53 protein-coding genes and 3 riboswitches (1 of these 56 only partly in view) are annotated in these 55719 nt (G+C 73.0%); of the genes, 31 read left to right on the forward strand and 22 right to left on the reverse strand.

Annotated elements, in window-relative coordinates; translation table 11 throughout:
* Positions 1 to 121: 121 nt before the first annotated feature.
* Positions 122 to 829, reverse strand: coding sequence for a hypothetical protein (locus ACFV6D_RS00235; RefSeq protein WP_380557277.1), 708 nt, complete (start codon positions 827 to 829; stop codon positions 122 to 124).
* 113 nt (positions 830 to 942) lie between these two features.
* Entirely contained in the window at positions 943 to 1152 is a 210-nt protein-coding gene (locus ACFV6D_RS00240) for a hypothetical protein (protein ID WP_063347294.1), read from the reverse strand.
* A gap of 280 nt (positions 1153 to 1432) precedes the next feature.
* Here ACFV6D_RS00240 and ACFV6D_RS00245 point away from each other — a divergent pair, with 280 nt between their 5' ends.
* Complete coding sequence (locus tag ACFV6D_RS00245) at positions 1433 to 2410, forward strand: carbohydrate kinase family protein (protein ID WP_063347293.1); 978 nt, start codon at positions 1433 to 1435, stop codon at positions 2408 to 2410.
* On the opposite strand, the gene ACFV6D_RS00250 is transcribed toward ACFV6D_RS00245, so the two are convergent.
* Entirely contained in the window at positions 2403 to 3803 is a 1401-nt protein-coding gene (locus tag ACFV6D_RS00250; RefSeq protein WP_063351057.1) for a cysteine desulfurase/sulfurtransferase TusA family protein, read from the reverse strand. The genes ACFV6D_RS00245 and ACFV6D_RS00250 overlap by 8 nt on opposite strands.
* Before the next feature lie 368 nt (positions 3804 to 4171).
* Between ACFV6D_RS00250 and coxB the strand changes: the two genes are divergently transcribed.
* The 4 genes from coxB (at position 4172) to ACFV6D_RS00270 (ending at position 8656) form a co-directional block, all read left to right on the forward strand.
* A complete protein-coding gene (gene coxB / locus ACFV6D_RS00255) occupies positions 4172 to 5026 on the forward strand; it encodes a cytochrome c oxidase subunit II (RefSeq protein WP_063347292.1) in 855 nt (284 codons plus the stop codon).
* A complete protein-coding gene (gene ctaD, locus ACFV6D_RS00260; RefSeq protein WP_063347291.1) occupies positions 5023 to 6798 on the forward strand; it encodes a cytochrome c oxidase subunit I in 1776 nt (591 codons plus the stop codon). Before coxB ends, ctaD begins: the two co-directional genes overlap by 4 nt.
* Entirely contained in the window at positions 6798 to 7214 is a 417-nt protein-coding gene (locus tag ACFV6D_RS00265; RefSeq protein WP_063347290.1) for a cytochrome c oxidase subunit 4, read from the forward strand. Before ctaD ends, ACFV6D_RS00265 begins: the two co-directional genes overlap by 1 nt.
* 179 nt (positions 7215 to 7393) lie before the next feature.
* Positions 7394 to 8656, forward strand: coding sequence for an Ig-like domain-containing protein (locus ACFV6D_RS00270; RefSeq protein WP_063347289.1), 1263 nt, complete (start codon positions 7394 to 7396; stop codon positions 8654 to 8656).
* Positions 8657 to 8675: 19 nt separating this feature from the next.
* Here ACFV6D_RS00270 and ACFV6D_RS00275 read toward each other — a convergent pair whose 3' ends face one another.
* From ACFV6D_RS00275 to ACFV6D_RS00295, 5 genes are all read right to left on the reverse strand, one after another.
* Entirely contained in the window at positions 8676 to 9047 is a 372-nt protein-coding gene (locus ACFV6D_RS00275) for a GntR family transcriptional regulator (RefSeq protein WP_063347288.1), read from the reverse strand.
* Between the two features lie 106 nt (positions 9048 to 9153).
* A complete protein-coding gene (locus ACFV6D_RS00280; RefSeq protein WP_063347287.1) occupies positions 9154 to 10806 on the reverse strand; it encodes a ubiquinol-cytochrome c reductase cytochrome b subunit in 1653 nt (550 codons plus the stop codon).
* Positions 10803 to 11855: a ubiquinol-cytochrome c reductase iron-sulfur subunit gene (locus tag ACFV6D_RS00285; protein WP_063347286.1), complete on the reverse strand. Its 1053-nt coding sequence runs from the start codon at positions 11853 to 11855 to the stop codon at positions 10803 to 10805. Before ACFV6D_RS00285 ends, ACFV6D_RS00280 begins: the two co-directional genes overlap by 4 nt.
* Before the next feature lie 8 nt (positions 11856 to 11863).
* Positions 11864 to 12673: a c-type cytochrome gene (locus ACFV6D_RS00290; protein ID WP_063347285.1), complete on the reverse strand. Its 810-nt coding sequence runs from the start codon at positions 12671 to 12673 to the stop codon at positions 11864 to 11866.
* Between the two features lie 188 nt (positions 12674 to 12861).
* Entirely contained in the window at positions 12862 to 13482 is a 621-nt protein-coding gene (locus ACFV6D_RS00295) for a heme-copper oxidase subunit III (RefSeq protein WP_063347284.1), read from the reverse strand.
* Positions 13483 to 13877: 395 nt separating this feature from the next.
* Here ACFV6D_RS00295 and ACFV6D_RS00300 point away from each other — a divergent pair, with 395 nt between their 5' ends.
* The 3 genes from ACFV6D_RS00300 (at position 13878) to ACFV6D_RS00310 (ending at position 17211) form a co-directional block, all read left to right on the forward strand.
* Entirely contained in the window at positions 13878 to 14303 is a 426-nt protein-coding gene (locus ACFV6D_RS00300) for a hypothetical protein (protein ID WP_063347283.1), read from the forward strand.
* A 120-nt stretch (positions 14304 to 14423) separates the two neighbouring features.
* On the forward strand, positions 14424 to 15500 hold the full coding sequence (gene trpD, locus ACFV6D_RS00305) for an anthranilate phosphoribosyltransferase (RefSeq protein WP_380375658.1): 1077 nt from the start codon (positions 14424 to 14426) through the stop codon (positions 15498 to 15500).
* A gap of 107 nt (positions 15501 to 15607) precedes the next feature.
* Positions 15608 to 15725: riboswitch (SAM riboswitch) on the forward strand.
* A gap of 52 nt (positions 15726 to 15777) precedes the next feature.
* Positions 15778 to 17211, forward strand: a complete 1434-nt coding sequence (locus ACFV6D_RS00310; protein ID WP_380424975.1) for an aminotransferase class V-fold PLP-dependent enzyme — start codon at positions 15778 to 15780, stop codon at positions 17209 to 17211.
* A 5-nt stretch (positions 17212 to 17216) separates the two neighbouring features.
* On the opposite strand, the gene ACFV6D_RS00315 is transcribed toward ACFV6D_RS00310, so the two are convergent.
* Positions 17217 to 17498 (reverse strand): Lrp/AsnC ligand binding domain-containing protein, encoded by a 282-nt coding sequence (locus tag ACFV6D_RS00315; protein WP_063347281.1) that lies wholly within the window; start codon positions 17496 to 17498, stop codon positions 17217 to 17219.
* A 41-nt stretch (positions 17499 to 17539) separates the two neighbouring features.
* Complete coding sequence (locus tag ACFV6D_RS00320) at positions 17540 to 18322, reverse strand: rhomboid family intramembrane serine protease (RefSeq protein WP_380375654.1); 783 nt, start codon at positions 18320 to 18322, stop codon at positions 17540 to 17542.
* A gap of 201 nt (positions 18323 to 18523) precedes the next feature.
* Here ACFV6D_RS00320 and ACFV6D_RS00325 point away from each other — a divergent pair, with 201 nt between their 5' ends.
* The 6 genes from ACFV6D_RS00325 to ACFV6D_RS00350 all read left to right on the forward strand — a co-directional run bounded on the left by ACFV6D_RS00325 (position 18524) and on the right by ACFV6D_RS00350 (position 25792).
* Positions 18524 to 18787 (forward strand): hypothetical protein, encoded by a 264-nt coding sequence (locus tag ACFV6D_RS00325; RefSeq protein WP_063347279.1) that lies wholly within the window; start codon positions 18524 to 18526, stop codon positions 18785 to 18787.
* 270 nt (positions 18788 to 19057) lie between these two features.
* Positions 19058 to 20419 carry an NYN domain-containing protein gene (locus ACFV6D_RS00330; RefSeq protein ID WP_380424980.1) on the forward strand — a complete coding sequence of 454 codons (1362 nt, stop codon included), beginning with the start codon at positions 19058 to 19060 and terminating at the stop codon, positions 20417 to 20419.
* 200 nt (positions 20420 to 20619) lie between these two features.
* Positions 20620 to 21654: an NlpC/P60 family protein gene (locus ACFV6D_RS00335; RefSeq protein ID WP_063347278.1), complete on the forward strand. Its 1035-nt coding sequence runs from the start codon at positions 20620 to 20622 to the stop codon at positions 21652 to 21654.
* Positions 21655 to 21992: 338 nt separating this feature from the next.
* Positions 21993 to 22142: riboswitch (cyclic di-AMP (ydaO/yuaA leader) on the forward strand.
* 10 nt (positions 22143 to 22152) lie between these two features.
* Positions 22153 to 23298: an NlpC/P60 family protein gene (locus ACFV6D_RS00340; RefSeq protein WP_063347277.1), complete on the forward strand. Its 1146-nt coding sequence runs from the start codon at positions 22153 to 22155 to the stop codon at positions 23296 to 23298.
* A gap of 227 nt (positions 23299 to 23525) precedes the next feature.
* Entirely contained in the window at positions 23526 to 24572 is a 1047-nt protein-coding gene (locus tag ACFV6D_RS00345; RefSeq protein ID WP_063347276.1) for a C40 family peptidase, read from the forward strand.
* A gap of 188 nt (positions 24573 to 24760) precedes the next feature.
* The gene (locus ACFV6D_RS00350) at positions 24761 to 25792 is read left to right on the forward strand and encodes a hypothetical protein (protein WP_380557280.1); all 1032 of its coding nucleotides are present in this window, start codon (positions 24761 to 24763) and stop codon (positions 25790 to 25792) included.
* A gap of 13 nt (positions 25793 to 25805) precedes the next feature.
* Here the strand turns inward: ACFV6D_RS00350 and ACFV6D_RS00355 are convergent, their stop codons facing one another.
* Positions 25806 to 27245, reverse strand: coding sequence for a glycosyltransferase 87 family protein (locus ACFV6D_RS00355; protein ID WP_380557283.1), 1440 nt, complete (start codon positions 27243 to 27245; stop codon positions 25806 to 25808).
* A gap of 244 nt (positions 27246 to 27489) precedes the next feature.
* Between ACFV6D_RS00355 and ACFV6D_RS00360 the strand changes: the two genes are divergently transcribed.
* Positions 27490 to 28626 carry a glycosyltransferase family 4 protein gene (locus ACFV6D_RS00360; protein WP_063347273.1) on the forward strand — a complete coding sequence of 379 codons (1137 nt, stop codon included), beginning with the start codon at positions 27490 to 27492 and terminating at the stop codon, positions 28624 to 28626.
* A gap of 47 nt (positions 28627 to 28673) precedes the next feature.
* Here ACFV6D_RS00360 and ACFV6D_RS00365 read toward each other — a convergent pair whose 3' ends face one another.
* A complete protein-coding gene (locus tag ACFV6D_RS00365; protein WP_063347272.1) occupies positions 28674 to 30467 on the reverse strand; it encodes a long-chain fatty acid--CoA ligase in 1794 nt (597 codons plus the stop codon).
* A gap of 325 nt (positions 30468 to 30792) precedes the next feature.
* On the opposite strand from ACFV6D_RS00365, the gene ACFV6D_RS00370 reads away from it, so the two are divergent.
* From ACFV6D_RS00370 to ACFV6D_RS00390, 5 genes are all read left to right on the forward strand, one after another.
* The gene (locus ACFV6D_RS00370; protein WP_063347271.1) at positions 30793 to 31254 is read left to right on the forward strand and encodes an SRPBCC family protein; all 462 of its coding nucleotides are present in this window, start codon (positions 30793 to 30795) and stop codon (positions 31252 to 31254) included.
* Positions 31255 to 31278: 24 nt separating this feature from the next.
* Positions 31279 to 32451 carry an ArsA-related P-loop ATPase gene (locus ACFV6D_RS00375; protein ID WP_363377758.1) on the forward strand — a complete coding sequence of 391 codons (1173 nt, stop codon included), beginning with the start codon at positions 31279 to 31281 and terminating at the stop codon, positions 32449 to 32451.
* Positions 32452 to 32536: 85 nt separating this feature from the next.
* A complete protein-coding gene (locus tag ACFV6D_RS00380; protein ID WP_350884427.1) occupies positions 32537 to 32914 on the forward strand; it encodes a DUF5304 family protein in 378 nt (125 codons plus the stop codon).
* Positions 32915 to 33107: 193 nt separating this feature from the next.
* Positions 33108 to 34052: an ROK family glucokinase gene (locus ACFV6D_RS00385; protein WP_063347268.1), complete on the forward strand. Its 945-nt coding sequence runs from the start codon at positions 33108 to 33110 to the stop codon at positions 34050 to 34052.
* 129 nt (positions 34053 to 34181) lie between these two features.
* A complete protein-coding gene (locus ACFV6D_RS00390) occupies positions 34182 to 34937 on the forward strand; it encodes an endonuclease/exonuclease/phosphatase family protein (protein ID WP_380557286.1) in 756 nt (251 codons plus the stop codon).
* Here the strand turns inward: ACFV6D_RS00390 and ACFV6D_RS00395 are convergent.
* Both ACFV6D_RS00395 and ACFV6D_RS00400 read right to left on the reverse strand, forming a co-directional pair.
* On the reverse strand, positions 34934 to 35692 hold the full coding sequence (locus ACFV6D_RS00395; protein WP_380557289.1) for a hypothetical protein: 759 nt from the start codon (positions 35690 to 35692) through the stop codon (positions 34934 to 34936). The genes ACFV6D_RS00390 and ACFV6D_RS00395 overlap by 4 nt on opposite strands.
* A gap of 10 nt (positions 35693 to 35702) precedes the next feature.
* Positions 35703 to 36497 (reverse strand): alpha/beta fold hydrolase, encoded by a 795-nt coding sequence (locus ACFV6D_RS00400; RefSeq protein WP_363377751.1) that lies wholly within the window; start codon positions 36495 to 36497, stop codon positions 35703 to 35705.
* A 256-nt stretch (positions 36498 to 36753) separates the two neighbouring features.
* Between ACFV6D_RS00400 and ACFV6D_RS00405 the strand changes: the two genes are divergently transcribed.
* Genes ACFV6D_RS00405 through ACFV6D_RS00415 form a run of 3 tightly spaced genes read left to right on the forward strand, consistent with a single transcriptional unit; the run spans position 36754 to position 39540 of the window.
* A complete protein-coding gene (locus ACFV6D_RS00405) occupies positions 36754 to 37587 on the forward strand; it encodes a lysophospholipid acyltransferase family protein (protein ID WP_380375639.1) in 834 nt (277 codons plus the stop codon).
* 35 nt (positions 37588 to 37622) lie between these two features.
* Positions 37623 to 38882, forward strand: a complete 1260-nt coding sequence (gene macS / locus ACFV6D_RS00410; RefSeq protein ID WP_380490111.1) for a MacS family sensor histidine kinase — start codon at positions 37623 to 37625, stop codon at positions 38880 to 38882.
* Positions 38860 to 39540 carry a response regulator transcription factor gene (locus ACFV6D_RS00415; RefSeq protein ID WP_063347264.1) on the forward strand — a complete coding sequence of 227 codons (681 nt, stop codon included), beginning with the start codon at positions 38860 to 38862 and terminating at the stop codon, positions 39538 to 39540. Before macS ends, ACFV6D_RS00415 begins: the two co-directional genes overlap by 23 nt.
* A 250-nt stretch (positions 39541 to 39790) precedes the next feature.
* On the opposite strand, the gene ACFV6D_RS00420 is transcribed toward ACFV6D_RS00415, so the two are convergent.
* Complete coding sequence (locus tag ACFV6D_RS00420; RefSeq protein ID WP_380557293.1) at positions 39791 to 41725, reverse strand: anthranilate synthase family protein; 1935 nt, start codon at positions 41723 to 41725, stop codon at positions 39791 to 39793.
* A gap of 241 nt (positions 41726 to 41966) precedes the next feature.
* Here ACFV6D_RS00420 and ACFV6D_RS00425 point away from each other — a divergent pair, with 241 nt between their 5' ends.
* Entirely contained in the window at positions 41967 to 43376 is a 1410-nt protein-coding gene (locus tag ACFV6D_RS00425; protein WP_380336515.1) for a class II 3-deoxy-7-phosphoheptulonate synthase, read from the forward strand.
* Between the two features lie 197 nt (positions 43377 to 43573).
* A complete protein-coding gene (locus ACFV6D_RS00430) occupies positions 43574 to 43873 on the forward strand; it encodes a bacterioferritin-associated ferredoxin (protein WP_380557296.1) in 300 nt (99 codons plus the stop codon).
* A gap of 30 nt (positions 43874 to 43903) precedes the next feature.
* Here the strand turns inward: ACFV6D_RS00430 and bfr are convergent, their stop codons facing one another.
* The gene (gene bfr, locus ACFV6D_RS00435) at positions 43904 to 44383 is read right to left on the reverse strand and encodes a bacterioferritin (protein ID WP_063347260.1); all 480 of its coding nucleotides are present in this window, start codon (positions 44381 to 44383) and stop codon (positions 43904 to 43906) included.
* A gap of 221 nt (positions 44384 to 44604) precedes the next feature.
* Here bfr and ACFV6D_RS00440 point away from each other — a divergent pair, with 221 nt between their 5' ends.
* Positions 44605 to 45234, forward strand: coding sequence for a molybdopterin-dependent oxidoreductase (locus ACFV6D_RS00440; protein WP_380482002.1), 630 nt, complete (start codon positions 44605 to 44607; stop codon positions 45232 to 45234).
* Between the two features lie 47 nt (positions 45235 to 45281).
* Here the strand turns inward: ACFV6D_RS00440 and pknB are convergent, their stop codons facing one another.
* From pknB to thiO, 4 genes are all read right to left on the reverse strand, one after another.
* Positions 45282 to 47060 (reverse strand): Stk1 family PASTA domain-containing Ser/Thr kinase, encoded by a 1779-nt coding sequence (gene pknB / locus ACFV6D_RS00445; protein WP_380557429.1) that lies wholly within the window; start codon positions 47058 to 47060, stop codon positions 45282 to 45284.
* A 119-nt stretch (positions 47061 to 47179) separates the two neighbouring features.
* Positions 47180 to 47977, reverse strand: coding sequence for a thiazole synthase (locus tag ACFV6D_RS00450; protein WP_063347257.1), 798 nt, complete (start codon positions 47975 to 47977; stop codon positions 47180 to 47182).
* A 1-nt stretch (position 47978) separates the two neighbouring features.
* Positions 47979 to 48248, reverse strand: a complete 270-nt coding sequence (thiS, locus tag ACFV6D_RS00455; RefSeq protein WP_380557299.1) for a sulfur carrier protein ThiS — start codon at positions 48246 to 48248, stop codon at positions 47979 to 47981.
* Positions 48245 to 49420 carry a glycine oxidase ThiO gene (gene thiO / locus ACFV6D_RS00460; RefSeq protein WP_063347256.1) on the reverse strand — a complete coding sequence of 392 codons (1176 nt, stop codon included), beginning with the start codon at positions 49418 to 49420 and terminating at the stop codon, positions 48245 to 48247. The genes thiS and thiO overlap by 4 nt, the downstream gene beginning before the upstream one ends.
* A 3-nt stretch (positions 49421 to 49423) precedes the next feature.
* Positions 49424 to 49536: riboswitch (TPP riboswitch) on the reverse strand.
* 84 nt (positions 49537 to 49620) lie between these two features.
* Here thiO and ACFV6D_RS00465 point away from each other — a divergent pair.
* Genes ACFV6D_RS00465 through thiE form a run of 3 tightly spaced genes read left to right on the forward strand, consistent with a single transcriptional unit; the run spans position 49621 to position 51887 of the window.
* Entirely contained in the window at positions 49621 to 50829 is a 1209-nt protein-coding gene (locus ACFV6D_RS00465; RefSeq protein ID WP_244293332.1) for an NAD(P)/FAD-dependent oxidoreductase, read from the forward strand.
* A 42-nt stretch (positions 50830 to 50871) separates the two neighbouring features.
* Complete coding sequence (locus ACFV6D_RS00470; RefSeq protein ID WP_063347255.1) at positions 50872 to 51237, forward strand: Rv2175c family DNA-binding protein; 366 nt, start codon at positions 50872 to 50874, stop codon at positions 51235 to 51237.
* A complete protein-coding gene (gene thiE, locus ACFV6D_RS00475) occupies positions 51237 to 51887 on the forward strand; it encodes a thiamine phosphate synthase (RefSeq protein WP_063347254.1) in 651 nt (216 codons plus the stop codon). Before ACFV6D_RS00470 ends, thiE begins: the two co-directional genes overlap by 1 nt.
* Positions 51888 to 51943: 56 nt before the next feature.
* Here the strand turns inward: thiE and ACFV6D_RS00480 are convergent, their stop codons facing one another.
* The gene (locus ACFV6D_RS00480; protein WP_063347253.1) at positions 51944 to 53050 is read right to left on the reverse strand and encodes a polyprenyl synthetase family protein; all 1107 of its coding nucleotides are present in this window, start codon (positions 53048 to 53050) and stop codon (positions 51944 to 51946) included.
* 206 nt (positions 53051 to 53256) lie between these two features.
* Between ACFV6D_RS00480 and metF the strand changes: the two genes are divergently transcribed.
* Both metF and ACFV6D_RS00490 read left to right on the forward strand, forming a co-directional pair.
* A complete protein-coding gene (gene metF / locus ACFV6D_RS00485) occupies positions 53257 to 54177 on the forward strand; it encodes a methylenetetrahydrofolate reductase [NAD(P)H] (protein ID WP_063347252.1) in 921 nt (306 codons plus the stop codon).
* 217 nt (positions 54178 to 54394) lie between these two features.
* Positions 54395 to 55297 carry a hypothetical protein gene (locus ACFV6D_RS00490; RefSeq protein WP_063347251.1) on the forward strand — a complete coding sequence of 301 codons (903 nt, stop codon included), beginning with the start codon at positions 54395 to 54397 and terminating at the stop codon, positions 55295 to 55297.
* Between the two features lie 18 nt (positions 55298 to 55315).
* Here ACFV6D_RS00490 and ACFV6D_RS00495 read toward each other — a convergent pair whose 3' ends face one another.
* Positions 55316 to 55719, reverse strand: the 3' end of a protein-coding gene (locus tag ACFV6D_RS00495; protein WP_063347250.1) for an NAD(P)/FAD-dependent oxidoreductase. 1093 nt of this gene lie beyond the right edge of the window; 404 of the gene's 1497 nt are visible here — the last part of the coding sequence; its start codon lies beyond the right edge, outside the window; the stop codon is at positions 55316 to 55318.

Raw genomic sequence — 55719 nt, forward strand, 5'->3', positions numbered from 1 at the left:
CACATCCTCTCCCGGCGTGCTGGTCTGGCGTGTCGGTGCGGGCGGGGCGGCGCGCCCCTCCTCCCCCCCCCCCGCCGCCTCCGCGTTCCGCACCGTTGTCGCGGCTACTGGGTCGTCGCGGCTACTGGCCGGCGACGTCCGGAGTGACCGGGTCCGGCCCCATGTGCGGATCGGCCTCCAGCGGCACGTTCTGGCCGCTCGACTGGTCGGTCACCGTCCGCCCGGCCAGTGGCGAGCGCAGATCGGCGGTCACCGACTGCCGCTTGGCCAGCGCGTTGCAGACCTGCCCGGGCTGCACCGGCGCCGCCACCACGATCCTGACGTCCACCCGGCCGGGGTGCGACTCGTCCGCCTTCAGCGCGTACTTCTGGCAGACCCCGCCGAAGAAGTAGACGGTCAGCCCGTTGCTGCCGTCCACCCGGTAGGAGACCGCCGGGCGCGCCCCCGACCCGGCCGGGTCGGGCTCGCCCACCGCGATCCCGGGGCCCGGGGGAGTGCCCCCGGAGCCGGCCGTCGACGGCTGCCCAGGGGCGGGCGAGGCCGGGGTGGGGGCCCACTTGGTCGGCGGTGTCTGGCCGGGCTGGTCCGTGGTGGCCGACGGGCTCCCCGTCGGAGCCGGCGGAGCCGGCGCGGACGGGGCGCCGGAGGACGCCGGGGCCTCCGGGGAGGCGCTCGCGCCCGCCGAGGTCGTGGCCACGCCGCCCGCCGCCGCGTCCGAGGAGGTCTTGCCGTCCCCGTTGCACCCGGCCACCGTCACCACCGCCGCCAGCGCCAGGCCCGCCAGGGCCACCGCCCGCCGACCGCGCCGGGGCATCGTCTCCAGGTCCATCTGCACATCCTCCCGAGGGCTCAGCGGTGCCGCCCGCTCGGCCGCTCCGCGCGGATGTGACGTGACCCGGTCGGATCCGGTTCCACCCGCCCCGGGCCGGGGCGGGCGCCGGGTCACATGTCGTACTCGGCCATCCCGGCGACCAGCCGCTGCGCGTCGGACGGCACCCGGAACCCCTCCCGGGCGGGCGCGGCCGGCTCGGGACCGGTCGCCAGCAGCGGCCAGAACCGGCGCAGCCGCCGGGACGAACTCACCAGCGCGTCGAGGCTCTCGCCGTCGGCTTCGGTCCGGAGGGCGGACAGCGGGGCGTGGCTGGGCATCATCGGGCATCGCTCCGATCCATGGCCGTGGCCGCACTGCCACGGTCGACGACGGGGCCCGCCCGGCTCGGCGGGGCCCCTGCTGCCGACCCTAGGCCGGGGTTCGGCCCACCCACCAGTGCTACCCGGAGGTAGTACACGTTCGACGGTGACGGGTGCCACGATGGCACTGCGGGCCGGCGGATTGCGGCGGTCTTGCTGCCGCCCGCCCCGAGCCCGGTACCGTGTGTGGGTTCACCCGTGCTTGCCCGTTGGCCCCGCAGCCATCCTGAGGAGACCTCCCGTGCGTATCGCCGTCGCCGGCTCGATCGCCACCGACCACCTGATGACGTTCCCCGGTCGGTTCGCCGACCAGCTCGTCGCCGAGCAGCTGCACACCGTGTCGCTGTCCTTCCTGGTCGACACCCTGGACATCCGCCGCGGCGGAGTCGCGCCGAACATCGCGTTCGGCATGGGCGTGCTCGGGCTCCGCCCGATCCTGGTCGGCGCGGCCGGCGCGGACTTCGCCGAGTACCGCAGCTGGCTGGAGCGCAACAACGTGGACTGCAACTCCGTCCACATCTCCGAGACCCGGCACACCGCCCGCTTCATGTGCACCACGGACGAGGACCACAACCAGATCGCCTCGTTCTACACCGGTGCCATGGCGGAGGCCCGCAACATCGAGCTCAAGCCGATCGCCGACCGCGTCGGCGGCCTCGACCTCGTCCTGATCGGTGCCGACGACCCGCAGGGCATGGTGCGCCACACCCAGGAGTGCCGCACCCGCGGCTTCGCCTTCGCCGCCGACCCCTCCCAGCAGCTGGCCCGCCTGGACGGCGACGACATCCGCGACATCGTCGACGGCGCCGCGTACCTCTTCACCAACGAGTACGAGGCCGCACTGATCGAGAGCAAGACCGGCTGGGACGCCGAGGAGATCCTCACCCGGGTCGGCACCCGGATCACCACCCTGGGCAGCAAGGGCGTGCGGATCGAGCGCAAGGGCGAGGCGGCGATCCTGGTCGGCTGCGCCGCCGAGGAGGCGAAGGTCGACCCGACCGGCGTCGGCGACGCCTTCCGGGCCGGCTTCCTGACCGGCCTGTCCTGGCAGCTCGACCTGGAGCGCGCCGCCCAGCTCGGCTGCATGCTCGCCACCCTGGTGATCGAGACCGTCGGCACCCAGGAGTACGAGCTGCGCCCGACCGCCTTCCTGAAGCGCTTCGAGGACGCCTACGGCGCCGAGGCCGCCGCGGACGTCCGCGCGCACCTGGTCAAGTAGTCCGCCGGACGACGAGGTAGGCCGAGCCCCGGTCGCCGCCGTAGTCGGCGGCCGGGGCCTCGCCCGCGTACTCCTGACCGCGCATCCCGCACCAGGCCGGGATGTCCAGCCGGGCCGCCTCGTCGTCCGCGAGCACGGCGACCGTGCCGCCCTCCGGCACCTCGCCGATCCGCTTCGCCAGCTCGATCACCGGCAGCGGGCAGCGCTTGCCCAGCGCGTCGATCACCAGCAGGGGCCCGGCCGCCGGCTCCGGCTCCGGGGCCGGCAGGTCCAGCCCGAGCGGCGCCCGGACGCCAGCGACCAGCTCCGGCAGCACGGTGAGGAAGCGTTCGACGTCGGCCTCGGCCGTCCCGGGCGGCAGCGAGACCCGGACGTTCCCCTCGGTGAGCACCCCCATCGCGGCCAGCACATGGCTCGGCGTCAGGGTGGAGGAGGTGCAGGAGGAGCCGGAGGAGACCGCGAAGCCCGCCCGGTCCAGTTCGGTGAGCAGCACCTCGCCGTCCACGTACAGGCAGGAGAAGGTGACGATGTGCGGCAGCCGCCGCACCGGGTCGCCGACCACCTCCACCTCGGGCACCAGCTGCGGCACCCGGGCCCGGATGCGCTCCACCAGCGCGTGGAGCCGGGCGTTCTCCCGCGCGGCCTCGGCCCGGACGGCCCGCAGCGAGGCGGCCGCGGCGACGATCGCCGGGACGTTGACGTAGCCGGGCACCCGCCCGCCCTCGCGTTCGTCGGCCGGCAGCGGCGAGGCGTACCGGACGCCCTTGCGCACCGCCAGCACCCCGACGCCGGGCGGCCCGCCCCACTTGTGCGCGCTGGCGGTCAGCAGCGACCAGCCCGCCGGGACGTCCATCCGCCCGACGCTCTGCGCGGCGTCGACCAGCAGCGGGACACCGGCCTCGCGGCAGTGTCCGGCGACCTCGCCGACCGGCTGGACCGTCCCCACCTCGTGGTTGGCGCTCTGCAGGACGGCCAGCGCGGTGTCCGCGCGCAGCAGCGCGGCGAACACGTCCGGGTCGACCCGTCCAGCGCGGTCCACCGGCGCCACCGAGACGGTGCCCCCGCCCGCCTCCTGACGCTCGGCGACGTGCAGCACGCTGGAGTGCTCGACCGCCGAGTGCACCAGGTGGCCGCCGCGCCGCCGGTGGCCGGCCAGCGCGCCCAGCATGCCGAGTTGCACCGCCTGCGTCCCGCTCGCGGTGAAGGAGATCTCGTCCGCCCGGGCGCCCAGGGCCTCGGCCACCGTCTCGCGGGCGGCGTCCAACAGCATCCGGGCCTGCCGGCCGGAGCGGTACAGCCGGGCCGGATCGGCCCAGCCCTCGTCCAGGGCGGCGGTCAGCGCCTGCCGTGCGACGGGGTGCAGAGGGGCCGTCGAGGCCGCATCGAAGTACACGGTCACATTTAACGACACACCCGGAGCCGTTCCGGTCCGACGACATCGCTTACCGGCCGTCAGTCGATCACCCCGAATGTCCGCTTCGTCCGCGTCCGACGGACCGTCACCCGCGTAGTTCGAGGTCATCCCCCGATCGGGCGTAAGGACCTCGAATGCCTACGATGACCTGCGACGCAGCCCCTGCCGGGCCTGATCGGGCGACCGGGCGGCGCGTTACCGGGGGCTGCCCGTCAGGAGCGCATAAGGCTGGAGTAGGGTTTGGCCCGCATAAGCATTCAAACCGTGCCCGTGGACGGGTCGCCGGGGAGGCTCACAATCCTCCGCGGGGCGACGCGAAGGCGGGCGAGACTTCGGGAAGGCGCTACGTGAGTCCCAACGGCTCCGACCGCTCGCCGCGGCGCACGATGCGGCGGAAGCTGCCTCAGGCGCTGGCACTGGGCCTCGTCATCGCGACCGCCACCGGCTGCTCGGCCAACGACCTCCCCAGGCTTGGCCTCCCGAGCCCCGTCACCAAGGAAGGGCCGATGGTCCTCCAGATGTGGCAGGGCTCCTGGATCGCGGCGCTGGTGGTCGGCGTACTGATGTGGGGTCTGATCATCTGGAGCGTGATCTTCCACCGGCGCAGCCGCACCGGCGTGGAGGTCCCCCCGCAGACCCGGTACAACGTGCCCATCGAGGCGCTCTACACCGCGGTCCCCATCATCATCGTGTCGGTGCTCTTCTACTTCGTCGCCCGCGACGAGTCGAAGCTGATCGCCGTCTCCGAGAAGCCGCAGCACACGGTCAACGTGGTCGGCTTCCAGTGGAGCTGGGCGTTCAACTACGAGAACACCGAGAACCCCGACCCGGCCAACAAGGACGCCGCGTACGACGTCGGTACGCCCAGGGACGTTCCGACGCTCTGGCTGCCGGTCAACGAGTCGGTGCAGTTCCGGCTGACCTCGCGTGACGTCATCCACGACTTCTGGCCCGTCAACTTCATGATGAAGATGGACGTCGTGCCGGGCGTGGTGAACAGGTTCGAGGTCACCCCCACCGTCAAGGGCGAGTACATGGGCAAGTGCGCGGAGCTCTGTGGCGTCGACCACTCGCGCATGCTGTTCAACGTCAAGGTCGTCGACCGCGCCGACTACGACAAGCACCTGGCGGACCTCCGGGCCAAGGGCCAGACCGGCGCGTTGCCCTCCGGCATCACGACCATGGGAAGTGAAGAGAAGTGACCATCCTCAACGAGCCCGCCGCGGCCGGCGGGGGCGCCGGGGCCGTCACGGTCGGGGCGCAGCGGACCCGCAAGCCGGGTTCGACCATCATCAAGTGGCTGACCACCACCGACCACAAGACGATCGGCACCCTGTACCTGGGCACGTCGTTCGCCTTCTTCCTGATCGGCGGCATCCTCGCGCTGGTCATGCGCGCCGAGCTGGCTCGTCCCGGGACCCAGATCCTGTCGAACGAGCAGTTCAACCAGGCGTTCACGATGCACGGCACGATCATGCTGCTGATGTTCGCGACGCCGCTGTTCGCCGGCTTCGCGAACTGGATCATGCCGCTCCAGATCGGCGCCCCGGACGTGGCGTTCCCGCGTCTGAACATGTTCGCGTACTGGCTGTACCTCTTCGGCTCGACCATCGCGGTGGCGGGCTTCCTGACCCCGAACGGCGCGGCCAACTTCGGCTGGTTCGCCTACTCCCCGCTGTCGGACGCGGTCCGTTCGCCGGGCGTCGGCGCCGACATGTGGATCATGGGTCTGGCCTTCTCCGGCTTCGGCACGATCCTCGGTGCGGTCAACTTCATCACCACGATCATCTGCATGCGCGCCCCCGGCATGACGATGTTCCGGATGTCGATCTTCGTCTGGAACGTCCTGCTGACCGCCGTGCTGGTCCTGCTGGCCTTCCCGGTCCTGGCCGCCGCGCTGTTCGCCCTGGAGGCGGACCGTAAATTCGGGGCCCACGTATTCGATCCCGCCAACGGCGGGGCGATGCTGTGGCAACACCTGTTCTGGTTCTTCGGCCACCCCGAGGTGTACATCATCGCGCTGCCGTTCTTCGGCATCGTGTCGGAGATCATCCCGGTCTTCAGCCGCAAGCCGATGTTCGGCTACTCCGGCCTGATCGCGGCCACCATCGCGATCGCCGGTCTGTCGGTGACGGTGTGGGCGCACCACATGTACGTCACCGGGCAGGTGCTGCTGCCGTTCTTCTCCTTCATGACCTTCCTGATCGCGGTCCCGACCGGTGTGAAGTTCTTCAACTGGGTCGGCACCATGTGGAAGGGCTCGCTGAGCTTCGAGACGCCGATGCTCTGGACGGTCGGCTTCCTGGTCACCTTCCTCTTCGGTGGTCTGACCGGTGTGCTGCTGGCCTCCCCGCCGATCGACTTCCACGTCTCGGACTCGTACTTCGTCGTCGCCCACTTCCACTACGTGGTCTTCGGCACCGTCGTCTTCGCGATGTTCGCCGGCTTCCACTTCTGGTGGCCGAAGATGACCGGCAAGATGCTGGACGAGCGCCTCGGCAAGATCACCTTCTGGACGCTGTTCTTCGGCTTCCACACCACCTTCCTGGTCCAGCACTGGCTCGGTGCGGAGGGCATGCCCCGCCGCTACGCCGACTACCTGGCCTCGGACGGCTTCACCACGCTGAACACCGTCTCGACCATCGGCTCGTTCGTGCTCGGCGCCTCGATGCTGCCGTTCCTCTACAACGTGTGGAAGACGGCCAAGTACGGCGAGAAGGTCGAGGTCGACGACCCGTGGGGCTACGGCCGCTCGCTGGAGTGGGCGACCTCCTGCCCGCCGCCGCGGCACAACTTCCTCACCCTGCCCCGGATCCGCTCCGAATCCCCGGCCTTCGACCTCCACCACCCGGAGATCGCCGCGCTGGACTACCTGGAGAACCACGGTGAGCCGGCCAAGCACCTCGCCGGCGTGACCCCGGCGAAGTACGACGCCCCGAAGCTGGACAAGGGCAAGAAGGAGGGCGACGTCTGATGAAGGAACAGGGAAAGATCTTCCTCGGGCTGGCGGTCTTCGTCCTCGCGATGGCCGTCACCTACGGCCTGTGGACCAACCACTCGGAGCACGGGATCGAGGCGGCCGGCACCACGGCGCTGTTCCTCGCCTTCGCGCTCTGCGCCTTCATCGGGTACTACCTCGCCTTCACCGCCCGCCGGGTGGACAGCGGCGCGGGTGACAACCCCGAGGCCGAGGTGGCGGACGACGCCGGCGAGCTGGGCTTCTTCGCCCCGCACAGCTGGCAGCCGCTCTCCCTGGCGATCGGCGGCTCGCTGGCGTTCCTCGGAGTGATCTTCGGCTGGTGGCTGCTGTTCTGGTCGATCCCGATCATCCTGATCGGCCTCTTCGGCTGGGTCTTCGAGTTCTACCGGGGCGAGAACCAGAACCAGTAGGTTCCCGGGTTCCGCCGACGACGACAGGGCCGGTCCTCCCGCACGGGGAGGACCGGCCCCGTTGCGTCTCCAGGGTGACGAACTCACTCACCCGGGTGAACGCGGGGGCGCTCCGATGTCGCTTCGGCGGGCCTCGTTCCTACGATCTGAGCAATCGTGCGGACCCTCGGAGGCGTTTCATGGCCGACAGGCGCGGAATCGCAGGTATCGGCGGCATCTCGCTGACCCTCGCAGTACTGGCCCCGCTGGCCGCCTGCTCGTCCGGCGGCGGCGAGGCGGTCGGCCCCCACCGGATCGACGCGGCCGTGCTCGTCCATCTCTCGGCCGAGGGCGGGGGCAAGGTCGACCCCTCCAAACCGGTCACGGTGACGTCCGTGCCCGGCAGCCGGCTGACCGACGTCACCGTGACCGGCCCGGACGGCCGGGTGGTGGCCGGTCAGCTCGCCGAGGACCAGCGCAGCTGGCAGACCACCGGCCGGCTGAAGGCCGACACCGACTACTCGGTGCGGATCGCCGCCGACGACGGCAAGGGCGGCCGCGGCGACACCACGGCGGACTTCAGCACCCTCGCCGCCCAGCGCCTGCTCACCGCCAAGCTGGGCCCGGACTCCTCCGGCAGCGGCATCTACGGCGTCGGCCAGCCGCTCACCGTGCAGCTCTCCGAGGCGGTGCAGGACCCGCAGGCCCGCCAGGAGGTCGAGCGCGTCCTGACCGTCAGCTCCCAGCCCGCCGTCACCGGCGCCTGGTACTGGGTGGGCGACAAGGAACTGCACTTCCGCCCGCAGGAGTACTGGCCGGCCGGCACCACCGTCTCGCTGGCCTTCGACGGCACCGGCGTCCGGATCGCGGACGGCCTCTACGGCGGCGACCGCAGCACGCTGGGCCTGCGGATCGGGGCACGGGTCGAGACGGTGGTCGACGCGGCCGCCCACCTGCTCACCCTCAGCCGTGACGGCGAGCTGCTCCGGAGCATCCCGGTGACCACCGGCAAGCCCGGCTTCGACACCCGCAACGGCGTCAAGGTGGTGCTCGGCCAGGAGCGGTCCGTCCGGATGAACGGCGAGACGATCGGGATAAAGGCCGGGAGCTCGGAGTTCTACGACCTCAACGTGGAGTGGGCCACCCGGGTCACCTGGAGCGGAGAGTACGTCCACGCGGCGCCCTGGTCGGTCCGCTCGCAGGGCCTGGAGAACGTCAGCCACGGCTGTACCGGCATGAGCACCGAGAACGCCAAGTGGTACTTCCAGAACACCAGGGTGGGGGACCTGGTGACGGTGGTGAACAGCCGCGGCGCCACCATGGAGCCCTTCGGCAACGGCTTCGGGGACTGGAACATCTCCTGGACGGACTGGATCAAGCACAGCGCCCTCGGACAGCCCGTCAGCACCACCGTGCCGTCCTCCCAGGCCCACGCCTCGGGGATGATCCGCCCGGAGGCCTGAGGGCCCCTGGAGCGCCTCCTCAGGCCTCCTGGTAGGCCAGCCGCAGGGCGGCGTCCACGGCGGCCAGCGCGTCCGCCCGCGGGAGCCCGAGCCGGGTCGCCCGCTCGGCGTACTCGGCGGCGGCCGCGGCGGCCAGCCGGTGCGCGGTGTCGCCGGTGGCCGCGATCAGCGTGCCGCGCCGGCCGTGGGTCTCCACCACGCCGTCCGCCTCCAGTTCCCGGTACGCCCGGGCGACCGTCCCGGCGGCCAGCCCCAGCTCCTCGGCCAGGGCCCGGACGGTGGGCAGCCGCAGCCCGGTCGGCAGTTCGCCGGAACGGGCCCGCTCGGCGATCTGGGCCCGGATCTGCTCGTACGGGGGAGTGGCGGCGGCGGGGTCGACGGACAGCTGCACGGGAGCTCCTGGAGGGTGCGGACGGGGGACGGGAAAGCCCGAGGGCCGCCGACCAGAAGAACTCTGGTCAGCGGCCCTCGGGTGTGACGCTGCGGGGCGTACGGGATCAGTGGTGGCCGTGGCCGCTGGTGATCTCGTGGTGCTCCTCGGAGGTCGGCTTGGGGATCTGGGCGCCGCCGCCGTAGAAGCCGCGGGACAGCTTGGCCCGGGTGCGGCCGATCAGGCCGGCCTTGCCGGCCACGCCGTTCTCGTCCGTCTGGGCCGGCAGCTCGACCGGCTGGACCTGCTCGTGCGCGGTGAGCTTGTACAGGTCCTTCTGCGGCAGCTGGGCGTGCACCTCGACGAACTCGCCGTGCGGCAGGCGCTTGATGACGCCGGTCTCGCGGCCGTGCAGCACCTTCTCCTTGTCCCGGCGCTGGAGGCCGAGGCACCAGCGCTTGGTGATGATGAAGGTGATGACCGGCACCGCGAAGAAGCCGACGCGGACGAAGTAGGTGATCGAGTTGATCGACAGGTGCAGGTGGGTGGCGAACAGGTCGTTGCCGCCACCGACCAGCAGCACCAGGTACAGGCTGATCCAGGCGGCGCCGAGCGCGGTGCGGACGGGCGCGTTGCGCGGGCGGTCCAGGATGTGGTGCTCGCGCTTGTCGCCGGTGATCCAGCCCTCGATGAACGGGTAGACCGCGATCGAGACCAGGACCAGCGGGAAGATCATCAGCGGGATGAAGACACCCAGGTTCAGGGTGTGGCCCCACAGGCCGACCTCCCAGCCCGGCATGACGCGGATCAGGCCTTCGGAGAAGCCCATGTACCAGTCGGGCTGGGCGTCCGTGGACACCTGGTCCGGGCGGTACGGGCCATACGCCCAGATCGGGTTGATCGTGGCGATCGCCGAGATGGCGGCGATCAGACCGAACACCAGGAAGAAGAAGCCACCGGCCTTGGCCATGTAGACCGGCATCAGCGGCATGCCGACGACGTTCTTCTCGGTCTTGCCCGGGCCCGCCCACTGGGTGTGCTTGTGGTAGAAGACCAGGATCAGGTGCGCCACCAGCAGGCCGAGCATGATGCCCGGGATCAGCAGCACGTGGATCGTGAAGAAGCGCGGCACGATGTCGTGGCCGGGGAACTCGCCCCCGAACAGGAACATCTGGATGTAGGTGCCGACCAGCGGGACGGCGAGGATCGCGCCTTCCATGAACCGGATACCGGTACCCGACAGCAGGTCGTCCGGCAGCGAGTAGCCGAAGAAGCCGTCGAACATGCCCAGGATCAGCAGCAGGAAGCCGAAGACCCAGTTGATCTCACGCGGCTTGCGGAACGCGCCGGTGAAGAACACGCGCATCATGTGCACGAGCATCGCGGCCACGAAGACCAGGGCGGCCCAGTGGTGGATCTGCCGGATCAGCAGACCGCCGCGGACCTCGAAGCTGATGTCCACCGTCGAGGCGTACGCCTCGGACATCCCGATGCCCTTGAGCGGCACGTACGAGCCGTTGTAGACGACCTCGGCCATCGACGGCTTGAAGAACAGCGTCAGATAGACACCGGTCAGGATGATGATGACGAACGTGTAGAGGCAGATCTCGCCCAGCATGAAGGACCAGTGGTCCGGGAAGATCTTGCGCAGGTTGGCCTTGGCGAGGGAGTAGATCCCCACCCGGCCGTCCGTCCAGTCAGCAGCGGCCTCCCACTTGTTGGCGGGCTTGGCGCGCGTGCTGGCGGGCTTGGCGGCACCGGTGGTGCTGCTCGTACTCATCGAGCACGCTCCCAGTAGCTCGGGCCGACGGGCTCGTCGAAGTCGCCGGTGGCGACCAGGTAGCCCTTCTCGTCAGTGATGATCTTCAGCTGCGGCAGCGGGTGGCCGGCCGGGCCGAAGATCACGCGCGCGCCGTCCGCCAGGTCGAAGGTCGACTGGTGGCAGGGGCAGAGCGCGTGGTGGGTCTGCTGCTCGTACAGGCTGATCGGGCAGCCGACGTGGGTGCAGATCTTGGAGTAGGCGAGGATGCCCTCGAAGCCCTTCTCCCGCGACCGGTCGTCCTTGATGTCGTCCGGTGCGATGCGCACCAGCATCAGGGCGTCCTTGGCGATCGCCTGCTGGAAGTCCTCGTCGTGGACGTGCAGACCCTCGGGCATGGCGAAGGTCAGCGAGCCGATGACGATGTCCTCGGCCTTCATCGGCAGGTTGGTGTTCATGTTGATGAGCTGCAGGGGCTGGGCCGGGGTCGCCTCGTTCCAGCCCGTCTCCTTCAGCTTCTTCTCGGGCAGCGGCCCGAGGTCGCGGAGCAGGACCACGCCGGAGAGCGGGACCAGCGCCATGGAGCCGATGAGGGTGTTGCGGATCATCTTGCGGCGGCCGAAGCCGGACTCGGCGGCACCGGTCTTGAACTGCTCGATGACGTCCGCGCGGACCTCGTCGTCAGCCTCGATCGGGTGGCGCTCGGCCGGCAGCTCGACGTCCGACATCAGCGTGCGGGCCCAGTGGACCGCACCCGCGCCGATCATGAACAGCGCGACGCCCAGGGTCATGCCGAGCGCGAAGTTCAGCGCGCTGACGTGACCGAGCGGGAAGATGTAGACGATCTTGTCCGGGTCGATGGCCACGTACGAGGCGATGAAGCCGATGGTGGCGAGCATCGAGACCACGAACATCAGCGAGACCTGGCGCTCGGCCCGCTGGGCGGCCCGCTCGTCGATGTCGGTGCGGCGGGGCTCGTGGGCCGGAAGACCCGGGTCGGCGAACGGGTCGCCGTGTGCGGCGACGTCACCGGCGGAGCCGTGTGACTCCGGCAGCTTCTCTTCTGACATGTCGTGGCTCATGACTTCTTGGCCTTGGTGGTGTGGGCGGCGACCCAGATCGCGACCGCGATGAGCGTGCCGAGACCGAAGATCCAGCCGAACAGACCCTCGGTCACCGGACCGAGGCTGCCGAGCGTGAGACCACCGGGGTTGGGCTCATCGGAGGTGGTGTGGCGGACGAAGGCCACGATCTGCTTCTTCTGCTCCTCGGGCATGGTGGTGTCCGGGAACGACGGCATGTTCTGCGGGCCGGTCTGCATGGCCTCGTAGATGTGCTTGGCGTCCACGCCCTCCAGCGACGGGGCGTACTTGCCCTTGGTCAGGGCACCGCCCTGGCCGGCGAAGTTGTGGCACTGGGCGCAGTTGGTGCGGAACAGCTCGCCACCCTTGGAGATGTCGTCCGGGTTGGTCGAGGTGTACTGCTCCGGGGTCGGCGTCACCGGGCCGGGGCCGAGCGAAGCGACGAAGGCGGCGAGCTGGTCGATCTCCGCCTGCGAGTAGATGTTCTTCTTGCGCGGCACCTGGGCGCCGGGCTGCTGGGCCGGCATGCGGCCGGTACCGACCTGGAAGTCGACAGAGGCGGAGCCGACGCCGACCAGGCTCGGACCGTCGCTGCTGCCCTGGCCGTTCAGGCCGTGGCACGAGGAGCAGCCCACGGCGAAGAGCTTCTTGCCCTCATCGATCGCGAGCGACTGCGCGGCGACGTCGGCCTGCGCCTTGTCGGCGGGCGCGAACGCGGCGTACAGCCCCCCGGTTGCCGCCAGGGCGAGAAGTAGGACGACCAGCGCCGCCAATGGGTGGCGCCGTCGTGCGGAGAGCTTTTTCACGGAATAACCCCGGTGTCAGGATCTGGTCGACTGGTGGGTGCACCCGGCGGCCGGTCTGGCCGGCACGAGGCTGCCTGTCTAGGGCTGCGCGCGCGGTCGGTCGGTGGGAGCGTCGCCCACCGGCAGAATCGGCCCGACGCCGGTGAGGGCGGGGACCGAAGCCGGTGGCCAGCGACCTGATCAGCTGGTTACTTGATCAGGTAGATGGTCGCGAACAGGCCGATCCACACGACGTCGACGAAGTGCCAGTAGTACGACACGACGATCGCGGCGGTGGCCTGCTCGTGCGTGAAGCGCTTGGCTGCGTACGTCCGTCCCAGGACCAGCAGGAAGGCGATCAGACCACCCGTCACGTGCAGACCGTGGAAGCCGGTGGTCAGGTAGAACACCGTGCCGTACGGGTCGGAGGACAGCGAGAGGCCGTCCTTCTTGACCAGCTCGGTGTACTCGAAGATCTGGCCGCCGATGAAGATCGCGCCCATCACGAAGGTGATGACGAACCACGAGCGGAGCTTCTTCACGTCCCCGCGCTCGGCAGCGAACACGCCGAGCTGGCAGGTCAGCGAGGAGAGCACCAGGATCGTGGTGTTGACCGAGGAGAAGGGCACGTTGAGGGCGTGCGCCTTCTCGGTCCAGAACTCGGCTCCCTTGACGGAGCGGAGCGTGAAGTACATCGCGAAGAGGGCCGCGAAGAACATCAACTCGGAACTGAGCCAGACGATCGTTCCGACGCTGACCATGTTCGGCCGGTTGACCGATCCGTGCGCGTGCCCGGTTTCTACTGCTGTTGCTGTCGCCACGACGGACATTATGTCGGTCCCTTATTCCGTCTTCACGCCGGGGGGTGTCCCTCGGAGTGTCCGGTGCGTGCGGTATGCCCCCCTGAGGGGCGGTGGGGGACCCCAATGGCGGCTGAGCAGCGGCGTGTCCCTTTTCTGACGGTTCCTCGAAGGGGCCCGCGACCCCGTTGCCCAGCGCGTCGTTGCACGCTTGGCGGAGCCTCCGGGGGTAATGCGCGGGCCCCTTATCGGCCGTACGGGTGGTCTGGACGGGTCCGGGTGACGGGCCGTCCTCCGGGCGGGTGAGTCGCGGGCGCGGCGGCTTGAGGAGGAAGGTCCGCGAGGGGGACTCGGCGACGGGTGATCGGGAGTAGCATCCGGATCAGGCGAACGTGGTCCGGATCACACTTGAGGGAGCAGGGCCCATGGCGTACACGACCGACGAGACGCTCACCGTCCTCGTCTACAGCGATGACCGCAACACCCGCGAGCAGGTGCTGACGGCACTCGGCCGCCGGCCCGTCGAGGACCTTCCGGAACTGTCCTACCTGGAGTGCGCGACCACCCCGGCGGTGCTGAAGGCACTGGAGAAGGGCGGCGTGGACCTCTGCATCCTGGACGGCGAGGCGGTGCCGGCCGGCGGGCTCGGGCTCGGCCGCCAGCTCAAGGACGAGATCTACGGCTGCCCGCCGGTGCTGGTGCTGATCGGCCGGCCGCAGGACTCCTGGCTGGCCGCCTGGAGCCGGGCCGACGCCGCGATCTCCCGCCCGGTGGACCCGGTGGCGCTGGCCGGCGCGGTCGCCACCCTGCTGCGGGCACGGCTGGCCAAGCGGGCGCCCGTCAGCCGCTGAGCGGTGCCGTCTCACGACTAGAGAAGACGCCGCCGCGGGAACCCGACTGGTCGATAGGCTGACTCCATCCGTACGGACGTCCCCCCGACGCGGGGAACCCGACAACAGCTGGAGTCAGCCATGGTGAACGTGAACCCTGCGAACGGTGGTACCGCACCCGCGCAGGTGGTCCGCACCTGGCCGGACGTCCTGGCGGCGCTGTTGAAGGGGGAGGACCTCGACCGCTCGGCCACCGCGTGGGCGATGGACCGGATCATGAGCGGCGAGGCGTCCCCCGTCCAGGTGGCCGGGTTCATGGTGGCGCTGCGGGCCAAGGGCGAGACGGTCGACGAGATCACCGGCCTGGTGGACGCGATGTACGCGCACGCCGAGCCGCTGGACATCCCCGGCCCGGCCGTGGACATCGTCGGCACCGGCGGGGACCGGGCCAAGACCGTCAACATCTCCACCATGTCGGCGATCGTCGCGGCCGCGGCCGGCGCCAAGGTGGTCAAGCACGGGAACCGGGCCTCCTCCTCGGCCAGCGGCTCCTCGGACGTGCTGGAGAAGCTCGGCGTCCGCCTCGACCTGTCGGCCCGGCGGGTCGCCGAGATCGCCGAGGAGGTCGGGCTGACCTTCTGCTTCGCGGCCAAGTTCCACCCGTCGATGCGGCACGCCGCCACCGCCCGGCGCGACCTCGGAGTGCCGACCGCGTTCAACATCCTCGGCCCGCTGACCAACCCGGCCAAGGTCACCTCGCACGCGATCGGCTGCTTCGACACCCGGCTCGCCGCACTGATCGCCGGTGTGCTCGCCCGGCGCGGCTCGACCGGCCTGGTCTTCCGGGGCGACGACGGCCTGGACGAGCTGACCATCACCACCACCTCGCAGGTGTGGATCGTGCGGGACGGGACCGTCACCGAGACCACCTTCGACCCGCGGGACGTCGGCGTCGAGCTGGTCGGCATCGAGGCGCTGCGCGGGGCGGACCCCTCGTACAACGCCGAGGTCGCGCGCCGGCTGCTGGCCGGCGAGCGCGGGGCCGTACGGGACGCCGTCCTGATGAACACGGCGGCGGCGCTGGTCGCGCTCGACCTGGGCGAGGCGCCGCTCACCGAACAGCTCGCGGCCGGCATGGCGCGGGCGGAGCAGGCCATCGACTCGGGCGCGGCGCAGGAGCTGCTGCGGCGTTGGTCGGAGGCCACCAGCCGGGTGTGAGGCGGTACTTGGGAGCCCGCGCCGCAACGTCGGCGCGGGCTCCTCGGCTGTCCGGATGGTGGATGCCTGTTTGACCACTCGCTGGGCGCGACCTAGAGTCTTGGCCAGGTCATGAGTGACAGCGTCAAGCCCCAGCTTGCTGTCCGGCAACCCTCCGTCCGTGGCGGGGTGCCCTGGGTGAGGACCGGGTCGCTCGGCGAATCGTCCGTGCGGCAAGCGCGGACGCCCGACGACTAGTACTCCCGGGGTCCCACACCCCCAGAAGGAGTGCATCCTCATGTCGATCTCCCACCCGTCGCCCGCCGCCACCCTTGTCTCGACGCGCTCCGCGCGGCAGCCTCGTGTTGAACTCTGCGCCCCCCTCGCCGTCCTCGGCCACGACGTCCAGGTCCCGCTCGCCAGCGGCGAGAAGGTCGGGTACGCGGCCCTCGACTACGCGGCCAGCTCCCCGGCGCTCCAGCGGGTCTGGGACGACGTCTCCGCCTACGCCCCCTACTACGGCAGCGTGCACCGCGGCGCCGGGTACCTCTCCCAGCTGTCCACCGACCTGTTCGAGCAGAGCCGCCGCACCGTCGCCGAGTTCCTCGACCTGCGCGAGGGCGACCAGGTGGTCTTCACCCGGGCCACCACCGACTCGCTGAACCTGCTCGCCTCGGCCGTCCCGGCCGGGACCCGGGTGTTCGCCTTCGAGACCGAGCACCACGCCTCGCTGCTGCCCTGGGCGCACGCCGGGCTCGACGTCCACTACCTGCGCGCGCCGCGCTCGCACGCCGAGGCGGTCGCCGCCCTGGACGCCGCGCTCGCCGAGGCGCCCGAGGGCCCCAAGCTGCTCTGCGTCACCGGAGCCTCCAACGTGACCGGCGAGCTGTGGCCGGTCGCCGAGCTGACCGGGACCGCGCACCGGCACGGCGCCCGGGTGGTGCTGGACGCCGCCCAGCTGGCCCCGCACCACCGGGTCTCGGTGCGCGAGCTGGACGTCGACTGGATCGCCTTCTCCGGCCACAAGATCTACGCGCCCTTCGGCGCCGGTGTGCTGGCCGGCCGGGCGGACTGGCTGGACGCGGCCGACCCGTACCTGGCCGGCGGCGGGGCGACCCGGACGGTGGCCCGGGAGACCGACGGCTCGGTGGCCGTCCAGTGGCACTCCGGCCCGGCCCGGCACGAGGCCGGCTCGCCGAACGTCATCGGCGCCTATGCGATCGCCTCGGCCTGCCGGGCGCTGAGCGAGGCGGGCTTCGACGCGCTGGAGGCCCGGGAGCGGCAGCTGATCGCCCGGCTGACCGCCGGGCTGGCGGAGATCCCGCAGGTCAAGGTGCTGAACCTGTTCGGTGCCGAGGCGGCCCGGGTGGGCGTGCTGTCCTTCGTCGTCCAGGGCTGGAACAGCTCGCACTTCTCGGCCGCGCTGTCCGCCGAGTACGGCATCGGGGTCCGCGACGGCCTGTTCTGCGCGCACCCGCTGCTGCGCACCCTGCTCGGGGACGAAGAGGTCTCCCCCTCCGAGTGCGGGGCGCCCGAGCCGTCGCTGCCCGGCGAGCGCAGCCTGAACGCGATCCGGGTGAGCTTCGGGGCCGGGACCCCGGACGAGCACGTCGACCGCTTCCTGACCGCCGTCCGCGAGCTGGTCACGGACGGTGCCGCGTGGAACTACCGCAACGAGGGCGGACGCTGCGTCGCCACCGTGGAGGTCGACCGGGGGCGTCGGCAGGGCTGAGGGGCCTACTCGTCCAGGCCGAGGGCGAAGGCGGCCTCGAGGTCGTGCTGGGAGTAGGTGCGGAAGGCGATCTGGGTCTCGGTGTGGGCCACGCCCGGGACCTTGTTCAGCCGGCCCGGGATGACCGCGGCCAGATCGTCGTGCCGGCGCACCCGGACCATCGCCACCAGGTCGTAGCCACCGGTCACCGAGTACACCTCGCTGACGCCCTCGATGGCCGCGATGGCCTCGGCGATCTCCGGGATGCGGTCGACACTGGTCTTGATCAGGACGATGGCGGTGATCACTGTTCGGGCTCCTTTGTGGGGTGCCGCCAGCGTATCGGGCGTCAGCCGGGTCGTCTCGGGGGGTGGCTGACCGCCGTGCAGGCGTAGAGGAAGCCCGCCGCGAAGCCGATCACGTGGACCAGATAGGCCACCCCGGGCCCGGCCGAGTGGACCGACCACCACTGCAGGGCGAACCAGAGGCCGAGCACCAGCCAGGCCGGGAAGCGCAGCGGCAGGAACAGCAGCAGCGGGACGAGCGTCGTCACCCGGGCGCGCGGATGGAAGCGCAGGTAGGCGCCGAGGACGGCGGAGATCGCGCCGGAGGCGCCGATCAGCACCCGGGTGGAGCCCGGGGAGTGCGCCTCGGCGAGGGCGAAGCCGTACGTGGCCAGACTGCCGGCGGCCAGGTAGAAGAGGGCGAACCGGGCCCGGCCCAGCCGCTGTTCGACGGTGGGGCCGAAGACGTGGAGGAAGAGCAGGTTGCCCAGCAGGTGCAGCCAGCCCGCGTGCACGAAGAGCCCGGTGAGGACGGACAGCGCCGGGTGCTTGGCCGGGGTGGGCGCGGCCGGGCAGCCCGGGGCCGGGTCGGGGGCCTGGGCCAGCTGCTCGGCGGTCAGCGGGCGGCCGGCCAGCACCTCGGCGGGGATGACGCCCCAGCGCTGCTCGTACCGCTGCTCCGCGCAGAGCCGGGACTGGCCGGTGCCGTACAGCGGATTGAGCCCGGCGGCCGGGCCCAGCAGGAACACCAGGGTGTTGACCGCGATCAGGGCGTAGGTGACCGCCGGGGCAGGCACGGACGGGCGTTCGCCCCACGCGTCGGTGTGCCCGGGGGCCGTCAGTGCCATGCGGCCAAGCATCCCTCCGTGTCGGGCGTGTGACACGGCCTTGTACGGCAGGTGGACTAGCCCGCTCGTTCTCCTGACTGGTGGCCGGGATGGTTGCCTCAGGCAATAGGCTTGGGGCGGGCAATCCCGCCTCCCGCCGCCGACGCCGGGGCCCCGGGGGGAGCGCCTAGCCCACCCAGGGACCACCCGAGAGGACCCCCGATGACCGTCCCCGCCCTGACCGCCGAGACGCGCTGGCGCTGCACCCTGTGCGGAAACCTCACCCGCTTCGACGTGACCCGCACCGCGCGGGTCACCGAGTTCCTGCACTTCGACCTGGCCGGCGAGTCCAAGGTCGAGGAGACCGAGGTGCTGAGCGAGACGATCGAGTCGGTGCGCTGCCGCTGGTGCAACGCCGTGGACCAGGTCGAGCTGGTGGCCCGTCCGGGCGCCGAGAGCGCGGAGGCCTCCGCCGAGCAGGGTTGACGCCCGACGGCGCGGGGGGCGGGTGCGCGGCGCGCCTGCCCGCCGCGCTGGGACAATACAGACAGGACGCACGGAGCGTGACGACAGGGCGGCGGCCGCGGGCCGTGACCCCGTAGGACCAGGATCGGAGCCGAGGACGTGGTGGACGCAGCGAGGGAGCCCGCCGAAGCGCAGGGGCTTCAGCCTGCTGCCGCCGCGCAGGCGCAGGCCGCCGACGCGGCCCCGTCCGGGCCCGCGGCCGTCGGCGAGGCGGCGGGTTCCGATGCGTCGGTGGGCTCCGGCGAGGCGGTGGGTTCCGGCGAGGCGGTGGCGGAGCGTGCTGCCGAGAAGCTGGACCGGCCGCTGCCCGAGGGCGTGCGCCGGCGCGTGGTCGGCCTGGCCTCGGACGCGCTCGGCGGGCTGCCGCCCGGCGAGCTCCCGCAGAGCCTGCGCCAGTACGTCAAGTTCACCCCGGCCCGGCGGGCCAAGTACGCGGCCACGGCGCTGGCCGCGGCGCTGGAGTCGGAGCCGGCGTTCCGGGTGCGGATAGCGGAGCGGTTGAGGCTGGGCCAGCCGGACCTGGTGAAGGCGTTGGAGTCGGGCAGCGTCCCGGGCGCCGCCGATCCGATGGACGTCGCGGCCGCCGCCTACCTGGTGCGGTCGGCCGGCTGGAGCCGGCTGGTGGCCGAGGCCGGGGAGGAGGCCGAGCGGGCCGGCGCCGAGGGTGCGGCCGCCGAGGCCACCCGGCTGGTGGAGAAGTTGCAGGCGGAGCTCGCCGAGCTGCGGTCAGCGGCCCGGGCGGACCTGGAGCGGCAGCGTGCGGAGTCCGAGGACGTCCGCCGGGAGGCCGAGTCGCTGCGGAAGAAGGTGCGCTCGCTGGAGAGCGACACCCGCCGGGCGCAGGCCGAGACCAGGCGGCTGACCGCCGAGCTGGAGGCCGCGAGGGCGCAGGCGGCCACCGAGCGCGGCGCTGCGGAGTCCGAGGCGCGGCGGCTGCGGCACCGGGTCGGCGAGCTGGAGACGGCGGCCGAGCAGGGCCGCCGGTCGGCCCGCGAGGGCCGCAGCGTCGAGGACATGCGGCTGCGGCTGCTGCTGGACACGGTGCTGCAGTCGGCGCAGGGGCTCCAGCGGGAGCTGGCGCTGCCGGTCTCCCAGATCCGGCCGGGGGACCTGGTGGAGGCGGTGGTGCCGGGGGCGGCCTCGCCGCACGACGTGGCCCGGCGCGGTCTGGCCGACGACGATCCGGCGCTGCTGGACCAGTTGCTGGCGATCCCGCAGGTGCACCTGGTGGTGGACGGCTACAACGTGACCAAGACGGGCTATCCGACGCTGCCGCTGGAGCAGCAGCGGATCCGGCTGCTGGGCGGGCTGGCGATGCTGGCCCAGCGCACGCAGGCGGAGGTCACCTGCGTGTTCGACGGGCAGGACCTGGACGTTCCGGTGATCATGGCGCCACCGCGGGGGGTGCGGGTGCGGTTCAGCCGGACCGGCGAGACCGCGGACGAGCTGATCCGCCGTCTGGTGCGGGCCGAGCCGCAGGGGCGTCCGGTGGTGGTGGTGTCCACCGACCGGGAGGTCGCGGAGGGCGTGCGGAAGGCGGGCGCGCGCCCCGTGGCTTCCGTTCTGCTGCTGAACCGGCTGGCGCGGCCCTGACGGCTGCCTCGACGGAATGACGCCTGGTCAGCGCCCGGTTTGCGGCGGTGTGCACATCCGGTGAAGCCTGCGGGGGAAGTGGAGTTCACGCCTTCGGGGGAGTGGCAAAACCCGTGGATCTTCCCTAGGGTGTGGCGTCAAACCTATTTTCCGGATTCTCACCTGATCGGGTGAGGCCGATGGAAGAAGGAGCAATTCCCTTGGCCTCCCACCGCCGTCCCAAGCAGCCGAGCCGCGCCCGGGTCTCCGTGCTCACCGCTGCCGCGGCGACCGCGGTCGCCCTCTCCGCGCAGGTCGCCGCGCACGCCGCGCCCCAGCCCAGCAAGAGCGACGTCAAGGCGCAGATCGACCAGCTCCAGCAGGACCAGGAGCAGGCGGCGGAGAAGTACAACGGCGCTAAGGAGCGGGCCGACCAGCTCCGCAAGCAGTCCGACCAGCTGCAGGACAAGGTGGCCCGCAGCCAGGACGAGATGACCCAGCTCCAGACCGGCCTGGCCGGCGTGGCGGGCGAGCAGTACCGCACCGGCGGCATCGACCCGTCCGTCCAGCTGATGCTCTCCTCGGACCCGTCCGGCTACCTGGAGAAGGCGTCCAGCGCCCAGCAGGCCAGCGCCAGCGAGTCCGAGGCGCTCAAGGGCCTGCTGGACCAGCAGCGTCGGCTGGACCAGGAGAAGTCCGAGGCCGCCGCCGTCCTGGCCTCGCTCGACTCCACCACCAAGGACCTGAACCAGGCCAAGACGGACGTCAACCAGAAGCTCAAGGCCGCGCAGGATCTGCTGAACTCGCTCAGCGCCTCCGACCGCGCCGCGCTGCGGGCCCAGCAGCAGCAGGACGACCGCGCCTCGCGCGGCAGCGACCGGGCCGACCTCGGCAGCCTCCCGCAGGCCGGCGGCTACGCGGGCGTGGCCGTCGCCAAGGCGATGAGCAAGCAGGGCTCGCCGTACGTGTGGGGCGCCACCGGCTCGACCACCTTCGACTGCTCGGGCCTGATGGTCTGGGCGTACGGCCAGGCCGGCGTCTCGCTGCCGCGTACCTCGCAGGAGCAGGGCAACGTCGGCACCAAGGTCACGCTGGACCAGGCCCAGCCGGGCGACCTGGTCATCTACGGCCCCGACCGGCACCACGTCGGGATGTACATCGGCAACGGCATGGTGGTGCACGCGCCGCACACCGGCGACGTGGTGAAGGTGATGAAGGTCGACGCGATGCCGATCAACACGATCCGCCGGGTCTGACGGCCCGACACGCCCGAAGGGCCCCGTCCGGGCCTGTGATCCACGCCACCCTCCGACCGGGGGTGGCGTTCGGGTTTTGTCCGCCGTGCGAGTCCCCGGTGAAGACTGATCAGCTTTGCGTACGGCGGTGATCACTATGTGTCATATTCACAAAAGAACTTTGGTCTTCTTCCGTCTTTTTTCTGACAAGGATTTGAACGGATCACGGTTCAGTTACTAGGGTCGTGCCCCGAACCACCGCACTCCCGATCGCCCAGCCAGGGTGACGGCGGTGGTTTCCGTCGAGTTCGTGACGCAGCGGGGCGGGCCCAGTGCCTGCCCGACGGGGAGCCCAGCAGTCGGGGGTGCTGTCGAACGGAGCCGGGGAACCACGTTCCTCCGGGGTGAATCGGCGCCAGGTCGGCCGGTGGAACGGCCGTGAGGCGTCGTAGGGCACGCTTCCGGCCCGAACCCGTCAGCTCACCCGGTAGACGGCGTAGGAAGAAGGAGTCCGCCTTCGTGGCGTCCCATCGTCGTCCCAAGCCCGCTAGTCGCACCCGGGTCTCGATCATGACCGGCTTCGCCGCCGCGGCCGTCGCGCTGTCCGCGCAGTCCGGCGCCCACGCCGACCCGCAGCCGACCAAGGACCAGGTCAAGGAGCAGGTCGACCAGCTCAACGAGCAGGCCGAGGTCGCGACCGAGAAGCTCAACGCCGCCCAGGAGAAGCAGCAGCAGCTGCAGAAGCAGGTCACCGACCTCCAGGACCAGGTGGCGCGGCAGCAGGGGCAGGTGACCGACCTTCAGGGCGGCCTGGCCGAGATCGCCGGCGAGCAGTACCGCAACGGCGGCATATCGCAGACCGTCCAGCTGATGTTCTCCGCCAGCCCGGACACCTTCCTGAGCCAGGCCGACACGCTGAACCAGGCCGGCGGCACCCAGAAGGGCCAGCTCAAGCAGCTCCAGGACGAGCAGCGCAAGCTCGACCAGGTGCGCTCCGAGGCCCAGGGCAAGCTCGCCGAGATGGAGACCACCACCCAGCAGCTGAAGAGCGCCAAGGACGAGGTCCAGGGCAAGCTCAAGGCCGCGCAGGACCTCTTCAACACCCTGTCCGAGCAGGAGCGCCAGGCGATCCGCGCGGCCGAGGAGAAGGCCGCCGCCGAGGCCAAGGCGAAGGCCGACGCCGCCGCGAAGGCCGCCCAGCAGCAGGCGGCGGCCCAGCAGGCCGCCGACCGCTCCTCCCGCGACAACAGCCGCACCGACCTGAGCGCGTCGCAGGCCCCCGCCGCGCCGGTCACCAAGCCGAGCGCCGGCAGCTCGCGCGGCGCCGCGGCGCTGTCCATCGCCGCCTCCAAGATCGGCAGCCCGTACGTCTACGGCGCCTCCGGCCCCGGCTCCTTCGACTGCTCGGGCCTGATGGTCTGGGCGTTCAACCAGGTCGACGTGGCGCTGCCGCGCACCTCGCAGGAGCAGGCCCACGCCGGTACCCGGATCGGCACCGACCTCTCCCAGGCCCAGCCCGGCGACCTGCTGATCTTCTACGGGGACGCCCACCACGTCGGCATCTACGCCGGCAACGGCCAGGTGCTGCACGCGCCCAAGCCCGGCGCGTCGGTCCGCTACGAGGCGGTCGGCAACATGCCGCTGACCTCCATCGTGCGGGTCTGATCCTCGCGCAGGCCCTCCCAGGCCCGGCCTTCCACCACGGAAGGCCGGGCCTGCGGCTTTTCCGGCGCCTCGGACTGATGTCCGATTACGGGTCAAATATTCGGGTTGGCAGGGGTTTGGACTCGGTTGCCCGGACTCGCTAACGTCTGCCACCGGACTCCGCTTCCAGGGCCGCCCGCGTTGGTGCGGCGGCGGGGCCCCACCGCCGGATCGGAGCCGCTGCCGCCATGCCCGTGCACCGTCGTCCCCAACTGCTCGCCCGTGCGCTGGTGCTGACCGCGGCCGCCACCACCGCCCTGGGCGTGACGGCGGGCGGCAGCGCCCAGGCCGCCCCCGCCGTGCCGGACACGCCCACCCGCAAGGACGTCAAGGCGCAGGTGGAACAGCTCTACGGCGAGGCCGAGCAGGCGTCCGAGAAGTACAACGCCGCCCTGGAGACGCAGCAGCGCCTCCAGGGCGAGACGACCGTCCTCCAGGGCGAGATCGCCGTCGCCCAGGAGCAGCTCAACCAGTTGCGCGGCGACCTCGCCACCGTGGCCGGCGCCGAGTACCGCGGCGGCGGCATGGCCCAGACCGTCCAGCTGATGCTCTCCACCGACCCGGAGGGCTACCTGTCCCGGGCCCGCACCCTCGACCAGGCCGCCGAGCGGCAGCAGGAGACCCTGCACGAACTGGCCACCCGCCAGCGCCGGCTCGACCAGCGCCGCACCGAGACCGCCGGCAAGCTCGCCGAACTCGACCAGGCCCGCCGCTCGCTCGCCGACAGCAAGCAGCAGATCCAGCAGCGGCTCACCAAGGCCCAGCGGCTGCTGAACAGCCTGGGCGTCGCCGAGCGGGCCCGGATGGCCGCCCAGGACGCCCAGGAGGCCGAGCAGCGCGCCACCCGGGGCACCGACCGGCTGGACCTCGGCACGGCCCCGCCCGCCTCCGAGCGCGGGGCGGCCGCGCTGGCCGCCGCGGTGCGGATGATCGGCTCGCCCTACCTCTACGGATCCACCGGGCCCCGCGCCTTCGACTGCTCCGGTCTGATGTACTACAGCTGGCGGCAGGCCGGAGTGACCCTGCCGCGCACCTCGCAGGCCCAGGCGTACGCCGGGCAGCGGGTCAGCCTCTCCGAAGCGCGGCCGGGAGACCTGGTGATCTTCTACCGGGACATGCACCACGTCGGGATGTACGCCGGCGGCGGGGTGATCGTGCACGCCCCCTACCCGGGCGCCAGGGTCCGCTACGAGAGCGTCAACGCGATGCCGGTCGCGGGGGTGGTCCGGCTCTGAGCCCGGCACTGTCCGACCCCGACGCCCCCTACCCGATAGACGGCGCCCGCCGGACGCTGTCCCGGCGCGGTGCGCTGCTGCTCGCGGCCGGCGGGCTGGCCCAGCTGTCGCTGCCGCCGGCCGCCCCGGCGGCCCCCTCGGCGGCCGGGCGGGCGTCGGGCCGGTGGGCGGCGGACCGGCGGGCCGAGGTGGCCGCACTGCTGGGCACGCGGGCCCGGGCGCTGCCCTCCTGGTCCGGACCGGCGGCGATCGAGGCCGGCTACCGCAACCTGGTGCTCGGCGCGGACGCCGGGCCGGAGCGGCTCACGGCCGCCGCCGACCTGGCGGTCCGGATCACCGGGTACGACGACTACCCGGTGGTGTACCCGCGCCGGATCGACCTGGTCCGGGCCGGCGGCAGCTGGCGGGTCGACCGGGAGGAGAGCGCGAGCGGGCCCCCGGCACTCTGGGACCTCGGCTCCGCCCGGTCCGCGGCGGGCGCGCACTGCCTGGTGCTGGGCCTGGCCGACGGACCCGACCCGGCCGGCCTGGTCGCGGTGGCGGACCGGGCCGTGCCCGCCGTGAGCGAGGTCTGGGGCACCGGCTGGGCGGGCCGCCTGCTGCTCGAAGTGCCCGCCACCGCAGAGCAGTTCGCCCGGCTGCTGGAGGTCGACCCGGCGGGCTGGACGGGCATGGCGGCGGTCACCTCGGCCGCCCCCGGCGCGCCCTGGCACACCCCCGCCGACCGGGTGCTGGTCAACCCCGGGACGTTCGGGCGGCTCAGCGACTTCGGCCGGCAGGTGGTCGTCACCCACGAGGCCACCCACGTCGCGACCAGGGCCGACACCCGGGCCTGGACACCGCTCTGGCTCTCCGAGGGTGTCGCCGACTGGACCGCCTACCGTGGCTCCGGCCGGCGCCCGCAGCAGATCGCCCCCGAGCTGGCCCGGGACGTCGCCGCCGGCCGGCTGCCCGCCGCGCTGCCCGCCGACCGGGACTTCACCGCGGGCGCCGACGGCATCGCCCAGGCGTACGAGCAGGCGTGGCTCGCCTGCGAGCTGATCGCCCGGCGCTACGGGCCCGAGCGGCTCGTGGCGTTCTACCGGGCGGTCGGCGCGGCCGACGGGCAGGGGGAGGACCGGGACCGCCGGCTCGACCGGCTGCTCCGGGCCGGACCGGGCGTCGGCCTGGCCGAGTTCACCCGGCTCTGGCTGGCCGAGGTGGCCGCGCTGCGCGATTGACGGTGCGCGTCGTTCAGCGCCGCTGCCTGGCCGGGGTGCCGGGCCGCTGCCTGGCCGGAGTGCCGGGCCGGTCGATGCCGTCCAGCAGGTCCTGCTCGTAGGCGATGCCGGGGCGCACCGGGTAGGCGCCGGCGGGCACCGCCTCGGGCTTGGCCAGCACCACCGTCGCCGGGAGCTGTGCCGGGCCGCGGGTGGCACGCCAGAGCCGGATGCAGGAGAGCACGGTGGCGGCCAGCAGCAGCAGGTTGCGCAGGCTGAGCACGGTGACGCCCCAGCGCTCGCTGGCGAGGATCCGGCTGAACATCAGCGGGAACTCGGCCAGCGTCAGCGGGCAGGCGAGCAGGATCAGCAGGGCCACCGGCCGCTGGCTGCTGCCGCGCACGGTCAGGCAGACCGCGGCGACGCCGATCAGCCAGACCAGGTACTGCGGGCTGATCACCCGGCTGGTGACGGTGAAGATGAGCAGCGCGCTGAGCGCCGCGTCGTACATGGTGGCCGCGTTGCGGCGCTTGGCGGTGAAGCGCCAGAGCAGCAGCCAGGCGAAGCCCAGCACGGTGCCGGCCATCATCACCTTGCTGATCACGGGGACCCACGGCCCGAGCATCTCCGGGGAGCCGTAGTTCATGGTGACCTTGCCGTCCCAGGCGTCCGCGAGCCGGGCGAAGTGCAGCGGCAGCGCGCCGAGCGACTCCACCTCGATGCCGCGCTCCTTCTGGAAGGCGAGGAAGCCGAAGGCGCCGTTCATCCCGGCCGCGAGCAGGAAGCCCACCGAGACGGCGGTGGCCGCGGCCAGCGTCCAGGCGCGGCGGGTGCGGCGGCCGGAGGGGGTGCCGATCAGGGCGAGCAGCGGCCAGATCTTGATGATCCCGCCTAGGCCGAGCAGCATCCCGCCGATCGCCGGGCGGCGGATCAGCGCCAGCAGGCCGGCCAGGGCGATCGTGGTGACGATGATGTCCAGCCGGTTGTAGACCATCGGGCCGAGCAGCGGCACGGCCACCACCCACATCCAGGCGCCGGTCAGTGCCCGGCCCCGGCGCAGTCCGGTGCGGACCAGCAGGGCGGTGGCGGCGATGTCGGCGATCCCGCAGATCACCCAGAAGGAGACCAGGTACGACCAGGGCAGCAGGCCCGGCAGCAGGATCACCAGGGCCGCGCCGGGCGGGTACTGCCAGGTCACGTCGTCGAACGGGAAGGTGCCGGTCTGCAGGACGCCGTACCAGGCGTGGTAGATCATCCAGACGTCGGCGGTGATGTCCCCGCCGAGCCCCTTGACCACGCCGGTCATCAGCAGCACCAGCACCGTCCGGGTGGCCAGCCAGGTGGCGCCGAGTGCGGCGAGCGCCCCGAACGGGCGGCCGGGGGCACGGGCCGGCTCCTGCCGGGCGGCCGGCGTCGGGCCGGGGCCGGCGGCGCCGCTGGGTGTACCGGACTCGGTGGCCGGGGCCAACTCCACTGCGCTCCCTCGTTCGTCTCGGACGTCCCACCGGAGGCGCCGCGCGACGGACGCCCGGGCGGTCGGAGGGGCGGGCACGGCACGCTGGGCCGGGCCGCCACCGGCCGCCTAGGTTCTAGGACTGACCCGGGGGTGAAACGGTTGCCGTGCGCGGATCCGTTCCCGGCGGGTCATGGTGTTGACCTATCGTACGGATCACCCAGCGGTACACCGCGCACCCCCCGACAAGCGAGCCGTGGCCTGAATGCACCGAACCTTGATCGTCACCAACGACTTCCCGCCCCGCCCCGGCGGCATCCAGGCCTTCGTGCACAACATGGCTGTACGTCAGCCCGCCGGGAGCATCGTGGTGTACGCCTCGACCTGGCGGGACGGCACCGAGGTGGCCCGCTTCGACGCCGAGCAGCCGTTCCCGGTGATCCGGGACCGGACGAAGGTGATGGTTCCCACACCGCGGGTCACCCGGCGGGCCGCCGAGATCCTGCGGGCGGAGAAGTGCGACTCGGTCTGGTTCGGCGCCGCCGCCCCGCTCGGGCTGATGGCGCCCGCGCTGCGCCGGGCCGGTGCGGCGCGGCTGCTCGGCATGACCCACGGGCACGAGGCCGCCTGGGCCCAGCTGCCGGCCGCCCGGCAGCTGCTGCGGCGGATCGGCGCGGGCACCGACGTGCTGACGTACCTGGGGGAGTACACCCGGTCCCGGATCGCGGGCGCGGTCGGGCCGCAGGCCGCGGCCCGGATGGTGCAGCTGCCGCCGGGCGTGGACGAGACGACCTTCCACCCGGGCTCGGGGGGCGCCGAGGTGCGTCGCCGGCTCGGGCTGGCGGACCGGCCGGTGGTGGTCTGCGTCTCCCGGCTGGTGCCGCGCAAGGGGCAGGACACGCTGATCGAGGCGATGCCGCAGATCCTCGCCGACGTGCCGGACGCCGTGCTGCTGATCGTCGGCGGCGGCCCGTACCGGGCGGACCTGGAGAAGCTGGCCGACGCCAGGGGAGTCCGGGCCTCGGTGCGCTTCACCGGCTCGGTGCCGTGGGAGGAGCTGCCCGCCCACTACGGGGCCGGGGACGTCTTCGCGATGCCCTGCCGGACCAGGCGCGGGGGGCTGGACGTCGAGGGCCTGGGCATCGTCTACCTGGAGGCCTCGGCGACCGGTCTGCCGGTGGTCGCGGGCGACTCCGGCGGCGCGCCGGACGCGGTGCTGGAGGGCGAGACCGGGTACGTGGTGCCGGGCGGCTCGGCCGCCGCGGCCGCCGAGCGGATCGTCCGGCTGCTGGGCGACGAGGAGCTGCGGCGGCGGATGGGCGAGGCCGGGCGGCGCTGGGTGGAGCGCTCCTGGCGCTGGGACCTGCTGGCCGGGCGGCTGACCTCGCTGCTGGCGGCCTAGGTACGTGAGCGGGCCCCGCCTCCCTCCGGGGAGACGGGGCCCTGCGGCTACTTCTGGTAGATCGCCTCGATGTCGGCGGCGAAGTCCTTCAGCACGAGGTTGCGCTTGAGCTTGAGGGAGGGCGTCAGGTGGCCGCTCTCCTCGGAGAACTCGGTGTCCAGCAGGCGGAACTTCTTGACCGCCTCGGCGTGCGAGACGGCCGCGTTGCCGTCGTCCACCGCGGCCTGGAGGGCGGCCAGCAGGTCAGGGTCCTGGCTCAGCTCGGCCACCGTGGCGGTGGCGGGCTTGCCGTTGAGCTCCTTCCACTTGGGGAAGAAGTCCGGGTCGACGGTGACCAGGCAGGCCACGAAGGGCTTGCGGTCGCCGACCACCATGACCTCGCCGACCAGCGCGTGCGCCCGGATGCGGTCCTCGATCACGGCCGGGGCGACGTTCTTGCCGCCCGCGGTGACGATGATCTCCTTCTTGCGGCCGGTGATGGTCAGGTAGCCCTCGGAGTCCAGCGAGCCGAGGTCGCCGGTGGCGATCCAGCCGTCCTTGAGGGTGTCGGCGGTGGCCTGCGGGTTGTTCCAGTAGCCGGTGAAGACGTGCGGGCCCTTGAAGAAGACCTCGCCGTCCTCGGCGATCCGCACCGAGGCGCCGGGGACCGGCTGGCCGACCGTGCCGATCTTCGGCTTGTCCCACGGGTTGAAGGCGGTGGCCGCACAGGTCTCGGTCAGGCCGTAGCCCTCCAGGACGGTGAAGCCGATGCCCCGGTAGAAGTGGCCCAGCCGCTCGCCGAGCGGGGCGCCGCCGGAGATGGCGTGGGTGGCCCGGCCGCCGAGGGCGGCGCGCAGCTTGCTGTAGACCAGCTTGTCGAAGACCGCGTGCTTGATCCGCAGGACCAGGCCCGCGCCGCCGGCGTCCAGCGCCCGGCTGTAGGCGATCGCGGTGTCGGCGGCCTTGTCGAAGATCTTGCCCTTGCCGTCGGCCTGGGCCTTGGCGCGGGCGGTGTTGTAGACCTTCTCGAAGACTCTCGGCACGCCCAGGATCAGGCTCGGCTTGAAGGCGGCCAGCTCGGCGGTGACGTCCCTGATGTCGGAGACGTGGCCCAGCTTGATCGGCGCCATCGCAGTGGCGATCTCGGCGATCCGGCCGAGCACGTGGGCCAGCGGCAGGAACAGCAGGACGGAGCTGTCGCCGGTGCGGAACAGCGGGGCCAGGCGCTCCACCACGTTGCCGCACTCGGCGAGGAAGTTGGCGTGCGTCAGCTGACAGCCCTTCGGGCGGCCGGTGGTGCCCGAGGTGTAGACGATGGTGGCGATCGAGTCGGCGGTCGCGGTCGAGCGGCGCTCCTGCACCGTCTCGTCCGGGACGTCCTTCCCGGCCTCGGCCAGCGCGGCGATCGCGCCGCCCTCGATCTGCCAGGTGTGCTTCAGCCCGGTCAGCCGGCCGCGGACCTCGTCGACCACCTTGACGTGCTGGTCGGTCTCGGTGACGACGGCGACCGCGCCGGAGTCGCCGAGGATCCACTCGACCTGCTCGGCGGAGGAGGTCTCGTACACCGGGACGGTGATCGCGCCGGCCGTCCAGATCGCGAAGTCCAGCAGCGTCCACTCGTACCGGGTGCGGGACATGACGCCCACCCGGTCGCCCGGCTCGATGCCCGCGGCGATCAGGCCCTTGGCGGCGGCGTGCACCTCGGCCAGGAACTGCACCGCGGTCAACTCCTGCCAGCGGCCGTCCACCTTACGGCTGAGCACCGCGACATCCGGGTGCTCCGCTGCGTTCCGGTGCACAGGGTCGGAGAGATTACCGCCGCTGGGTACCTGGTAGAGAGCCGGAAGGCTGAAGTCGAGCAAGACTGCTCCTCGTTCGCGACGCTGCGGGACGGCAGGACGTTACTGCCCGGTAGGCAGCTTCGACCAGGGGGGTCGGCTCCGGTGTTCGAAGTGTCACACCCGGCCGGGTCCGACCAGGCCGTGACCGGGTCGTTCGAATGGCACCCTACGACAGCCCCGAGGTGACCGGCCGGTAGCATGCCCCGCCGACCGGCGCCGGGCCCCCGCCGAGCCGCGGCCCGCGCGGCCGAGCCGATCGCCGGTCGCGGTAGCCTGCTCCGGGCGGACAAGGCCGAGCACGCTCGACCGGACCGGCAGGCAGAGGGACGACGCGGAGGGCCATTCCATGGCGGAGCACACCAGGTCGAGCATCACCATCGACGCGACCCCGGCCACGGTCATGGCCGTGATCGCCGACTTCGCCGCCTACCCGGCCTGGACCGGCGAGGTCAAGGAGGTCGAGGTCCTGGAAGCCGGCGAGAACGGCCGCGCCGCCCAGGTCCGCCTGCTGCTCGACGCCGGCGCCATCCGCGACGAGCACGTCCTCGCCTACACCTGGGACGGCGACCGCGAGGTCGGCTGGACCCTCGTGCGCAGCCAGATGCTCCGCTCGCTGGACGGCTCCTACACCCTCGCCCCGCTCTCCGGCAGCCGCACCGAGGTGACGTACCAGCTCGCCGTGGACGTCAAGATCCCGATGCTCGGCATGATCAAGCGCAAGGCCGAGAAGGTCATCATCGACCGCGCCCTGGCCGGTCTGAAGAAGCGCGTCGAGGACGCCGACGGCAAGAAGCCCGTCCAGGGCTGACGCGGCGGAACGGGGGCCGACGGCATGACGGCGACACGCACCATCCTGGTCAGCGGCGACGCGGGCGCGCCCGTGGTGGCCGCCGCCACCGCCCTGCACGCGGCCCGGCGCGGCCACCGCACCTGGCTGCTGGCCGCCGACGACCCGCACCGCGCCCTGGACGGCGTCCTCGGCACCCGCCTGGAGCCCGAACCGGCCCGCTACGCACCCGGCCTGACCGTCTCCCGGATCGACGAGCAGGCCGCCTTCCGGTACGCCGCCGGCGAGCTCACCAGCCGGCTCAAGCCCGCCCTCGACCTGCTCGGCGCCGAGCAGCTCGACCCCGAGGAGCTGACCGCCCTCCCCGGCATCGCCCGGATCGCCCTGCTGCGCGCCCTGCCCGCCGCCGACCAGGACGTCCTGGTCGTGCTCGCCCCGCCGCCCGCCGAGCTGATCGCCACCCTCGCCCTGCCCGAGCAGTTGGAGCGCTACCTGGACCGGCTCGTCCCCGAGCAGCGGCAGGCGGCCCGGGCGCTGCGCCCGCTGCTGGCCGGCCTGGCCGGCGTGCCGATGCCCGCCGAGTGGCTGTACGAGGGGCGGACCAAGGCCGCCGCGGTGCTCGCCGAGTCCCGCGCCGCGATCGCCGCGCCCGGCACCAGCGTGCGCCTGGTCGTGCCCGCCGACGGCCACCCGTACCAGGAACTGGGCCGGATCCGGGCCGGGTTGGCCCTGCACGGCCACCGGCCGGACGCCGTCGTGGTGCACGGCGTGCTGCCCGAGGGCGCGGCCGACTCGCCGGACCCGTGGCTGGCCGCGCTGGCCCGCCGCCGCCGGGAGGAGCTGGCCGAGCTCGCGGCCGAGACCGACGCCCCGGTGCTGGCCACCGGACTGGCCGAGGCCACCCTGGAGGCCGTCGCCGACCGGCTGTACGGGGACGGGCCCGGCCCGGAGCGGCTGGCCCCCGAGCCCTGGCCGGTCGAGGACCGCCTCGCCGAGGAGGGCCTGCTGGTCTGGCACCTCGCGCTGCCCGGCGCCGACCGGGCCGAGCTGGACCTCGTCCGGCGCGGCGACGAACTGGTGGTCGGCCTCGGTGCCCACCGCCGGGTGCTCACCCTGCCGTCCGCGCTGCGCCGCTGCACGGTGGCCGGCGCGAGCCTGCACGACGGGGCGCTCTCGGTGCGGTTCGCGCCCGACCCGGCGCTCTGGCCCCGGGGCTGAAGTGCTTTCGGGGCCCCTACGGGCTGTCCGGTAGCGTCGGGCCCGAGGGCCGCAGGGTGCGGCCCCGGCTGAGGAGGCGCCCGCGATGACCAGCACCGACGACCGGACCGAGCCCACCGCCGAGCCGGGCGGTCCGCAGGCCCACCCGTTCGGGCCGGAGCTGGGCCCGCTGGTGGACGAGGTGCGCAAGCTCGCCTCCGCCGTCGGCCAGAAGGCGCAGGAGGCGAGCGCCGACACCCTGATCACCCTCTCCGGGCTGGCCGACCGGCTGCGCACCCAGCAGCCCGAGGTCTACTCCCACCTCGCCGCCGCCGGCTCCGGACTGGCCGCCGCGGGCACCGAACTGCTGGCCGCCTACCGGGCCGCGGTGGCCGGCCACGAGCACCGCTGGACGGCCGGCGAGGGCGCCGCCACCGAGCGGATCGACCTCGACACGCCTGACGAGGCGTCCGCCAAGCAGTGAATCCGTAACCTTCGAACCGTGATCGCGTTGCTCTGGTGCGTGACGAAGCGGGCGATTAGATACGACTTTTGAAGCGTCACGGCCCGGTTGGTCCATGATTGTCTTCGGTTAATGTATGCGAGGCTGTGTACGGGGGGCAGGGTTGGGCGGTACCGTTCCGCCCAGCGGGAACGAGTGAATAGCTGAGGGACACATGGCTCTGACCATCGGCGTCGATGTCGGCGGGACCAAGATTGCGGCAGGCGTGGTCGACGAGGCGGGCGCGATCCTGGCCCGGACCAGGGTGCCCACCCCGGCCGACCCGCAGTGGGCGGTCGATGCCATCGCGCAGGCCGTGCGCGAGCTCAAGGAGCAGCACCCCGACGTCACCGCCGTCGGCGTCGGCGCCCCCGGCTTCGTGGACAGCAACCGTTCCACGGTGATCTTCGCGCCCAACATCGACTGGGAGAACGAGCCGCTGCGCGGCCGCATCGAGGAGCTCGCCGGCCTGGACACCGTCGTCGAGAACGACGCCAACTGCGCCGCCTGGGCCGAGTTCCGCTTCGGCGCCGCCGCCGACCACCAGGACATGGTGCTGATCACCGTCGGCACCGGCATCGGCGGCGGCATCGTCCTCGACGGCCGGCTGCACCGCGGCCGGTTCGGCGTGGCCGGCGAGATCGGCCACCTCAACATGGTCCCCGACGGCCTGACCTGCGGCTGCGGCGGCAAGGGCTGCTGGGAGCAGTACGGCTCCGGGCGGGCGCTGCGCCGCTACGGTCGGGAGAAGGCCGCCGCCGACCAGGTGCGCGGCCGGCGGATGCTGGAGCTCAACGACGGCGTCGCCGAGACCATCCGCGGCATCCACATCACCGAGGCGGCCGAGGAGGGCGACCCGCTCGCCCTGGAGTGCTACGCCGAACTGGCCGACTGGCTCGGCCGCGGCATGGCCGACCTCGCCGCGCTCTTCGACCCGGGCGTCTTCGTCCTCGGCGGCGGCGTCTCCGACTCCGGCCGCCTGCTGCTCGACCCGGTCGCCAAGGCCTTCGAGCACTACCTCACCGGCGGCATCCACCGCCCGCGCGCCGAGGTCGTGCTGGCCTCGATGGGCTCCGCCGCCGGCATCGTCGGCGCCGCCGACCTGGCCCGCACCGCGTAGCCACCCCCTGAACCCGCCGGCGGCGGTGCGACCGGACCCCGACCAACCCCGGACGCGCCGCCGCCGACGCACGCCCCCGGCCCTGCCGTACGGTCGTCCCACGCACCACGTACGGGGAGGACCAGGACCATGACCACGGCACCCGCCGAACCGCCGCCGCCCGGCCCGCGCCGGCTGCGCCTGCTCAGCTACAACATCCGCTCGCTGCGGGACGACCGGCGGGCGCTGGCCCGGGTGATCCGGGCCTGCGCACCCGACCTGGTCTGCATCCAGGAGTCACCGCGCTACTGGCGGCCCGAGGGCCAGGCCGCCCGGCTGGCCCGGAGCACCGGGACGGTCGTCCTGGCCGGCGGCGGCCGGACCGCCGCCGGGCCGCTGCTGCTCGGCCGGCCCGGCGCGGCGCAACTGCTGGGCGTGCACGACCGGCTGCTGCCCAAGACCCGCGGCCTGCACGCCCGCGGCTTCGCCACCGCGCTGCTGCGACTGCCCGGAACGGCGCCGTTCACCCTCACCAGCTGCCACCTCAGCCTGGACGCCGACGAGCGGTACGGCCAGTTCGAGCTGCTGCTCGACCAGCTCGGGATCGCCGAACACGGCATCGTGGCAGGGGACTTCAACGAGCACCCGGACGGCAGGGGCTGGCAGCTGCTGGCCGCGCGGCTCCAGGACGGGTACCCGACCGCGCCCTGGGGCGGCGAGTTCACGTCCGTCCCCGAGCGCCCCTACCAGCGGATCGACGCCGTGTTCGCCACGCCCGGGATCACCGTCCTCGGCTGCGGGGTGCCGCACGGGCTGCCCGGCGTCACCGAGGCCGACCTGCGCGCCGCGACCGACCACCTGCCGGTGCTCGCGGTGCTGGAGCTGCCGGAGGCTCCAGCAACCTAGACCACGGCGCCGTTGTCCGGGTCCTCGGGCTCGTCCTCGTCGCGGTCCTTCATCCGGGTCACCAGGGTGACGAAGCCGCCGAGGAAGGCGGTGATCCCGACCCAGGCCGGCCAGCCGGCGATCTCCCGCCACACCACCGCGTCGAACAGCAGCAGGGCGGGGCCGCCGAGCACCGCGAGCCAGGCGAACTTCGCGGTGACGTCGGCGGTCGGCAGCGGCGGGGGCTCCGGCGGGACGTAGTGGTCCTCGTCGGTCTCCTCGGCCAGTTCGAAGTCGCGCGGGCCCGAGCCCGCCGCCGGCATCACCGGCCGACCGGAGCGGGGGCGGGGCTGCGGGGCGAGGTCGGTGAGGTCGTCCGGGTCGGTCCGGGAGCCGGGGGCGTCCTTGAAGCCGCCCTTCAGCTCGCTCTGGGCCCGGAGGTTCTCGACCTCCGGCCAGTTGGGGTTGGTGAGGTCCACGGGGTCGTCGAACTGGGCGACCAGGGCGGCGAAGATCTCGTCCTGCTCGGCCTGGCTGCGCTCGGGGGCGCGCCGGGTGCGGGGCTCCGCGGGCGCGGTGGCGTCCGGTTCGGCCGGGCGCCGGTCGGCGGCCGGTGCTTCGGCGGCCTCCGCGGCCGGGGCGGTGACGCCGTCCGCCCCCGGACGGTCCGCCGGGGCGCCGCTGTGCGCGGTGCCGTCCTTCGCCGTGCTGTCCTTCGCCGTGCCGTCCTCGCGGGGTGCCTCGTCCCCGCCGCCCGCCGTGCTGCTCTCGTGCACTTCCGGCCCTTCAGCCATGGTGATCGTCGGATTCGACCCCGGTGACGCCCACCGCGTGTGCGGGGGCCAGCCGTCGGATGAAGTCCTGGCTGGCCGCGAATATTTCCGCCGCGTCGTGGTCCAGCGTCGCGACGTGGAAGCTGCGCTGGCACAGCCGCTCCGTCACGTCGGTCGAGGATATCCGGGCCAGCACCAGTTCCGAGTTGGCCGGCGAGACGACGTGGTCCTGCGGACTGCGGAAGAGCAGCACCGGCTGGGTCACCTGCGGCAGCCGCCGTTGGACGTCCCGCCACAGCCGGCCCAGCGACCAGGCGGCGTTCAGCGGCGTCCGGTCGTAGCCCAGCTCGACCGTGCCGGGCTTGGCGATGTCGTCGGCGATCCCGGGCACGCTCGGCACGAGGTGCCGCAGCACCGGCAGCAGCACACTCGCAGGGTTGTCCGAGCGCACCGACGGGTTGACCAGCACCAGCCCGGACACCGCCGGACCGTGCAGCGCGGCCAGCCGCAGCGCCAGCGCGCCGCCCATCGACAGCGCGCAGACGAAGACCTGCTCGCACTCGGCGGAGAGCGTCAGCAGTTCGTGCTCGACCTCGGCGTACCAGTCCTCCCAGCGGGTGACCTGCATGTCCCGCCACCGGGTGCCGTGCCCGGGCAGCAGCGGCAGCGACACGCTGAACCCGGCCGCCGCCAGTTCCTCCGCCCAGGGCCGCAGCGACTGCGGCGATCCGGTGAAGCCGTGGCACAGCAGCACCCCCACCGGTCCGCCGCGGTGGCGGTACGGTTCGGCACCGGGCAGCAACGGCATGGCGGACTCCTTCGCGGGCGGGTGGCGCTGGGGGAGGAACGCTGGAGGGGGAGGCTGCGGGAATCCGCATCGTCCCACGGCCCCGCCCGGGACGTACACCCCTCATGGCGGCCTCCGCGCGGGCCGCGCGCCCCTCGCGGAGGCCCCCGTGCGAGTGCCTGCGGGAGTCCGGCGGCGGCCCGCCGGGGCGGGGCGGGGCGCGGGCCGAGCCCACGGGGCATTAGGATCGACCGGTCCGCATAACAGGAGGCCCGGGTTGTTCTACCGACTGATGAAGATGATCGTCGCGCCACTGCTTCGGATCTTCTTCCGGCCGTGGATCGAGGGTGAGGAGAACATCCCCACCGAGGGCGCGGCCATCATCGCGAGCAACCACCTGTCCTTCTCGGACTCCTTCTTCTTCCCCGCGCTGATCAAACGCCGGGTGACCTTCATCGCGAAGGCCGAGTACTTCAACACCCCGGGCATCAAGGGCCGGCTGACCGCCGCGTTCTTCAAGGGCGTCGGCCAGCTGCCGGTGGACCGCTCGGGCGTGCGCGGCGCGGGCGAGGCCGCGATCCGCAGCGCCATCGCGGTGCTGGACGGCGGCGAGCTGTTCGGCGTCTACCCCGAGGGCACCCGCTCGCCCGACGGCAAGCTGTACCGCGGCAAGGTCGGCGGCCTGGCCCGCGTCGCGCTGGCCACCGGCGCGCCGGTCATCCCGGTCGCCATGATCGACACCGAGAAGGTCCAGCCGCCCGGTCAGGTGATCCCCAACTTCGGCACCCGCCCCGGCATCCGGATCGGCCGCCCGCTGGACTTCTCCCGCTACCACGGCATGGAGAACGACCGCTTCATCCTCCGTTCGGTGACGGACGAGGTGATGTACGAGATCATGCGGCTCTCCGGCCAGGAGTACGTGGACATCTACGCGACCGCCGCCAAGCGGCAGATCGCCGACGACAAGAAGAAGGCCGACGCCGAGCGCAAGGCCGCCGCCAAGGCGGAGAAGGCGGAGGCGGAGGCCGAGAAGGCCGCCGCCGACAAGGCCGCCGCGACGGAGCAGGCCGAGCAGTCCGGGCAGGAGCCGAAGGAGACCGGGTCGGCCTGACGACCGCGGGCACGGCCCAGGGGAGGGGCGCAAGGATGACGGACGGCGAGAGAACCGGGGCAGTCGGCGGCGCGGTCGCGGCCGGGGGCATGTCCGTCGAACTGCCGTTGTGGAAGGCCATCTCCTACTTCCGGGTGCTGGCCCTGTGCTACGCCCTGCTGCGCTACCTCAACTCCTACCTGGACTTCCTGCACCCCGTCGCCGGCTGGATCTTCCTCGGCACACTCACCCTCTGGACACTCGCCAGCACCCGGGCCTTCGCCGGCCCGCAGCGCTGCACCTGGTACGTGCTCGGCACCGACCTCACCCTCGCCGTCACCGGCATCGTGATGAGCGGCCTGACCGACGACCCGGTACGGATCAGCCACGGCGCGCCCACCCTGCCGACCATCTGGGCCGCCGGCACGGTGCTCGGCTTCGCCGGCAAGGGCGGCTGGCGCTGGGCGGCCGCCGCGGGCACGGTGATCGGCGTCGCCAACATCCTCGGCCACGGCGGCCCGACCGGCGACAACATCCACAACATCATGCTGCTGATGGTGGCCGGCTGCGCCATCGGCTACGTCATCGAACTGGCCCGCGCCAGCGAGGCGACGCTCACCCGGGCACTCCAGGTCGAGGCGGCCACCCGGGAGCGCGAGCGGCTCTCCCGGGACATCCACGACGGCGTGCTCCAGGTGCTCGCCCTCGTCCAGCGCCACGGCGCCGAACTCACCGCACGGCCGGCCGAGGGCGCCGCGGCTGCGGCCGGTGGACGCCCGGGCGGCGACGCCGACTTCGCCGAACTCGGCCGACTGGCCGGCGAGCAGGAGCGCGCCCTGCGGGCGCTGATGACCGGCGGCCCGATCCCGGGGCAGCGCCCGCAGGGGTGCGGGGCCGGGGAGCCGCAGGACCTCACCGCGCTGCTGCGCCCGTACGCCGACGAGCGGATCACGCTGTCCGCCCCCGGCGGGCCGGTGCTGCTGCCCGCCGGGGCGGCCGGCGAACTGGCTGCGGCGGTCGGCGCCGCCGTCGACAACGTCCGCCGGCACGCCGGGGAGCGGGCCCGGGCCTGGATCCTGGTGGAGGACGAGCCGCAGGCCGTCACGGTCAGCATCCGCGACGACGGCCCCGGCTTCGCCCCCGGCCGCCTCGGCGAGGCGGAGCGGGCCGGGCGGCTGGGCGTCTCCCAGTCCATCCGCGGCCGGCTGCTGGACCTCGGCGGCACGGCCGAGCTGTACTCGGCGCCCGGAGAGGGCGTCGAGGTCGAACTCCGTGTCCCGAGGAAGGGCTCTGATGACCGATCAGCCGACGACTGACCGGCCGATACGGGTGATGGTCGTGGACGACCACCCGATGTGGCGCGACGCCGTCTCGCGGGACCTCGCCGAGGCGGGGCTCGACGTGGTGGCCACCGCGGGCGACGGCGAGGAGGCCGTCCGCCGGGCCCGCGCCTGCTCGCCGCAGGTCGTCGTGCTGGACCTCAACCTGCCCGGTCTGCCCGGCGCCGAGGTGTGCCGCCAGGTGGTCGCGCAGGATCCGGCGGTGCGGGTGCTGGTGCTCTCGGCCAGCGGCGAGCACCAGGACGTGCTGGAGGCGGTGAAGTCCGGCGCGACCGGGTACCTGGTCAAGTCGGCCGGGCGGGAGGAGCTGCTGGACGCGGTGCGGCGCACGGCCGTGGGCGACGCCGTGTTCACCCCGGGCCTGGCCGGCCTGGTGCTGGGCGAGTTCCGCCGGCTGGCCGCCGAACCGGCCCCGGCCTCCGCGCCGGCCGTCCCGCAGCTGACCGCGCGGGAGACCGAGGTCCTGCGCCTGGTGGCCAAGGGCCTGTCGTACCGGCAGATCGCCGACCGGCTGGTGCTGTCGCACCGGACGGTGCAGAACCACGTCCAGAACACGCTCGGCAAGCTGCAACTGCACAACCGGGTGGAACTGGTGCGGTACGCGATCGAGCAGGGGCTGGACGACGACATCTGACGGCTCCGGCGGGTCCGGCCGCGTCGGCGGTCCCGCGTGCGGTGGGGGGGGGGGGGCCGGGGCGGGCCCCCCCCCCCGGGGGCCCCCGGGGGGGGAGGGGGGGCGGGGGCCGCCGCGCGCCACGGGGGCGCGCCGTGGGCCTCGCCCCCTACCCCCGCGGGCCCGGGCGGGCGCCGCCGGGGGGGGGGCCGGGGGGGGGGGGGGGGGCGCCCCCCGCCCCCGCCCCCCCACCGGCTGCTCAGCCGGTTCCTCAGCCGCGGACGGCCGCCGCCTCGCGCAGCAGGCCCGCCACGATGCCGACGCCGTCGCGGGTCAGCACCGACTCGGGGTGGAACTGGAGGCCGGCGAAGCCGGGCCCGCGCAGCGCGTGGACGTCCCCGGTGGCGGCGTCCCGGGCGACCTCGACGCCCTGTGCGGCGAGCCGGGCCGCGTCGGCGTCCGAGCAGCGCGCGGTGAACGTGTTGTAGAAGCCGACGGTGTGCTTGGTGCCGAACAGGTCGACGCTCTCCTGCGCCCCCTGGTACGGGACGTCCTTGCGGCCCAGCGCCAGCCCGAGCTCGCCGCAGAGCAGCTGGTGGCTGAGGCAGACCGCGAGCAGCGGCGCGGTGCGGGCCCCGGACCGGACCGCGGCCAGGGCGTCCGCGACGACCGGCCGCAGCAGGGCCATCTTGGGGTCGTCGGCGAGCGCCGGGTCGCCGGGCCCGGGGCCCAGCACCAGCGGCCCGCGGTGCGCCGCCAGCAGGGCGGGCAGCCCGGGCGCGTCGTAGCGGACGACGCTGACCTGGTGGCCGATCGAGGTGAGCAGGTGGGCGAGCATCGAGGTGAAGGTGTCCTCGCCGTCGACCACCAGGGTCGGCGCGGACTCGGTGACCACGGTCGGCGTCTGCATCCGCAGCCAGAACGGGGCGAGGTCGGCCCGCCGGGCGTCCAGGGCGGCCTGGACGCGGTGGTCGTCGGCCAGCCGGGGGCCGGTGGGGCCGGGCAGCCGGGCGGGCGCGGGCCGGGCGCCGATCGCGGTGAGCACCCCGGCGGCCTTGGCGTGGGTCTCGGCGACCTCGGACTCGGGGACGGAGTGGCGGACGAGCGTGGCGCCGACCCGGACGACCAGGCGGCCGGTGGCCGGGTCGATGTCGGCGGTGCGGATGCAGATCGGCGAGTCCAGCAGCTGCCCGCCGCTGGCGGAGCGGCCGATCAGGGCGAGCGCGCCGGAGTAGTAGCCGCGCCCGCCGGGCTCGTACCGCTTGATGACCCGGGTGGCGTTCTGTACCGGGCTGCCGGTGACGGTGGCGGCGAACATCGTCTCGCGGAGCACCTCGCGGACGTCCAGCGAGGTGCGTCCGCGCAGCTCGTACTCGGTGTGGGCGAGGTGGGACATCTCCTTGAGCCGGGGCCCGAGCACCTGGCCGCCGAGGTCGCCGACCGTGCACATCATCTTGAGCTCCTCGTCGACGACCATCGTCAGTTCCTCCAGCTCCTTGGGGTCGTGGAGGAACCGGAGCAGCGAGTCGATGTCCGAGCCGCCGGCCGGATAGCGGTAGGTGCCGGAGATCGGGTTCATCACGACGGTGCCGCCGCTCTGCCGGACGTGCACCTCGGGGGAGGCGCCGACCAGGACGCGTTCTCCGGTGTGCACCAGGAAGGTCCAGTAGGCGCCGCGCTCCTGCTCCAGCAGCCGCCGGAACAGGGTGAGCGCGAGTGCGGGCGAGAAGTTCTCCAGGGTGGCGCCGAAGTCGCGCCGGATCACGAAGTTGGCGCCCTCGCCGTTGCCGATCTCCTCCTCGATCACCCGGCGGACGATCGTGGCGTACGCCTCGTCGTCGATGTCGAACGAGCCGCCGGTGAGCGAGACCGGCGACTGCGGCAGGGCGGCGGTGAGTTCGGCCAGTGGCAGGGTGTGCTGTTCGGTCACCGAGAGGGCCTGCAGCGGGGTCCCGTCGTCGTGCGCCTCGAAGCCGCGCTCGCGGATCTGCCGGTACGGGACGAGCGCGAGCAGGTCGTGCACCGGGCCGTCGGCCGGGACGCCGGTGCGGACCGGCAGGTCGGCGAGGTTCTGGTAGCTGTCGACGGTGCCCACCAGCACCTCGACGGTGTCCGGGGCGAGCCGGGGGGTGCGGCGGTGCAGCAGGGCGAACGCGGGCGCGTCGGGAGCGGTGAGGCGGGCGAGCAGGTCGGCGGTGGCGGTCACGGAGCGGCTTCCTTCCGGGGGACTGGTGAGGTGCGGTGCTGGGATCCGCTCCCGGAGGGCCGTCTGCGCATATGCCGACGGCCGCCCCGAGGGGCGGCCGTCGTGTTCGTCTAGGAACGCGCGATCGGTGGGCCACCCTTGGGGGAGGCCCACCACCAGGAGTGGGTGTGGGGCGCGTGCATGGTTCGAGCGTAGCGGATCGTGCGGGGAGGGTGAGCCCGGTCACGTGTTTGTCCGAGTTATGTCTCACCCCTCGGGCAATGGTCACGAATCGCTCGGGTCACCCCGTAGCCTTGGTGGTGTGACCGTGACGACTGAGACATCGAGGACTGGCCACTCCTGGCAGTCCCTGCCCGCGGCGCAGCAGCCTGAATGGCCGGACCAAGAGGCTCTGCGCAAGACCCTTGCCGAGCTCGCCTCCTATCCGCCGCTCGTGTTCGCCGGCGAGTGCGACCAGCTGCGCGCCCGGCTCGGAGCCGTGGCGCGCGGGGAGGCCTTCCTGCTGCAGGGCGGTGACTGTGCCGAGGCCTTCGACGGCGTCTCGGCGGAGCACATCCGCAACAAGCTGAAGACCCTGCTGCAGATGGCCGCCGTGCTGACGTACGCGGCCTCGGTGCCGGTCGTGAAGGTGGGCCGGATCGCCGGCCAGTACTCCAAGCCGCGCTCCAAGTCGACCGAGACCCGCGACGGCGTGACGCTGCCGGTCTACCGCGGCGACTCGGTGAACGGCTTCGACTTCACCCCCGAGTCCCGCATCCCGGACCCGGAGCGCCTCAAGCGGATGTACAACGCGTCCGCCGCGACGCTGAACCTGGTGCGCGCGTTCACCACCGGTGGTTACGCGGACCTGCGCCAGGTGCACGCCTGGAACCAGGACTTCGTGCGCAACTCGCCGGCCGGCCAGCGCTACGAGCAGCTCGCCCGGGAGATCGACAACGCCCTGGCGTTCATGAACGCCTGCGGTGTGGCGCCGGAGGAGTTCAAGACCGTCGAGTTCTTCTCCTCGCACGAGGCGCTGATCCTCGACTACGAGACCGCGCTGACCCGCGTGGACTCGCGCACCGGCGAGCTGTACGACGTCTCCGGCCACATGGTGTGGATCGGTGAGCGCACCCGCCAGCTGGACCACGCGCACATCGAGTTCGCCTCGAAGGTCCGCAACCCGATCGGCGTCAAGCTCGGCCCGACCACCTCGGTCGACGAGGCACTGACCCTGATCGAGAAGCTGGACCCGGAGCGCGAGCCGGGCCGCCTCACCTTCATCACCCGGATGGGTGCGGGCAAGGTCCGCGACCACCTGCCCACCCTGGTGGAGAAGGTCACCGCGTCCGGCGCCCAGCCGGTGTGGATCTGCGACCCGATGCACGGCAACACCTTCGAGGCCTCCAGCGGCCACAAGACCCGCAGCTTCGACGACGTGCTCGACGAGGTCAAGGGCTTCTTCGAGGTGCACCGCGCGCTGGGCACCCACCCGGGCGGCATCCACGTGGAGCTGACCGGCGACGACGTGACCGAGTGCGTCGGCGGTGGCGACGAGGTGCTGGTCGACGACCTGCACCAGCGCTACGAGACGGCCTGCGACCCGCGGCTCAACCGCAGCCAGTCGCTGGACCTGGCGTTCCTGGTGGCGGAGATGTACCGCGGCCAGTGAGCTGCCACGGGTGAGCCGCCGCCGGCGGGTCACCGGTGAACGAATGTGACGAAAGCCCCTCCGGATTCGGGGTCCCCGAGCCCGGAGGGGCTTTTTCGTACCCGGATCGCCGGGTAAGGTGAGGCTTAGTGAAGTAAGGCAAGCCTTAGTCAAGATCGTTCCGCCAGTCGGCGCCGCACCACCCTGGAGAGTCCGCGATGTACGTGTGCATGTGCCATGCGGTCACCGAGGACCAGGTGAAGAAGGCGATCGACGCCGGTGCCGAGACCCCGCGCCAGATCGCCCGGGGCTGCAAGGCCGGCACCGACTGCGGGTCCTGCGTCCGCCGGATCCAGGCTCTGCTCGGCGAGCACGGCGCCCGGCCCTGCCCGACCGCCCGCCTCGCCGCGAAGCTCGGCCTGGCCGACCCGCAGGCCCAGGCCCAGGCCGCGCCCGCGCCGGTGGCCGCCGCGGCTCCCGCCGCCCCGGCCCTGGTCGCCCCGCTGCGCGCGGCCTGAGGACTCGGGCTGAGGGCTCGGCCTGAGGGCTCAGGACTCCGGCTGCTCGATCACCTGGGCGAGGTAGAGCGCCTCGCCGAGCTTCTCCAGGAGCTCCAGCTGGGTGTCGAGGTAGTCGATGTGGTGCTCCTCGTCGGCCAGGATGTCCTCGAAGATGTTCGCCGAGGTGACGTCGTTCTTGGCGCGCATCACGACGATCCCGCGCTTCAGCCGGTCGATCGCCTCGACCTCGATCTGGCGGTCCGCCTCGAACATCTCCTTGACCGTCTGGCCGATCCGGACGTGGAACAGCCGCTGGTAGTTCGGCAGCCCGTCCAGGAAGAGGATCCGGTCGGTGAGGGTCTCGGCGTGCTTCATCTCGTCGAAGGACTCGTGCCGGGTGTACTTGGCGAGCTTCGTCCAGCCGAAGTTCTCCTGCATCTTGGCGTGCAGGAAGTACTGGTTGATCGCGGTGAGCTCCGCGGTGAGCTGCTCGTTGAGGAACTCGATGACCTCTGGGTCGCCCTGCATGGCTGGTGCCTCCCTGCGCTACGGCCTGTTGTGACTCCTGCGCTGCGCATCCTGGCATCGAAATGGGAGAAAGTTCCAGTAAGTTCACACTCACTAGGACATGTTTCGGAATATCCGATTTGAGCTGATACGGGCTCGACCACCGGTTCTTGGGGATGGGGCGCGTGGCCGCGCCAAGGGGCGCGCACGGCGCGTCGACCGCCGTCTGTCACCATGGAGTCATGGGTCAGTCCGAACAAGAACCGCTTCCGCCGTCTGACCCGAGGCTCCCCCCGGGGCAGCGCGTGCAGCGCGGCTGGCCCGCCCTGCACTACGGGCCCGTACCCCGCTTCAAGCCGCTGACCTGGGACCTCCAGGTGTTCGGCGCGACCGCCTCGGCGGAGAAGCGCAGCTGGGGCTTCGAGGCCTTCCACGCCCTGCCGCGCACCACCGTCGTCGCCGACCTGCACTGCGTCACCAAGTTCACGCTGCTCGGCAACGAGTGGTCGGGCGTGCCGGCCGCCGCCCTCCTCGACCTGGAGCCCCCCGCGCCCGGCGTCACCCACGTGATGGTCTGGGCCGAGTACGGCTACAGCGCCAACCTGCGGCTGGCCGACTTCGCCGACCCGCGGACGATCTTCGCCACCCACCGCAACGGCGAGCCGCTGACCGCCGAGCACGGCTTCCCCGTCCGGCTGATCGTCCCCGGGCTGTACGCCTGGAAGGGCCCCAAGTGGGTCCGCGCGGTGGAGTACATGCGGGCCGACCGCCGGGGCTTCTGGGAGGAGCGCGGCTACCACAACCTCGCCGACCCGTGGCGCGAGCAGCGCTACTCCCACCAGGAGGAGCCGGGCGACGGCCCGCTGCGCTGAGGGCGGACCGACGTTCGGAGGAATCCCCTCAGAAGCGAGGAATCCCCTTAGAAGAAGGGGAAGTTGACCGTCACCGCGGTGTGCTGCGGGCGCCGCTCGCCGGCCGCCGGGGACTGGCCGGACACCTTGCCCGTGCCGAACAGGTTGACCCCGCTGGTCTGCATCGTGAAGCCGGCCGCCTGGAGCGCCTTCGCCGCGTCGTCCTTGCTCATCCCGGTGACGTCCGGGACGGGCACCATGCCCTTGCTGACCACCAGCGAGACCGCGGTGTTCTCCTGGAGCAGCTGCCCGGCCGCCGGCGAGCTGCTGATCACCACGCCCTCCGGCACGGTGTCGTCGTACGTCCCGGTCACGCCGCCCCTGGTCAGCTGGGCCGCGGTCAGCGCGTCGGCGGCCTGGTCGGCGGTCTTCCCGGTCAGGTCCGGCACCGCGATCCGCTTGGGGCCCCTGGAGACGGTGACCGTCACGGTGTCGCTCTTGCGGGTCCGCGCACCCACCCCGGGGTCGGTGGCGATCACCTGCCCGGCCGGGACGCTCTCGCTGAACGCCTCGACGAAGCGGCCGTGCATGCCGTCCTTGTCCAGGATCCGCTGGGCCTCGGCCCGGTCCTTGCCGAGCACGCCGGGTACCGGCCCGTACAGTCCCTCGGACAGCCCGTACGTCGCGCCGCCGACCGCCAGCACCAGGGCGGTCAGCGCGGCCGCCCAGATCAGCGGCTTGCGGGGGAGGCGGCGCAGCAGGCCGGGCCGGCGCCCGTGCACCGGGGTCGGCTCGTCGTACGGGCGCGGCTCGACCAGCAGCTGGTCCAGCAGCTCCGCCGGCACGTCCAGCACGCTGGTGGGCTCCGGCGCCGCGGCGTCGACGGGCCCCGTCGGCGGCTGGATCACCGAGGTCGGCTCGCTGGTCGGGTAGCGCGGGCTGGGCCGGGTGGAGGCCGGCGGCTCGGCGTCCAGCTCGGCCGGGGTGAGCGTGCGGCGGAGCCGCTGGAGGGCGGCGAGCAGTTCGACCGCGTCGTACGGGCGGGCCTCGGCCGTCCGGGCGCAGGCGCCGGCCACTATGGCGTCCAGCCCGGGGCCGACGGCCGGGGCGATCAGCGAGGGGGCGGGGACGTCCTCGTGCAGGTGCTTGTACATGACCTGGACGGGGTTGTCGCCGGTGTGTGGGCGGCGGCCGGTGAGCATCTCGTAGAGCAGGATGCCGGCCGCGTAGACGTCGACCCGCTGGTCGGTGGGGGCGTCCGGGAGGATCTGCTCGGGGGCCAGGTAGGAGACGGTGCCGAGGACCGTGCCGCCGGTCGCGGTGCTGGTCGAGGTGGGCGCGCCGTCGGCGGTGCCGAGGACCCGGACCAGGCCGAAGTCGGCGACCTTGACCAGTCCGTCCTCGGTGATCAGCACGTTCTCGGGCTTGACGTCCCGGTGCACCAGCCCGGCCCGGTGGGCGGCGCCGAGGGCGGCCAGCACCGGCTCCAGCACGTCCAGCGCGGCCCGCACGGACAGTGCGCCGCGGTCGCGCAGCAGGTCCCGCAGGGTGCGGCCGGGCACGTACTCCATGGCGAGGAAGACGTTTGCGCCGTCCGCGCCCTGGTCGAAGACGTTCACCACGTTCGGGTGGGAGAGCCGGGCGACGGCCTTGGCCTCGCGGATGAACCGGGCGGTGAAGCCGTCGTCCCCGGCCAGCGCGGGGTGCATCACCTTGAGGGCGACGACCCGGTCCAGCCGGGTGTCGGTGCCCCTGTAGACGGTGGACATCCCGCCGGTCGCGATGCGCTGCTCGACCCGGTACCGGCCGTCGAGCAGGGTACCGATCAAGGGGTCGTGCAATGCCATGTCCACCCGGAGAGTCTAGGGCCGCAGGCGGCAGCGGGACCCGGAGGACATCGCCTCCGGGCCCGGCTGTGCCCGGTTTGTGACACGGCACACGCGGCGGGTGCCCGGGCGCCAGGGCGTCAGAACGCCGGGTGCTCGCGGGTGTCCAGCTCCGCCCGGCCGGCCATCGCCGAGGAGGCCTCGGCGTGGAACCGGCGCGGGATGCGGCCGGCCCGGTGGGCGAACCGGCCCGCCTCGGCGGCGTGCCGCATCGCCTCGGCCATCAGCACCGGGTCCTGCGCCCTGGTCACCGCGGAGGCGAGCATCACCGCCGCGCAGCCCAGCTCCATCGCCAGCGCGACGTCCGAGGCGGTGCCGGCGCCCGCGTCCAGGATCACCGGGACGCCCGCGCCCTCCACGATCAGCTGGAAGTTGTGCGGGTTGCGGATGCCCAGGCCGGAGCCGATCGGCGAGCCCAGCGGCATGATCGCCGCGCAGCCGACGTCCTCCAGCTTGCGCGCCAGCACCGGGTCGTCGTTGGTGTACGGCAGCACCGTGAAGCCGTCGTCGACCAGGGTCTCGGCGGCGTCCAGCAGCTCGATCGGGTCCGGCAGGAGGGTCCGCTCGTCGGCGATCACCTCCAGCTTCACCCAGTCGGTGCCGAGCGCCTCGCGGGCCAGCCGGGCGGTCAGCACGGCCTCCCCGGCGGTGAAGCAGCCCGCCGTGTTGGGCAGTACCCGGATGCCGTTGCGGGTCAGCACGTCCAGGACGGAGCCCTGGGTGCCGGCGTCGACCCGGCGCATCGCCACGGTGGTCAGCTCGGTGCCGGAGGCCAGTAGCGCCCGTTCCAGGATCTCCAGGCTGGGTGCGCCGCCGGTGCCCATGATCAGCCGGGAGCCGAAGGACGCCCCGGCGATGGTCAGCAGGTCGTCGGCCATGTCAGCCTCCCTGGACGGCGGTGAGGATCTCGATCCGGTCGCCCGTCGACAGTTCCGGGGCCGGCCACGAACTGCGCGGCACCACGGCCTCGTTGAGGGCGGCGGCGACGCCGCTGTGGGCGGTGCTGAGGGTGGCCACGACCTCCGCGAGGGTGGTCGTGGTGGACACCCGGCGGGGCTCGCCGTTGACGGTCAGCGCGATCTCGGCCGGTGCGGTCCGGGCTGGGGTGGTCTGGGCCGGTGTGGTCTCGGGTGGTGCGATCTCGGTCATGCGGAGGCCTTCGTGGTGGAGCGGTCGGGGGAGAACCGGGTGGGTGTGAACGGCTGTGCGAGCTCGGGGAGTTCGCCGGTCGCCAGGTACTCGGCGAGCAGGTCGGCGGTCACCGGGGTGAGCAGCACGCCGTTGCGGTAGTGGCCGGTGGCGGCGACCAGCCCGGGCAGCGCGGTCGGGCCCAGCAGCGGGGCGTTGTCCGGCGAGCCGGGCCGCAGCCCGGCCGAGGTCTCCAGCAGCGGGAGTTCGGTGATGCCCGGCACCAACTCGTGGGCGTCGCGCAGCAGTTCGTACACCCCGCCGGCGGTGACGGTGGTGTCGTAGCCCTGCTCCTCGGTGGTCGCGCCGATCACCAGCTCGCCGTTCTCCCGGGGCACCAGGTACAGGTGCTGCCCGCGCACCACCGCGCGGACGTTGCGGGACAGGAACGGCCGGTACGCCTCGGGGATCCGCAGCCGCAGGATCTGCCCCTTCACCGGGCGGACGGCCGGCAGCACGCCCTCCGGCAGTCCGGGCAGCCGGTGGCTGTGCGGGCCGGCCGCGAGCACCACCTGGTCGGCCCTCGGGGTCTCGCCGGTGCCGAGCCGGGCGCCGACCGCGCGGCCGCCCTCGACCAGCAGCCCGACGGCCTCGGCACGGTGGACCACGACCCCGGCGAGCTCGCAGGCGGCCACCAGGGCGGTCAGCAGCCGGCGGGGATCCACCTGGTGGTCGTCCGCGACGTGCAGGCCGCCGCGTACGCCGGGGGCGAGCATCGGCTCCAGCCTGCGGGCCTCCCGGCCGGTCAGCCAGGACGAGTCCAGGCCGAGCCGCTGGTGGAAGGCGTGCAGCTCGCGCAGTTCCTCGCGGTCGTCGGAGTCCAGCGCGACGGCGATCGTGCCGCACCGGCGGTACCCGGTGTCCAGGCCGCCGCTCGCCTCGGTGAGCTCGGCGGCGAAGTCCCCGTACCGCTGGTTGGAGGCCATGCCGAGGCGCAGCAGCGGCTCCTCCCCGTACTGCAGCTCGGTGACCGGGGCGAGCATCCCGGCCGCGACCCCGGCCGCCCCGCCGCCGGGGGAGGGGTCGACCACGACGATGTTCCGCAACCCGCGCTGCGCGGCGCGCCAGGCGACGGCGAGGCCGATGATGCCCCCGCCGATCACCAGCACATCGGCGTGGGTTTCCTCGGGCAAGCGTGACAAGGCTGCTCTTCTCCCTTCGCCGGAATGACCCGGATCAGGTTCGGACGGTCGCGGGCCGTGCCAGCCCGCCTCTCAGCCCGGTACGCCGGGCTCCCGTGATGGTGCCCCCACCATAACGCCGGGGGCGGGCCCGGCCGAAGGCCCGTATGCGGGGTGGACGGGCCGGTGGCCCCGGCAGGGCGCTGAGTACAGTGACGGGCGTGGCAGAGCTGAACGCAACGGATCAGGTGGTTGTCGTCGGGGCCGGGCTGGCCGGGGCGCAGTGCGCCCTGAAGCTGCGGCAGGGCGGCTGGCGGGGGCGGATCACGCTGGTCGGGGAGGAGCCGCACGCGCCGTACGACCGGCCGCCGCTCTCCAAGGACGTGCTGCTCGGCAAGGCCGACGCCACCACCCTGGACATCGACTACCCGCACCTGGGCATCGAGCTGCTCACCGGCCGCCGCGCCACCGGCCTCACCCCCGGCGTGCTGCACACCGGCGCCGGCGACCTCCCGTACGACGCCCTGGTGATCGCCACCGGCGCCACCCCGCGCGCCCTGCCCGGCGCCGAGCGCGCGCACCTGCTGCACACCCTGGACGACGCGCTGGCGCTGCGCGCCCTGCTGCGGCCCGGCCTGCGGCTGGTGCTGGTCGGCGCGGGCTGGATCGGCGCCGAGGTGTCCACCGCCGCCCGAGCGGCCGGCTGCGAGGTGACGGTGGTCGAGGCGGGCCCGGCGCCCGTCCCCGGCGCGCTGCCGGCCGAGGTCGGTTCGGCGATGGCCGCCTGGTACGCCGAGGCCGGTGTCGACCTGCGCTGCGGGGTCGGCGTGGCCGCCGTCGAGGCGGGCGCGGTGCTGCTCGCGGACGGCTCGCACCTGCCCGCCGACGAGGTCGTGGTCGGCGTCGGCGCCCGGCCCGCGACGGGCTGGCTGGCCGGTTCCGGTGTCGAGCTGGACGGCACCGGCGCCGTCCTGGTGGACGGGCGGCTGCGCACCGGCCTGCCCGGCGTCTTCGCGGCCGGGGACTGCGTCAGCTACCCGTCCGCCCGCTCCGGCGCCCGGCTGGCCGTCCAGCACTGGGACCACGCGTTGCAGTCCGGCGAGGCCGCGGCGGCCGCCGTCCTCGGCGCGGACGCGCCGCCGTACGACCCGGTGCCGTACTTCTGGTCGGAGCAGTTCGGCCGGATGGTCCAGTACGCCGGGCGGCACGCCGAGGGCGACGAACTGCTGTGGCGGGGCGGCCCGCAGGACGCCTCCTGGACGGTGCTCTGGCTGCGCGACGGGGTGCCGAGCGCGCTGCTGGCCGTCGACCGGCCGCGCGATCTGACCCAGGGCCGCCGGCTGATCGAGCGCGGCACCGCGCTGGACCGGGCCCGCGCGGCGGACCCCTCGGTGCCGCTGAAGTCGGCGGTCGCGGGGTAGCGGCTGGTGCGCGGGGGGCTGTGGAGGTGGCAGTCTGGTGGCGTGAGTGAGATTGAAAGCAAGATTGAAGCCCTGGTTTCCGAGTGGATGTACCTGCCCGACATCTCGGAGCAGTGGGGGGTGCGCGTCACCGAGGTGCGCGACCTGGTCCGCACCGGCGGGCTGATCGCCGTCCGGCGGGGCCCCAACAAGTCGCTGCAGGTCCCTGCGGCGTTCATCGACGGCCAGGGGCTGGTCAAGCACCTGTCCGGCACCCTGACCGTGCTGCGCGACTGCGGTTACAACGACGTGGAGATCCTGGAGTGGCTCTTCACCGAGGACCCGTCGCTGCCCGGCAGCCCGATCCAGGCGCTGCAGGAGAACCGCGGCACCGAGGTCAAGCGGCGCGCCCAGGCGATGCTGATCTGATGGCGGCGGACACGCCGCGCCGGCGGCTGGCCGACGCCCGGCTGTACCTGTGCACCGACGCCCGCCGGGAGCAGGGCGACCTCGCCCAGTTCCTGGACGCGGCGCTGGCGGGCGGGGTGGACATCGTCCAGCTCCGGGACAAGGGCCTGGAGGCCAAGCAGGAACTGGAGGCCCTGGAGGTCTTCGCGGACGCCTGCCGCCGCCACGGCAAGCTGCTGGCCGTCAACGACCGCGCCGACGTCGCGCACGCGGCCCGGCCGGACGTGCTGCACCTCGGGCAGGACGACCTGCCGGTGCCGGCCGCCCGGGCGATCCTCGGCGACGAGGTGCTGATCGGCCGGTCCTGCCACGCCGAGTCCGAGGTGGACGCGGCGGTCGCCGAGCCCGGCGTGGACTACTTCTGCACCGGCCCGGTCTGGCCGACCCCGACCAAGCCGGGCCGCCCGGCGCCGGGCCTGGGCCTGGTCTCGTACGCGGCGAAGCAGAGCACCGACCGGCCGTGGTTCGCCATCGGCGGCATCGACCTCGGCAACCTCGACGAGGTGCTGGCCGCCGGCGCCCGCCGGATCGTCGTGGTCCGCGCCATCACGGCCGCCGACGACCCGCAGGCCGCCGCCGCCGAGCTCGCCCGGCGGGTGCGCTCGGCCTGACGGCCCCGGGGGCCGTCACCGTTCTCCGTACCTGCGGATCCTCTTGCGTGCGGATCTCAGTACTTGCGGACGGTGGCGGCCTCGGCCAGGGCCAGCAGCACCGTGCGGGCCTGCTCGTCGGCCAGCGGCGCCGCCTCCAGCGCGGCCAGGGACTGCCGCATCAGCTCGTCGATCCGGCGCTCCACCCGCTCGGGCGCGCCGCTGCGGGCCACCAGGTCGCGCAGCCCGGCGACCTCCTCGGGCACCAGGTCCGGCGCGCCGAGCCGCTCGTCCAGGTGTCGGGCGTCGGCGGCCGGCAGGCCCCGCATCGCGTGCGCCACCAGCAGGGTGCGCTTGCCCTCGCGCAGGTCGTCCCCGGCCGGCTTGCCGGTGACCGCCGGATCGCCGAAGACGCCGAGCAGGTCGTCCCGCAGCTGGAAGGCCTCGCCCAGCGGCAGCCCGAACGCCCCCAGCGCCGCCACCAGCTCCGGGCCGGCCCCGGCCAGCAGCGCGCCGACCTGGAGGGGGCGCTCGATCGTGTACTTCGCCGACTTGTAGTGCAGCACCGTCTGCGCCCGGTCGAGCGCGCCCTCGTCGGCGGAGTCGCCGGCCACCGGCTCCAGGACGTCCAGGTACTGGCCGACCATGACCTCGGTGCGCATCAGGTCGAACACCGGCTTGGCGGCCAGCACGGCGGCCGGCTCCAGGCCCGAGCGCAGGAACAGCTCGTCGCACCAGATCAGCAGCAGGTCGCCGAGCAGCACCGCCGCCGAGGCGCCGTACTGCTCGCGGTCGCCGCGCCAGCCGTTCGCCCGGTGCAGCGCCTCGAAGCGGCGGTGGATCGAGGGCAGGCCGCGGCGGGTGTCGCTGCGGTCCATCAGGTCGTCGTGCACCAGGGCGCTCGCCTGGAGCAGTTCCAGCGCGGCCGCCGCGTTCGCGATACCCTCGCCGCCGGCCGGGCCGCCGGCGCCGCGCCAGCCCCAGTAGCAGAAGGCCGGGCGCAGCCGCTTGCCGCCGTCCAGCAGGAAGTCGCGCAGGGCGTCTGCGGCGGGCACGAGCTGCGGGGAGATCTTGTCCAACAGGGCGGACTGGCCGTCCATGAACGCGGCGAGGGCGGCGTTGACGCGCGCGCGGACGTCCTCCACGTCTATGGGGTTGGCCGGCCGGTTGCTGGACGAGGTCACGATGAGGCTCCGCTGGTTCGCTGGGGTGCAGCAAGCGTAGCGGGGTAGCTGGGAACGGATGTGCGAGCCGGCGTGCGGGCCGGCGGGCGCGGGCTTCGAGCGCCGGTCGGAATTCGTCGGACCACGGACGGAGTATCGTCCACCGCTTGTCTCAATCCGTGGTACCGAGTTGTCCGGCCCCTTCGAACGCCCGATAACCTGCCAGCATGGCACTCGGCATCGCTTCCACCAGACCGGACCGCGCACTGACGGTCCGCGAACTCCTGGCAGCCGGAAAGCGGTCCTTCTCCTTCGAGTTCATGCCCCCGCGCACCGAGGTCGGCGAGCAGAGACTCTGGGACGCCATCCGCCGGCTCGAACCGCTGGACCCCAACTTCGTCTGCATGACGTACGGCGCGGGCGGCTCCTCGCGCGAGCGCACCGTCAACATCGTCGGCCGGATCGCCACCGAGACCACGCTGACCCCGGTCGCCCACCTGACCGCCGTCGACCACTCGATCGCCGAGCTGCGCAACATCATCGGCCAGTACGCCGACCAGGGCGTGCGCAACGTCCTCGCCGTCCGGGGGGACCCGCCCGGCGACCCGATGGGCGAATGGGTCAAGCACCCCGACGGCGTCACGTACGCGTACGAGCTGGTCGAGCTGATCAAGGGCATCGGCGACTTCTGCGTCGGCGTCGCCGCCTCGCCGAACATGCACCCGCGCTCCACCGACTGGGACGAGGACATCCGGCACTTCGTCGGCAAGGTCCGGGCGGGCGCCGACTACGCGATCACCCAGATGTTCTTCGAGGTCGACGACTACCTGCGGCTGCGCGACCGGGTCACCGCCGCCGGCTGCGAGACGCCGATCATCCCGGAGATCATGCCGGTCACCAACGCCAAGCAGCTGGAACGCTTCCCCCAGCTGAGCGGCTCCGCCTTCCCCGCCGACCTGGAGGCCCGGCTGCGGGCCGCCGTCGACGACCCGGCGGCGCTGCGCGCGATCGGCATGGAACACGCCACCGCGATGGCCGAACGCCTCCTCGCCGAGGGCGCGCCGGGCCTGCACTTCATCACGCTCAACCACTCCACGGCGACGCTGGAGATCTACCAGAACCTCGGCCTGCACCAGCGCCACGCGTAGGCCCCGTCCGGCGCCGTCGGGGGCCCTGCTCCGGGCAGACCGGGGTCCGCGAGCCCGGACGTTCACCGGCCCGTCACCGCCCCGACGGTGACGGGCTCGGTCGTGTGCGCCCCGGCCGCGACCGGCGGGAACGCGATGCGGTACCCCGGCCGTTGAACCGGTACAGTCGCCGCACACGCGCGGCGAGCGCGGGCACGCGACTGGAGGTAGCGGGCGGATGGGCATCGGATACCTGCTGCTGTACGTCGCGTTGGCGGTGGTGGCGCTCTGGCTGGTCGCCGAGGTCCTGCTGCAGAACCGGGCCCCGCTGCACTGGCGGGCCCTCGCCCTGGTCGGCTTCCTCGGGGTGGCCGCCGGCATGGTGCTCGGCTCCGTCCCGGTGATCGGCGCCGGCGCCGCCCTCTTCGCGGCCGGCCAGACCTTCGTCACCCTCTCCGTCAAGCGCGGCTACCGGGCCGGCTGGTCGCTGCGCAAGGCCGACGGCTCGCTGCCCGGCCCGCTCGCCAAGGTGCCCCTGCTCGGCGCCCTCACCGGCGGCGCGGCCGCCGTGGCCGCGGTCGAGGACACCGAGAAGCGGATCGGCGAGGTCAGCGCCGTCGAGGAGGCCCCGGTCGCCGCCCCCGTCCTTGCCCCGGTTGCCGAGGACATCCCCGAGGTCGAGCAGACCGCCGCCTTCGAGATGCAGGAACTCACCCAGGACGGCGTCTACGCGCCCGCCTACTACGAGCAGCAGCAGGCGCCGCACGACCCCTACGCCGAGGCCTACCAGTCCGGCTACGACAACGCCGCCCAGCCGCAGCCGGCCTACGAGCAGCAGCAGTGGCAGAGCCAGCAGCAGCCCGCCTTCGCCTACGACCAGGGCTACGGGGCCTACCCCCAGCAGCCCGATCCGTACAACGGCTACCCGCAGCAGGACCAGTACCAGTCCTACCCGCAGCAGCAGCCCGGCTGGGAGCAGCACCCCCAGCAGCAGTGGCAGACCCCGCAGCAGCACCCCGAGCAACACCTGGAGCAGCACCCCGGCCAGCAGCCGGGCCAGCACCCCCAGGGCATCCCGCAGCAGCAGTCCTACGACCACACGTACGGCTACCAGCAGCAGAACACCTGGCCCCAGGGCTGAGTTCCGGCGCCAGGGCCGCTACGCCGGGCCGATCAGGTTGGCGGCGATGCAGGCGGACATGCCGGTCCGGGCCAGTCCGCCGCCGGGGTGGGCCGCTCCGCCGATCAGGTAGAGGCCGGGGACGGGCGACTCGTTGGCGGGCTGGAGCCATCCGCCGCCGTCTCCGGCGAGCGCGGGGCGGGGGACCGACCCGCCGAGGGCGCCGGTCTCCCGGCGGGTGTCGTCCGGGGTGCGCACGACCCGCCACAGCACCCGTTCGCGCAGGCCCAGGCCGGCGGCGTCGGCGTGCGCCAACAGCTGGTCCGCGTAGCGCTCGGCGACCCCGGGCGCCGTCCAGTCGACGTCGCCCTGGGCGGGGACGGTCGCGGTCAGCACCACGCTCTCGTGCGCGTCGTCGGGGCGCAGCGAGGGATCGTCCGGGC

Source organism: Kitasatospora sp. NPDC059812, assembly GCF_042732075.1.
Lineage (GTDB): Bacteria > Actinomycetota > Actinomycetes > Streptomycetales > Streptomycetaceae > Kitasatospora.

Bases quoted from the DNA above. Each gene is read 5' to 3' on its own strand.
- ACFV6D_RS00240 (WP_063347294.1), bottom strand. From the start codon at position 1,152: ATGATGCCCAGCCACGCCCCGCTGTCCGCCCTCCGGACCGAAGCCGAC.
- ACFV6D_RS00235 (WP_380557277.1), bottom strand. From the start codon at position 829: ATGGACCTGGAGACGATGCCCCGGCGCGGTCGGCGGGCGGTGGCCCTG.
- ACFV6D_RS00345 (WP_063347276.1), top strand. From the start codon at position 23,526: ATGCCCGTGCACCGTCGTCCCCAACTGCTCGCCCGTGCGCTGGTGCTG.
- thiS (WP_380557299.1), bottom strand. From the start codon at position 48,248: ATGACCGAGATCGCACCACCCGAGACCACACCGGCCCAGACCACCCCA.
- ACFV6D_RS00450 (WP_063347257.1), bottom strand. From the start codon at position 47,977: ATGGCCGACGACCTGCTGACCATCGCCGGGGCGTCCTTCGGCTCCCGG.
- ACFV6D_RS00325 (WP_063347279.1), top strand. From the start codon at position 18,524: ATGACCGTCCCCGCCCTGACCGCCGAGACGCGCTGGCGCTGCACCCTG.
- ACFV6D_RS00390 (WP_380557286.1), top strand. From the start codon at position 34,182: ATGACCACGGCACCCGCCGAACCGCCGCCGCCCGGCCCGCGCCGGCTG.
- ACFV6D_RS00300 (WP_063347283.1), top strand. From the start codon at position 13,878: ATGGCGTACACGACCGACGAGACGCTCACCGTCCTCGTCTACAGCGAT.
- ACFV6D_RS00280 (WP_063347287.1), bottom strand. From the start codon at position 10,806: ATGAGTACGAGCAGCACCACCGGTGCCGCCAAGCCCGCCAGCACGCGC.
- macS (WP_380490111.1), top strand. From the start codon at position 37,623: ATGACGGACGGCGAGAGAACCGGGGCAGTCGGCGGCGCGGTCGCGGCC.
- ACFV6D_RS00265 (WP_063347290.1), top strand. From the start codon at position 6,798: ATGAAGGAACAGGGAAAGATCTTCCTCGGGCTGGCGGTCTTCGTCCTC.
- ACFV6D_RS00430 (WP_380557296.1), top strand. From the start codon at position 43,574: ATGTACGTGTGCATGTGCCATGCGGTCACCGAGGACCAGGTGAAGAAG.
- ACFV6D_RS00380 (WP_350884427.1), top strand. From the start codon at position 32,537: ATGACCAGCACCGACGACCGGACCGAGCCCACCGCCGAGCCGGGCGGT.
- ACFV6D_RS00270 (WP_063347289.1), top strand. From the start codon at position 7,394: ATGGCCGACAGGCGCGGAATCGCAGGTATCGGCGGCATCTCGCTGACC.
- trpD (WP_380375658.1), top strand. From the start codon at position 14,424: ATGGTGAACGTGAACCCTGCGAACGGTGGTACCGCACCCGCGCAGGTG.
- ACFV6D_RS00425 (WP_380336515.1), top strand. From the start codon at position 41,967: ATGTCTCACCCCTCGGGCAATGGTCACGAATCGCTCGGGTCACCCCGT.
- ACFV6D_RS00285 (WP_063347286.1), bottom strand. From the start codon at position 11,855: ATGTCAGAAGAGAAGCTGCCGGAGTCACACGGCTCCGCCGGTGACGTC.
- ACFV6D_RS00440 (WP_380482002.1), top strand. From the start codon at position 44,605: ATGGGTCAGTCCGAACAAGAACCGCTTCCGCCGTCTGACCCGAGGCTC.
- ACFV6D_RS00385 (WP_063347268.1), top strand. From the start codon at position 33,108: ATGGCTCTGACCATCGGCGTCGATGTCGGCGGGACCAAGATTGCGGCA.
- ACFV6D_RS00370 (WP_063347271.1), top strand. From the start codon at position 30,793: ATGGCGGAGCACACCAGGTCGAGCATCACCATCGACGCGACCCCGGCC.
- ACFV6D_RS00375 (WP_363377758.1), top strand. From the start codon at position 31,279: ATGACGGCGACACGCACCATCCTGGTCAGCGGCGACGCGGGCGCGCCC.
- pknB (WP_380557429.1), bottom strand. From the start codon at position 47,060: ATGGCATTGCACGACCCCTTGATCGGTACCCTGCTCGACGGCCGGTAC.
- ACFV6D_RS00360 (WP_063347273.1), top strand. From the start codon at position 27,490: ATGCACCGAACCTTGATCGTCACCAACGACTTCCCGCCCCGCCCCGGC.
- bfr (WP_063347260.1), bottom strand. From the start codon at position 44,383: ATGCAGGGCGACCCAGAGGTCATCGAGTTCCTCAACGAGCAGCTCACC.
- metF (WP_063347252.1), top strand. From the start codon at position 53,257: ATGGCACTCGGCATCGCTTCCACCAGACCGGACCGCGCACTGACGGTC.
- ACFV6D_RS00320 (WP_380375654.1), bottom strand. From the start codon at position 18,322: ATGGCACTGACGGCCCCCGGGCACACCGACGCGTGGGGCGAACGCCCG.
- ACFV6D_RS00310 (WP_380424975.1), top strand. From the start codon at position 15,778: ATGTCGATCTCCCACCCGTCGCCCGCCGCCACCCTTGTCTCGACGCGC.
- ACFV6D_RS00400 (WP_363377751.1), bottom strand. From the start codon at position 36,497: ATGCCGTTGCTGCCCGGTGCCGAACCGTACCGCCACCGCGGCGGACCG.
- ACFV6D_RS00295 (WP_063347284.1), bottom strand. From the start codon at position 13,482: ATGTCCGTCGTGGCGACAGCAACAGCAGTAGAAACCGGGCACGCGCAC.
- ACFV6D_RS00415 (WP_063347264.1), top strand. From the start codon at position 38,860: ATGACCGATCAGCCGACGACTGACCGGCCGATACGGGTGATGGTCGTG.
- thiE (WP_063347254.1), top strand. From the start codon at position 51,237: ATGGCGGCGGACACGCCGCGCCGGCGGCTGGCCGACGCCCGGCTGTAC.
- ACFV6D_RS00490 (WP_063347251.1), top strand. From the start codon at position 54,395: ATGGGCATCGGATACCTGCTGCTGTACGTCGCGTTGGCGGTGGTGGCG.